Here is a 56,640-nt window from a genome sequence, read left to right as displayed (position 1 = left end):
CGAGCAGGGCAACCATCCGTTTCCGGCTCTGAGAACCTCGACCCGGCCCGCCGGCACTGCATTTCGCACTCATAGCTTTAGGCAAGAAAAATAGCGTATTTCGGCTTATCCGCCGTCTTAGGTAAGACTAGCATGCACGCTCCATTCGTTATTTGGAGAACCACCCATGACATCGGGCAAAACGCTTCTCATCACCGGCGTCAGCAGCGGCTTTGGCCGTGCGCTCGCGCTAGAGGCCCTGGCACAGGGTCATACGGTCGTCGGCACGCTAAGAAGCGAGCAAGCGAGGCGCGAATTCGAGTCTGCTCACAGCCGGGCTTACGGGCGCGTGCTAGACGTGACCGACTTCGACGCGATCGATGGCGTCGTAGCGGAAATCGAAAGGGCCGTGGGACCCGTCGACGTTCTGGTCAACAACGCCGGGTACGGACACGAAGGCATCATGGAAGAATCGCCGCTGTCGGAGTTGCGCAGCCAGTTCGACGTCAACGTATTCGGTGCGGTCGCCATGATGAAGGCCGTCCTACCCTGCATGCGCACGCGCCGGCGCGGTCATATTCTGAACATCACATCGATGGGTGGCTATATCACCATGCCGGGCATCGCGTACTACTGCGGCAGCAAGTTCGCGCTGGAGGGCATATCCGAGGCACTGGGCAAAGAACTCAAGCCCTTCGGCATCGCGGTGACCGCGGTTGCCCCGGGCTCGTTCCGGACTGACTGGGCGGGTCGCTCAATGACCCGCACGCCGCGCTCGATCGCCGACTACGACGAATTGTTCGATCCCATCCGCAAAGTGCGAGAGGACAAAAGCGGCAAACAATTAGGCGATCCAAAGAAAGCGGCGCGCGCGATGCTCACGGCGATTTCTGCGGACCACCCGCCTGCACACCTCCTGCTCGGCAGCGACGCACTCGCGCTGGTGCAAGAAAAGCTGGCGGTGCTCGCGGCGGAATTTCGCGAATGGGAACCCGTGACCGTTTCGACGGACGGTTAAAAGACACCGCCGTTCGCGGCTAAACGCGTCGAAATGGCACCTTCACCGCATGGCTCGTATTGCAGGCCGAACTTCAGCTACTTCCGTGGGCCCGCTACTTGCTCTGAGCTTGACGACCTGGGGAGGTTTCGGTGACAGACGACAAAATCACGGTGCCGGAAGAGGCAGTCAAAGACCCGATCGAGCGCTCTTGGATCCGGCGCCTGGGCCCCGGCTTGATCACGGGCGCTGCGGATGACGATCCGTCCGGGATCGGGACGTATTCGCAGGCCGGGGCGCAATTCGGGTTCAATTTGCTATGGACCCTGCTCCTGACCTATCCGCTCATGGCGGCGATCCAGTTGGTCAGCGCCAGCATCGGCCGCGTGACAGGCAAGGGGCTCGCATCGAACATGCGGGCGCACTATCCCAAGTCTTTGCTCTACGGCGCGGTGGCGCTCCTGATCGTCGCCAACGTCATCAACATCGCCGCCGACTTATCGGCAATGGGCGCGGCCATGCAGCTGCTCGTCGGTATGCCGCAGCAATTCAATGTCGTCCTGCTCGGTGGGCTATCCGTCGTTTTGCAGATCTTCGTTCCGTACGATCGATACGCACGCCTGCTCAAATGGACCGCCTTGGTGCTGCTCGCCTATGTCGCCGTCGCCCTCATCGTGCCGATTCACTGGGGCGATGTCGCGCGGGCGATCGTCATGCCGCACTTCTCGCTAAGTTCGGATTACTTGACGACGATCGTGGCCGTATTGGGCACCACCATCAGCCCGTACCTTTTCTTTTGGCAGGCCTCGCAGGAAGTGGAAGAGATGCGCTCCGAACCCGGTCAAAAGCCGTTGCGCCGCTTCCCACAGCAGGCGCCGGCGCAATTGCGCCGCATCAATTTCGATACCTGGGTCGGCATGGGCGTGTCGAACGTCATCGCGTTTTTTATCGTATTGACCGCCGCGGCGACCTTGCATCTGCATCACATCGACGTGAAAACATCGGCCGACGCGGCGAAGGCGCTCGAGCCCATCGGAGGCCGCTTCGCCTACGCCCTGTTTGCACTGGGCATCATCGGCACGGGACTGCTCGCGCTGCCGGTCCTCGCCGGGTCCGCGGCCTACGCGGCCGCGGGCAGCTTTCGCTGGCGCAGCAGTTTGAGCCTGCACTTGGCGCTGGCCCGCCAGTTTTATAGCGTGATCGCGCTTTCCATCGTCGGCGGTGTCGCGATTACGTTCATGCACTTCGATCCTATTCGTGCGCTTTACTGGAGTGCGGTCATCAATGGCGTCAGCGCGGTACCCATCATGGTCATCATCATGCTCTTGGCCCGCAACCGGCACGTCATGGGCGAGTTCGCCATCAAAGGCCCGCTCGCTTGGGGCGGGTGGCTCGCGACGATCGCCATGGCGATCGCAGCGGTGGGTCTCGTGGTCCCCAACTGATAAAAACCAGCAGAGAATTAAAGATCGAACTGAGTAGGCATCAATACGACATCGCGGATCGTCACGCCGCGTGGCCGGGTCAACATGAACAGAATCGTTGCCGCCACCTCGCTCGCTTCCATCAAGCTGCCCGATGCCTTGGCTTCCTTCAGCTTTTCCTCGGGCCAATCGGCCAGCAGCGCGCTGATAACCGGCCCCGGCGACACCGAGCCTACGCGGATGCCATGCTTGAAAACCTGACGACGCACCGTTTGAACGAAGCAGTTGATCGCCCATTTGGACGACGCATAGACCGGCTCCCACGGCGTCGGAAAATGCGCAGCCAACGAACTCGTCACCACGATGTCGCCGGTCTGGCGCTCGATCATATGCGGCAGAACGTCATGCACATTCTTCATCACGACGTTGACGTTCAAGTTCAGCATGCGATCGATCGCGTCCGTATCGGCGTCCACCAGATCGCCGCCCACGTACAGACCCGCGTTCGCATGAAAAACATCGATCTGCCCAGCCAATTCGAGCGCTCGCGGCACCAGCGCGGCGCAGGCTTTCGGATCGAGGAGATCGGTTACTAACGGAATCGCACGATCGCCGCGTTCGCCGCAGCGCGACTTCACCGCGGCCTCATCGCGGTCGACCAGCACGACTCGGGCGCCGGCCGATAGCAGCGCATCGGCACTCGCCAATCCGATTCCCGAAGCGGCGCCCGTCACTACCGCGACCTTTCCGTTCAATTCTCCTGCCATCGTCTCCGCCTTTATCGTTGGCCCTCATTGCAGCGCCGAGGCATCCCCGCGCTGATCAGACGGCATTCAGTCACCTGCGATTGCCCAACCGACCGCCATGGCCGCTCGCCGCCGCCGAGCGACATTGCCGGACCGCGCGCACATTGCACGCAGATCATTTGCTCTCAACAAGAACAAATGATCTTACTCGGTATCCGCGTTGTCAAGGCGCGGGGCGCTTGACGCTGCGCGCTTCGGCGCGGCATCGCCGATAAACCTTCTTTCCACCTGTCTTCGCGCCAAATAGGGTCGCATCGTACACACGAAATGTTCGTTTTCGAACTTTTAATCTTCGTTATTTTTCGTTATCATCCGAAGAACGGTATTTCATGCGCGAATTCGATCAGGAGACGTTCAGTGTGTGCAACTGAGCAGGTGGATCTGCTTGTCGTCGGCGGCGGCATCAATGGGGCGGGCATCGCGCGCGACGCAGCCGGCCGTGGGCTGTCGGTGTTGTTGTGCGAGCAAGACGATCTAGCGGCGCACACCTCGTCGTCGAGCACGAAACTGATTCACGGCGGCCTGCGCTATCTCGAGTACCGCGAATTCGGGCTGGTGCGCAAAGCACTGCAGGAGCGCGAGACGTTGCTCGCCGCCGCCCCGCACATCATTCGGCCCCTGCGCTTCGTGATGCCGCACATGCCGAACCTGCGTCCCGCTTGGCTCATTCGCACGGGCCTGTTTCTGTACGACCACTTGGCGCGGCGCAAGCGGCTGCCCGGTTCGCGCGGCATCGTCATGCGGCGCCACGCGGCCGGTGCGCCGCTCGTCGAATCCATCGCGCGCGGCTTCGTCTACTCCGACGGTTGGGTAGACGATGCGCGGCTCGTCGTCCTCAACGCCCTTGACGCCGCCGAGCGCGGGGCGAAGGTTCTCACGCGTACGAAACTCGAGAAGGCGGTGCGTATCGGGACGCAGTGGCATGCGCAGTTGCAGCGCACCGACGGCACGATCGTAAAGGTTCGGGCCAATGCGATCGCCAATGCAGCAGGGCCATGGGTAGGCCAGTTGCTGGCCGGCGCGCTCGGCCGCGGCGCGCATCACAGCGTGCGGCTCGTCAAGGGCAGCCACATCGTCACGCGGCGGCTGTTCGATCACGACCACGCCTACATTTTTCAGAACCCCGACAAGCGGATCGTCTTCGCCATTCCGTACGAGCACGAATTCACGCTCATCGGCACGACGGACGTCGAGTATCGCGACGATCCATCGCGCGTCGCGATCAGCGGCGAGGAAACGCATTACTTGTGCGAATCGATCAACCGCTATTTCAAGCGGAAGATTTCGCCGAGCGATGTCTGTTGGACTTACTCGGGCGTGCGTCCGCTGCTACAGGAGGAAAGCACCGACAGCCCTTCGGCGGCCACTCGCGATTACAAGCTCGAACTCGATGCAACGGAAGGTCAGGCTCCGCTGTTGTCGGTATTCGGCGGCAAGATCACGACGTTTCGCAAGCTGGCGGAGGAAGCTGTCGATACATTGGCGCAGGCGCTCAAGCATCGCGCGGCCGCGTGGACAGCGGGCGTGCCGCTTCCCGGCGGCGACATCGAAGACACCGATTTCGAGCGCTTCGCCACGCAGTTGGCCGCGCGCTACCCATGGCTGCCCGCCGCGTTGGCCCGCCGCTATGCGCGGGCATACGGCACGCGTGCCGAGCGCTTCCTTGCCGGCGCACAACGCATGGCCGATTTGGGCCCGTCGTTCGCCGGCGACCTGTACGAAGCCGAGCTTCGCTACCTGCGCGACGTCGAATGGGCACGCGACGCGCAAGACGTCCTGTGGCGTCGAACGAAGCTCGGATTGCACGTCGACGCGGCCCAACTCGACGCCGTCACGCGCAACATCGACACGTGGCTCACGCAACCCCACACTGAACCGGTACCGGCGCTGTAAGTGCCATCGAAGCCAGAGCAACCGTCGGCACCTGTTTGCTCGCGCGCTCGCCCCCTGTGATCATCCGAGGAAATCGAGTCTTTTAAAACCGAGGCGCCGGCCGGCGCGCCTCGCAAATCGCCTGCTTTGTCGCAACAAAGCCAGCGCTTTGTCGGAAACGTTCCTGCGCCGCGCGGTCTTCGACGGTTATAGTGCATCGGTTCTTCGCCACACTATCCAAGGATCCGAGCGTATGTTCTCTGCGGCAATTTTCGACATGGACGGGCTATTGATCGACTCGGAGCGGACGATCATGAACACGTGGATCGACGTCTCCCGAGAATTGGGCACCCCGATTCGTCCTGTCGACTACGTCGAGATCATCGGAAGATCGCTGCCCGAGTGCCACGCGATGCTGGCCGAGATGTTAGGCAGCAGGCCGATTTTTCAGGAGGCGCTGACAAGAGTGCGTCGGACGTTGCAGTCTCCAACGAATCCACCCGTATATCCGCTCAAGCCCGGCGTGAAAGCACTGTTGGATGCCTTGGTCCAAACGGCCATACCCTGCGCCGTTGCGTCTTCATCGAGCCGGTACGAAATCGCATCTCGGCTTTCGCGGGTGGGCGTGCTCGATGTGTTCGATGCGATCGCAGGCGGCGACGAAGTCGCCCGCGGCAAGCCGGATCCGGCCGTGTACGCACTCGCAGCTTCGCGCCTAGGCAAAGCACCGAGCCAGTGTCTGGCGTTCGAAGATAGCGAGAACGGCGTGCTCGCCGCGCATCGCGCCGGCATATCGGTGGTTGCGGTACCCGATCTAAAACGACCGCCCGATGAGATCATGGGACTGAGTTTCACGACGCTCGACAACCTCGATCGAGCGATCGACCATGTTCCCGCCTGGTTCGAAATGGGCGCCTTGGCAGCATGAGCGCGTGACGCTCGATCGCTGCCGCGGCGCGACCAGAGGTGATGGGACAGCCCAATCAAAATGTAACTAAATGTTACACCCCCTCTTGAAAATCTCGCCTCGCTCACTACTTTCGGTTCCGCAAAGCAGTCGCAGTTGATTGATGCGCTGCGTGTTTCTATTTGTTTGTCGGCGGTCTCGCAAGGGCAAACGAACTGGAGCGCGTGGTCCGGTTCCGGTTCGTCCTCCTTGCGGCCCCTCAATCAGGAGCCAACCATGAGCGATCTGTTCTTCAGCGCCAATTTGCTGGGCGAATTCGACCGTCTCCAGCGCCAAATGGCGAACCTATTCTCCGACTTGCCCACCAGCCTTCGCGCCTCGCGATTGGGATCCTTCCCGCCGTTGAACATCGGCAGTACCGACGACAGTCTCGAAGTCGTCGCCTTCGCGCCGGGCTTGGATCCAGCCACGATCGAGGTGTCCATCGACAAGGGTCTGCTCACGATCAGCGGGGAGCGCAAGCCTGTCGAAATCGGCAGTACCGAAGACACGCGAATCTACGCGCGCGAACGTTTCATGGGGACTTTCCGCCGGGTGGTGGAACTGCCTCCGCACGTGGACCCCGACAGCGTCAGCGCGACCTATGCGAACGGATGCTTGTCGATCAGCATCGCCAAATCGGAGGCGTCCAAGCCGCGTTCCATCGCGGTGCAATGAGCGTCGAGGGATCCCTGCGGGTGCTGGCCGCCTAGCGCGGCTCCCGCGATATGTTAAGGAGAACGAAATGAGTGACCGTACCGAATTGACGACCGGCGCGCGCCAACCGAGTAGCGCCGTCGGCAACAAAGAGGCTATGCGCGACATCGCACGGCAAACGCGTGTCGCGCCCGCCGTGGACATTTTCGAAGACGCTCACGGGATTACCCTGTTCGCCGATCTGCCCGGGGTGCCCCGAGACAAACTCGATGTCCATGTGCAAGACGGCAACCTGCACATCGAGGCCGAGGCAGTCGTGCAAACGCCGCCCAGCTTGCGGCTGCAACACGCGGAAATGCAGCACCCGCACTTTGCCCGAGCGTTCACGTTGAGCCCCGACTTCGACGTGGCGCGCATCGACGCACAGCTGAAGGACGGCGTGCTGAAATTGACGATCCCGCGGCGTGAAGAGGCCAAGCCGAGGCGTATCGAAGTCAAGGTCGCTTAATTTAAAGCGGTCATTGCGCCGGATCGGGCGGCAGCCGCAGCGTCTGCCCTGCCGCCCGATTGCGGCGCTTAGTGTCCCGACAAGCGCGGCGTTCGACGATCAGTAGCTGCGCGCCTTCATCGATCATGCGAAGCGCCACCATCATGTGACGCGCCACCAGGCAGAGGATGGCAACGGTCCGCTTTCGAAGCGACGATCTCCATACAGAATGCGCAACACGGTTCGAGACGAACTCGGCCGATAATTCGCAGCGGCCCCTGCGCAAGTGAGCCATACTGTCCAAATTCTTCACCGTTTCCCGGAGGCGAGCGTGCCAGGTTTACTTCCCCAAGTCGATCGCGAAGGACTTCTCGAATATTCCGTGGTCTACACCGATCGCTCGGTCAACCATATGTCTCAGCGCTTTCAAGGCGTTATGCGCGATATTTCGAGCGCTTTGAAAAAGGTCTATCACGCGAAGTCGGCCATTGTGGTTCCGGGCAGCGGGACCTTCGGGATGGAAGCCGTCGCCCGGCAGTTCGCGACGAACAAGAAATGTCTGGTCATACGCAACGGCTGGTTCAGTTTCCGTTGGTCGCAGATCTTCGAGATGGGAAGCATTCCTTCCGAATCGATCGTGTTGAAGGCGCGTCCGGTCGAACCAGGCAGACAGGCCGCCTATGCACCGGCGCCGATCGAGGAGGTGGTCGCGGCGATCGGGGAACACAAGCCGGATCTGGTCTTTGCGCCGCACGTCGAAACCGCCTCCGGGATGATGCTCCCCGATGCGTATTTGCGCGCGGTGGCCGAGGCCGTGCATGCCGTCGGCGGCCTGTTCGTTCTCGATTGCATTGCCTCCGGTACGATTTGGGTCGATATGCAGGCCACGGGTGTGGATGTGTTGATCAGCGCGCCGCAAAAAGGATGGAGCGCCTCGCCCTGCTGCGCGCTCGTCATGCTCGGCGCGACCGCCCGCGAGAGAATCGACGGGACAACCAGCACGAGTTTCGCCTGCGACCTGCGCAAATGGCTGCAAATCATGGAGGCCTACGAGAACGGCGGACACGCTTATCACGCCACGATGCCGACGGACAGCCTCGTGACGTTGCGCGATGTGATCAAGGAAACGGAGGCGTACGGCTTCGAGACGGTGAGAGCGGAGCAGCTCGAACTCGGCAAGCGCATTCGTTCGCTCTTGGTCGGCAAAGGCTTTAAGAGCGTGGCGGCCGAAGGTTTTCAGGCACCGGGCGTAGTGGTTAGCTATACCGACGACGACGGCATACGATCCGGGCAGAAATTCGCCGAGGTCGGCTTGCAGGTGGCAGCCGGCGTGCCGTTGCAATGCGACGAGCCGCCAGAGTTCAAGACCTTCCGCATCGGATTGTTCGGCCTCGATAAGCTGCATGACGTCGAAGGTGCGGTGGCTCGGTTCGCCGATGCGTTAGAGCGGATTCGCTCGTAGCCGCGCCCATCTGAAATGTCCGAGCCGGTACCGCGTCAGTTACCGCCGCCGCGCAATAAGCCGATGCACGCGCTTACCCGAAGACAGATTGACCGTCTCCGTGTCGAGCAACAACGTCATATCGCCGAGTCCTTCTCGGACCCGGGCGGCGTCGAACTCGGCATAGAGTCGGCCGGCACCATCGCGGGTGGAGACCGACTCCGTCACTCGCCAGCTCAGATACAGCGTTCCACCCGGCCTGAGAATGTCGAATAATCGCGCGCAGGCTCGGGGGACCTCCTCCGCCGGCAAATGCATCAGGACCGTTTCGCACAGCACGTTGTCGTACGTCTGCGCACCGATAGAGTCCAACGCGGGAAGCGCGTCGCGCTTGAAAACTAGCGACGGAAACGCGGTCGCGGCCTGCTCGAGCAGCCCCTCCGCCGCGTCATAACCCACAGCGGGGAAGCCATGCTCGTTGAGCCACGCGACGTCGCGACCCGAGCCGCAACCGATATCGGCGGTTTTGCCGCCTGGGGCGAAGTAGCGCAGCAGCAGCGCGTACATGTCGGCCGGCGGAGGTTGGTCCCGCCACTCGGCCGCAAATCGGCTCGCGCCCGTCGAGTAGGCTTCGATAGTTTGTTCGTCCAAGGCGAATCGCTCCGATCAAGTAGTAACGATTGCGCCGTAGTTTAAGCGCGCCTGGCTTGGCAGGAAAGGCAAGTCGCTTTGCCATTCGCTACGATTGCCCTATGGCATGCGCCGCCATCATCTCGACGACAAACGAAAGCGCAACGAATAACCGCACCGAAAGCGACGACGGCGCCATAGCGCCTCAATGACCCAGCCCCGCCGCGGCGATCCGCTGCTCGACATACTGCGCGAACAGCGCATGTAAATGTGTCGTTGGGTGCAGATCGTCCGCGAACATGTACGTCTGATCGGCATTCGACGCGACGTAGGTGCGCGGCGAGCACAACAGCGAGGTATCGTCCGGTGTCTTCGATGCGTCGCATGCCTGTCCGGTATTCGACACGAGAAAGCCGTTGGCTTGGTAATTGGCGAAGATCCCGTTCAGCCACGTGTACGAATCGACTTGAATCACCTTGTTTTGCAGGCCGCCGGCCTGCAAGGCGGCAGTCAAATCATCGTTGAACAGCTGCGATTCCTGCGTGAGCGTCGCGCCGCCGTCCGATGACGCGAGGCCTTTCGGGGAGAGCCCGACGTTCGGCACGTTGACCAGCACGACGTGCGTCGCACCGTTGGCGACGATTTGGCCGACGGCCTGCGCGAGCGCATTGGCAGCCGTTTGCACGGTGGTTGCGGCAGCCGGCAACGCCCCAGCGCGCAGCACATCGTTGGCCCCGGCCCATACGAGGACGAGTTGCCCCGAGTTGAAACTTCCATGCTGTGACAAATAGCTCGACACCTGCTGAGTCACGGGCATCTCGACATCGCCGATCACGCTGGTGAGGAAGTCGTTGAGGTTGGCCGGCGTCGCCACCGTGGCCCCGCCCTCCGCGTAACCGAAGCCGCCTTGCGGACTCAACTTTTGAGTGGCGTCGATCGTATAGGCCGCAGTTAGCGTGTCGCCGTAGTACTGCGCGACATCCTGCGTCCACACTTGCCCAGGGTTGGTCGTAAAACGCCCGCCTCCCACCGCGCTAGCGAGCGGCGCGTATGTGCCGACATCCGACAAGCTGTCGCCGAATGAAACGACCTGCAAATGGATGCCCCCCGCCGGCGTCGTGCCGGCTCCGGCACCGCTGCCCGCGCCGGCGCCCGAGTCGCCGCCGTGTCCGCCGCACCCAGCCACCAGCGCCACTGCCGCCACGAAGGCCACACGGCGCGCCATCGCATCGATCGATCTTTTCATCGCTCACCTCTTATTGGCCGGTCGGACGCTTACGCCCCAATGGACCCACCGTCGCGTTTCCCGATCGGCGGCCCTCCGATCGGTACCCCAATCGAGCAAAAAAGATGCTCGCTCCCCAAGCGGCATCGGCACGCACATTGCAGGGCGCACCCGTTCACGGTTTGCCGCGGTCTTCGCGAAAAAGCAGCGGGTCGATGCGAACCGGGCTTTCGTCCGATCTTGAGGACAAGTTGTCGTCGCGGCGCCGTAACGGCGCAACATCGGCGACCGCACACACTCGAGCGAGCGATACACCATGAACGATCAACAACGTCAAAAGCGTTTCTGGCACCCGATGGGCTCCGCGGCCGCCGGCCACTGCGGTTCGACTGTCGTGATTGCGCGGGGAGACGGCAACTACATCTTCGATATAGAAGGCCACCGCACGCTCGACGCCGTAGGCGGGCTGTGGAACGTCAACGTCGGCCACAATCGGCCAGAAGTGAAAAGCGCCATCGCACGTCAAATGGATGAGCTGTCTTATTGCCAGACTTTCGACGGCGTTGCGCATCCGCGTGTGTATGAGCTGGCCGATCGCCTCTGTGCGATGTTCAAACAAGAGGACATGCAACGCGTCATGTTCGGCAGCGGCGGCTCCGATGCCGTCGAGACCGCATTGAAAATGGCGCGCCAATACTGGATCGCGGCCGGCGAGCCCGCGCGCACGAAATTCCTTTCGCTGCGCAACGGCTACCACGGCGTGCATTTCGGCGGAACGTCGATCGGCGGCAGCGGCGTGTTTCAGTACAACCACGGCCCCCTCTTGCCCGGTTGCGTGCTGCTCGACACGCCCTGGCTCTATCGCAATCCTTGGCGCTGCCAGGACCCCGATGAACTCGTCGCGCATTGCATCGGGCAGATGGAAGAAACGATCGCCTTTCACGGCGCACACACCATTGCGGCGTTTATTGCGGAACCCGTGCAGGGGGCAGGCGGCGTGATCGTGCCGCCGGCTGCGTACTGGGACAGCGTGCGCCGAGTGTGCGATCGAAGCGGCATCTTGCTGATCGCCGACGAAGTGGTGACCGGCTTCGGCCGCACCGGCAGCATGTTGGGTAGCCGTGGCTTCGGCGTAGCACCCGACATCCTCTGCCTGGCCAAAGGGATTTCCGCGGGCTATGTCCCGCTAGGCGCGACGATGTTCAACCACCGCGTCGCGCACGCCATCGAGAACGGCGATGGCTTCTCGCACACGATCATGCATGGCTACACCTACAGCGGACACCCGCTCGCCTGCGCGGCGGCGCTCGCTGTGCTCGATATCGTCGAACGCGAGGCGTTGCCTGCCAACGCGGGGCGCGTCGGACAGCATTTGTTCGAACGATTGCTTCCGCTAAAGCGGGAATTCGAAACAGTCGGCGATGTGCGTGGGAAGGGCCTCATGCTGGCATTGGAGCTTGTCGCCGACAAGGCCGGGCGAACACCGCTCGACTCGGCGGAAGGCGTCGCGGCGCGCATCGCCGAAACCGCGCGCAAGCGCGGCGTTTTCGTGCGCGCCATGACCAATAAGATCGTCATCTCCCCGCCGCTGACGCTCACGCTGGACGAGGCCGACGTCATCGCTCGAACGTTGCGCGAAGCGCTGCAAACGGAGTGAGGCTCGAGCGAGCCACGCTGGAGATGCGTGAGTGGGCGGGATGGGCGAACCAACGTCAACGGTAAGGGTGCGGATCGGGATACAGAAACATCGCGTATCCCTTTGTCGGATATAGTGTCGGCGCTCTCCCTCGAAAAATTTCTCCCACCGTCCACAATATCCGCGCGCCTCATTCGTCTTCAGGCGCATGGAACCGCCATTCACCTCGGATGCGATGAACGAACGAGACCGCGACATGACCGCGACGATCGTGCGCGAGCGCACGAGGCTCGGGAATTTCATCCGTCGCCGGGTACGCAACCCGAGCGACGCCGAAGACATCCTGCAGGACGTGCTCCACGAATTCGTGCAAGCCTACCGTCTGCCGGCGCCGATCGAGCAGGCAAGCGCGTGGCTTTTTCGCGTCGCTCGCAACCGCATCATCGACGCTTTCCGCAAGAAGAAGGAGCAGCCGCTTGTCGACCTGTCGAACGGCGACACCCCAGCGGATGACGACGATTACAGGCTGGATCTCGCTCTGCCCGCTCACGATGCGGGTCCCGAGGCCCTCTACGCACGCAGCATCTTGCTGGAAGCGCTGCAAGCCGCGCTCGACGAGTTGCCGGCCAGCCAGCGCGAAGTATTTATCGCGCACGAATTGGAAGGACGAAGTTTCAAGGAGATGGCGGCCCAAAGCGGCGTGGCAATCAATACGCTACTCGCCCGCAAGCGCTACGCGGTGCTGCATCTGCGCGAGCGGTTGCAGGGCACCTATGACGAACTCGATATCTAAGGGAGAGGATCGATGAAATACCGGAAGATGAAATGTGCCGGAATAGCCATACTCGTACTCGTGGCGATTGCTGCGCTTGGATGGGGCGTCACGCTTTTATGGAACTGGGTCATGCCCGCGCTGTTCGTCGGTGCGCGTACGATCGATTTCCCGCATGCACTAGGCTTGCTCGTACTGAGCCGGATCTTATTCGGCGGATTTCGCGGCCACGGCGGGCTCTGGCGCCACAGGCGTCACTGGCGCAAGTGGGAGGCGATGACGCCCGAGGAGCGCGAGCGTTTCCATTCGGCATGGCTCGCGCGGCGCGAAACGCCGGAGAGGCAATGACATGCGCGAGACATCGGCGACTATTTGCAAGCAGCCAGCCGGCGCGATCGTGCCGGCTGTCGATCTGCGCCGCTGCGAGGGCAAGGGGGATTGTGTCGCTGTCTGCCCCGAGAATGTATTCGAGATCCGGCGCATCGACGCCGCCGATTACCGCGGGCTCGGCGCGCTGCACCGGTTCAAGCTGCGCGTGCATGGCATGCAGGTCGCCTACACGCCGAATGCGCAAGCATGCCGTTCGTGCGGGCTGTGCGTGACCGCCTGTCCCGAGCGGGCGATCAAGCTGACCCGGGCGCGATGAGCGATTCGCTTTCTCACAACGGATGATTACAGTCCCGCCACGCACGTGTACTTCAGCACGGTGTAATCGTCTATCCCGAACCGCGATCCCTCTCGCCCTAGCCCGGATTGCTTTACGCCACCGAAGGGCGCCATCTCATTCGAAATTAGCCCGGTGTTGACGCCCACCATCCCGTATTCGAGTGCCTCGGAAACTCGGAAGACGCGGCCCAGATCGCGGCTGTATAGATAGCTCGCCAAACCGTACTCCGTGTCGTTCGCAAGCGCGATAACCTCGCTCTCCGTACTGAATCGAAACAGCGCCGCGACGGGCCCGAACGTCTCTTCGCGCGCCACCTTCATAGCGCTCGTCGCACCCGATAATATGGTCGGCTTAAAGAACGTTCCTCCCAGTGCGTGCAATGTCCCTCCGGTCAGTAGACGCGCGCCCTTCTGTAACGCATCTTCGATATGTTCCTCGACTTTTTCGACGGCGGAGCGATCGATGAGCGGACCTTGTGTAACGCCGGCCTCCTGGCCATTGCCGACCGTCAATGTCTCGACGGCGGCGGCCAGCCGCTGCGCGAACACATCATAGACTCCGTCCTGCACATAGAATCGGTTCGTGCAGACACATGTCTGCCCCGCGTTTCGAAACTTACTGACGATGGCCCCTTCCACAGCCGCATCGATGTCGGCATCGTCGAAAACGATAAACGGCGCATTTCCTCCCAATTCCAGCGATACTTTTTTCACCGTCGATCCGGCCTGCGCCATCAAACTGCGCCCTACCTCGGTCGATCCTGTGAACGAGAGCTTTTTCACGAGCGGGCTTGTCGCGAGTACTGAGCCAACCTCACCGGCCGAACCTGTCACCACCGAAAACACACCGGGCGGAACGTCGGCGCGCTGAGCTAGGACCGCCAAAGCCAGCGCCGATAAAGGGGTTTGCGATGCCGGCTTGACAACGATTGGGCAGCCCGCCGCTAAAGCGGGACCGGCCTTACGCGTAATCATGGCGAGCGGGAAATTCCATGGCGTGATGGCTGCGCACACACCAACCGGCTCGCGGGTCACCAGAATTCGTTTATCCGCCGAGGGTCCGGCAATCACGCTTCCGTCGATACGTTTTGCTTCCTCTGCGTACCATTCGAGGTATGCAGCCGCATAGCGTACCTCGCCACGTGCCTCGTCGAGGGGCTTTCCCTGCTCGGACGTGATGATCATGGCGAGGTCGTCGGTATGTTCGAGTACGAGCTCGTACCAACGGCGCAAAATTCCGGCGCGCGCCTTGACCGGTGTCCGCCGCCAAGCCTGCGCGGCATCGGTTGCGGCAGCGATCGCTTCGTTCGTTTGCGCCGCGCCCAATCGAGGCACCGTGCCGACAATCGCTCCCGTAGCCGGATTCGTCACCGTGATGACGCCGCCCGCACCCGCCGCCCTCCATTTTCCGCCAACGAATGCATCGCCGCGCAGCAACCCAGAGTCCTTCAATAGCATGTTTCGAGTCTCCAATCTTGTCGATTTCACCGCTTGTCCGTTGCGAAGGCCACTGAACGAAGGATGCAGTTCTCCTGCTCGATCAGCAGCCCACGCACATTCTTTCGAAAATCCGCAAACTGCTCGTCTGCCATGAGCGCCGCGCGGCGTGTCTCGCGGTCGGCAAAATTCTCGTAGCGCCACAAAAAAACCAATTGGTTCAAGCGGCCGACTTCCGATTGAAAGCAACCGACCATCGGCCCAAGATGGCGTTCCTGCGGCGCGCGCCCCAGCGCCTCGTACTGCGCGATGTATTGCGCAATCCCACCGGGGATCAACGTATACCTGCGTTCTTCCAATATCACAGCACCTCCTTCGGAAGATGATTCTCTGATCGAACCTGTGCAGCAAATGCGCGTGTGACTTCGGCTAGCGAAGCTTGAGTCGCAAGCGCCGCAACGTAGCGATCCGGACGAATGATCGCAATGGTGTGCCCTTGTTGCTCAAACCAAGGCTCCAGCACGTTTTCTAGGTCTTCGACGCACGTCGTTGTCTCCGATCCGAGGCGCCTTTCTGCTCGCGACGGGCCGCTGCGCGAACGCTCCACGCGAATGAATGCGGCATTCATGGACACCCAAAACGCTCGGGTTTGTTCGTCGAGTGCGTCATACGGGTCGACACGCCAGCCGACGAGCGCAAACCACGGCCCCAGCACTTCGTCGAACTTGCGCTTCTCGCCAAGGGCTACTTCGACGTCGGGCTGAATGAACATTCGGCCAACCGCCGTATCTGCCGAAGCATGCATCGGGTCGACAACCAATCCCCGGTTGTAGCGAGGCATCGGCTTGAACTTCATCTGCAGCACGTAATTGCGCACCACGCCGAGCGAACCGACGGACTTGAAAAACACGTCGCGCAAGAACGCCTTGAGAGGGTTCGTCGGCATCAGGATCCGGCCAAATGTATCCGCCAGATCGATCATCGCTTTCGCGTGGTCACGTCGTTCGGTTTCGTAGCTTGCGAGAATCGACGGATCCATTTGGCCTTTGACAACCGCCGCCAGTTTCCATGCGACGTTACCCGCGTCCCGCAGGCCGATGTTCAATCCCTGGCCGATCCACGGCGGGCTCAGATGAGCGGCGTCGCCTGCAAATAGCGTCCGCCCGACAATGAAGCGATCCGCCACCCGCGAGTGATGCGTGTAGATTCGGGCCCGAATGACTTCCAATTGCTCTACGTTTCGTACGTACGGCGCAATCAGCGCCTTGATAGACGATGGCGCGACGAGCTTATCGGGGTCCTCGTGCGGGAACACCATGAATTCCCAGCGACGATAACCGAATGGCAGGTGGATACATACGTTGGGTCGCCTTGGGTCGCAATGCAAAGCGGTGTAAGGTGCGTTCAGGTCCGCGTTGCGCACATCCACGACCAGCCATTTGATCGGGTGCGTATTGCCCAATAAAGTCACGCCGAGGAAGTCTCGAAGTTTGCTACGCCCGCCGTCGGAAGCGACGCAATAGCGCGCCTCGATTTCGTGCACACTTCCGTCTCGGTCGGTAACGGTAAGCGTGACGCCCTGGGCCCCTTGGCGATGCGATGTGACCTCGGACCCCAGCCGTGTCGCGACATTGGGAAAGCGCATCAAATGCACTCGCAGCGTTGCCTCCGCGAGCTGCTGCATGAAGACGTTTCGACGATACCATCCGAATTCCCGTGTGCCCGGATGCACATCGGCGAACCGCTCTCCCCTCGCCGTAAACATTTTCAACGAGACGTTCTGGATCATCTCGTCGAGCAGCGCATCGACCACGCCTGCTGTCTGAAAGACCCGCAACGCTTCATCGTCCATGCCTACCGCGCGAGGGTACGGGAGAATCTCGTCGCTGCGGTCGATCAGAACGGTATCTACCCCGTACATGCCGAGCAGAATGGCAACCGTGCATCCGACCGGGCCGGCGCCCACGATGGCCACATCGGTTCGTACCTTTTCCATGATGTCTCAGCTCAAGCGGCGTGCCCGGCTTCCACCTTCCCGAGGAAATCGCCGAGCGCAACCGCGAAAACGTTGCTGTTGTCGTCGTGGACGTAGTGCCCGGCATCGGGAATCTCGCGCCACGTCATGTTTGGATTCCGCCCACACATCTCCAACACCGTCGAATGCGGCAAGAAATCCGATCGCTGGCCGCGTATGACGAGCGCCGGGCACCGGATGCTTTGCACCGCCGGCCATAGATCGACGCCAAGTTCCGGGCGCCGTGCGAGCTGCAGGCGCGCATGGCCAATCCCTTCGGCGTCGTACTTCCAGACCACGGCGCCATCGTCGCGTTGCCGCAAGGTGTACCTGAGACGGGAGTTCAAGGCCTGCTCGGAGATATCCGGCCTCTTGTCGCGCCAAAATTTCCGCGCGGCATCCCAATCTGCGAACAGCAAAGGCGTGGACTCGATTTCTCGCACGATGCGCTCGGCACCCGCCGTCGCATTCGACGACCCGGGGCCAATATCTTCGATCACGAGCGCTCGCACTTTCGCGGGGTGACGCGCAGCGTAGACCATGGCGTTGGTGCCGCCGAGCGAATGTCCGACCAAGACGAACGATTCGATCCCGAGGTGCGTCACCAAGGCTTCGAGATCCTCCACATAGGCCGGCGTGTAATAGTTTCGCTGCGGGTCCCAGTCGCTATCGCCTCGACCGCGCTGGTCGAGCGCGATCAGCCGCCAGTGCGCGCAAAAGCGTTCGGCCGTCGGCTCCCATGTCATCGCATAGCTTCGCAAGCCGTGCAGAAGAATGATCGGGGGGCCCTCCTTCGGTCCCCATTCGACATAGCGCAGGGTTAGCGCTCCGCTGCGAAACTCGCCTTGACGAGGTTGGCACTCGTTCATCGTCCGTCTCTCTCGTCTCGCCCCAATCAATGCAATCCGTCGTCGCCACGGATCTCCGACGCCTTGATCCCGCCGAGCCGTGCGTGCAGCCGGCCGCGCGAGGCGAATGCGAATGCGATCACCACTTCGTCGCGGTTCGGCGCATCGGCAAACATCGTCGATACGGTGTCATAGTGAGAGCGCACGTAAAGCGCATCCTTATGAGCGAGCGGAATGTCGATCACCGTATTGACGCCGCCGCGCTTGCCGGTCGACGGCACCCATGCCTTGCCGCCGCCAACCGCATCGCGTACCGGGTCGGCAAACACGCTGGTGAGGAATGCATTACCGTGCTCGTACTCGCCGTCTGCTCCGACGACGCACGCTTTACCATAGCTCTCCACTTTGTCGTCGCCGAGCAGTTGCCGGATACGCCGCGCAAATTCGTGCCCAAGCGCGGGCGAGGCATTCACGACCTCGCTCAGATCGTCCACGCTCCGACCGGCAAACGGATTGAGAATCACGGCCGCAATCACGATTTTTCGCAACGGAGCGCCATCGGCATGTCGGCCGCTCTCGTTGGTGAGCGTGTCTTCGATCTGGGTGTACCACTTGCGAACTTGAAAGCCTTCGAAATTCGGAGTTGTCTTCATGGGTCGTTACCGGTTAGTCGAATAGGGGGGTCAGATCGAACGGCTCGCTGGGCGCGCCGTATTCGTGAAGAAGGCGTTTTCCTTCGGCATCGTCGAAGCCCAGGTCGCAAAAGAACTCGAGGCGATTACCGTCGGGATCGTTGAAATACAATCCGTAGCCGATCTTATGGTCGGTGGTCTTGACCACTTCGACGTTCTTTCGAATCAGCATCCCGTACAGGCGCCGCAAGTAAGTCACGTCGCAGCCGATTTCGAGACCGTAATGTTGCAGACCGCGCTTGATGGGCGGCCTCGTCTCATCGGTGGCGATCAGCGCGATGTCGTGATGCTTGGTGCCGAACGACATGAACACCCAGTGTTCTCCGCGCGCAGTCTCTTCCATGCCGAGCACTTCTTCGTACCACTTGCCGGAGGCGATCGGGTCGCGAACGTAAAGCGCGATATGTGTGCGTCTAACGTTGGGTTTTTCCATGTGCGACCTCAGTGGTGTTGAGGAGGATTGTCGACCGTGAGCACCGGTGTCCAAGTCACATCGGTGATCTCACTGAATTCACGCCACTCCTTGAACCACGTCTGACCGCCGTCCTCGCTTCTGAAAAGATGTCCGTACTTCGAGCCCGCGAACATCAGTTGAGGGTCCGCGTCGTTGACGCCCACAGCCCAAAACGCGGAGTTCGGCGTCTGCGTCAACGGGACTTCCGCCCACGATTCGCCGAGGTCCGTCGACCTGAGCACCTTGCTCGTATGCCCAGGCGTCGAATCCCCGATCACCAAAAATGCGTCGTTGCTCTTAGGCCGGACTCGTACCGTGCGCGCGTAGCGCAGTGTCCATTCTTGCTTGGCGTTCAACCCCTTCCACGTCTTGCCGTCGTCTTTCGAGACATAAACGGCATTGACAACGACAACGACCAGCGTTTGCGGCGGACCGGGAATAAACGTCACGCAATGGATGTCCGAATTCGCAATGCCGCCGCGCTGGCCGTCTATGCGCTCCCACGTATCGCCGGCGTCTCGACTCCGGAATAAGCCGCCCTCCTCGATACCGAACCACAGATGGTTCGAATTCGACGGATCTATTGCGCAGGTCAGCACGCGGGGCTTGCTCACGCCCAAGCAGTGTTCCGGAATTTCGGGCGGCAGCTTGGTCCAATGTTCGCCCCCGTCCGTCGAGCGGAAGAATCCCGCACGCGACGGCGCGCCGGTGCCGCACAACATGTGGCGCGGATTGCTGGGATCGAAGCAGATCGACCATACGGTCTGCCCATTTAGAATCGAATCGACCCGCTTCCAATTGACGCCGCCGTCGGTGCTCTTGCAAAGTCCCGCATCGGCACCGGCGAATACGACGTGGGGGTTATCCGGATGCACGGCTAGGCTTCGCACCACCCCGTCGAACTCAATGTCTTGGCCCAAGTCGAGGCGCTTCCAGCTCTTCCCATTATCGGAACTGCGAAGTATTCCCTGCCCGGCAGTCGCAACAAGAATCGTTTTGTTCACTCGCCGCTCCTTATTACAGAAAAATGCCCCGGGTGATTCCCCCGTCCGCGCCGATCGATTCTCCGGTGATCGCTCCCGCTTTGGGCGACGCCAGGAACGTCGCGATCCACGCCATTTCCTCGGGCTGAAGCACTCGACGAATGGGCGTGACCAAGATGTAGTTCTGCTCCACTTGTTCGGCCGTGAGCCCCTGTTTTGCGGCCTCTTTCTCGTACAGTTCGTGGATATGCGGCGTCTCGACCACGCCTGGATGCATCGTATTGACCGTCACGTTGAACGGGCCCAACTGATCCGACAGGACTTTCGTCATGTGGACGATCGCCACATTGCGCATGCCCGACAGCTGTTTGCTGCCGCGCCCCGTCAATCCGCCGATATTGAGGATGCGGCCGTACTTCTGCCGCTTCATGATCGGGGCAACGGCTTTCGCGCAACGGAAGTAGCCGACGACTTTGATATCGATGTCTTTCAGCAAGCCGTCCGCGTCCGCGTCCTCGACCTCCGAACGCACGAGCCCACCGGGATGAGCCGCACCGTTAATCAAGATGTCGATGCGGCCAAAGCGTTTCACTGTGGCATCGACGCCCGCCTCCACCGATTCCGTGTTCGAGGTGTCGACCGAAACGCACGTCACCTCTCCCGAGCCTGCGGGCAAGCGCGAACGAATTTCCGCCGCGGCTTCTTCCAGATGCGTCATGCGCCGTGCGGCAAGAACCACATTCACGCCTTCGGCGGCCAATTGCTCCGCGATGGCCTTGCCGATGCCCATGCTGCCCCCCGTGATAAAGGCCGTCTGGCCTTTCAATTCCAAATCCATTTCGCGCTCCTACTCAATCCATGTTGATCCAAACACTCTGCGTTTCGAGGTAGTTTTCGATGCCCTTTCGGCCGAGTTCGCGCCCCCATCCCGATTCTTTGAAACCGCCGAATGGCGACGCCGGATCGGTCACGTTGTAGCAATTCACCCAAACGGTCCCCGCTTTGAGCCGAGCCGCCAGCCGATGTGCCGCCTTCACGTCGCGAGTCCACACCCCCGCTGCGAGGCCGAACGGCGAATCGTTTGCGCGATGGACGAGATCGTCGATGTCGTCCCAAGGCATCGCGGTCAACACCGGCCCGAAGATTTCTTCCTTGACGATCCGCGCGGCGTCGCCCGTTTCGACGAACACGGTGGGTTCGAAGAAGTAACCGTTCGGCCTGTTTTGCGGTCGGCCGCCTCCGGTGACCGTCACGCCGCCTTCGCTACGGCCGATGTGTACGTATTCGCTCACTTTTCGATGTTGTAAGGACGAAACGAGTGGCCCCATCTGCGTGCCGGACTCGAGTCCAGGACCGATTCGAATCGATTGCGCCTTCGCGGTCACGTCGGCGATCACGCGATCGAAGTGCTTTTTGTGGATATAGAGTCGCGAGCCTGCCGTACAAACCTGGCCTTGGTTGTAGAAGATCGCCGCCGCTGCCGCTTCGGCGACGTCCGCCGGGTCGGCATCCGGCAAGATGATGTTAGGCGACTTGCCGCCAAGTTCGAGCGTGACGCGTTTGAGCGAGTCCGCGCACTGCTTGGCGATTGCCTTGCCCACCTGGGTTGAACCCGTAAATGCGATTTTGTCCACGCCGGGATGCGCGACCAGTGCGGCGCCAGCAGTTGCGCCGCGCCCCGTTAAGACGTTGACGATGCCCGCGGGAAAGCCCGCCTCAAGAATGAGTTCCGCCAATCGCAATGCGGACAGCGGCGTTTGCTCGGCGGGTTTTAAGATACAGCCGCAACCTGCGGCCAGTGCGGGCGCCAGTTTCCATGCCGCCATCGATAGCGGAAAATTCCATGGCACGATGAGTCCGCATACCCCAACAGGCTCGCTACGCGTGTAGTTGAGCAGCGCACGGCCGCCGCTCGGCGACACCGGAATCGTGGCGCCTTCGAGCTTGCTCGGCCAGCCGGCGAAGTATCGAAACAGCTTCGCGGTGCCCGGAACGTCGCCGTTCAACGCGGCTGAAAGCGGCTTGCCGTTATCGAGCGATTCGAGTTCGGCCAATTCCTGCGCATTGAACTCGATCAAATCGGCCAATCGATTGAGCAAACGGCCCCGGTCGATCGGCGTCATTCGTCGCCAGGTACTCGATTCGAACGCCACGCGCGCGGCACGCACCGCCGCATCGACATCGGCCTGCCCTGCATCGGCTACGCAAGTGATCGCCGTGCCGCTTGCCGGATCCAACGTCTCGAACGTTGCACCATCGGCAGCCTCGCGCCAGTCGCCGCCAATAAAGAGTCGATGCTTGCGCAACGCAAAACGACGCGCTGCATCGCCGACAAGAAGACTCCAATCGCTAACATTTGCGGACATGTTCGAATCCCGTATTCGTGCTTACCGATGGCGATGCTCAGGGAAGCATCATTTCAATCAGGAACGGCCCGCCTTGATGTTCGAGCGCGTCGGTCAGAGCCGACTCCAGCGCGCGAGTACTCGAAGCGCGTACGGCCGGCACGCCATATCCCGCGGCAAGCGCCATCCAATCGAATGGCGGGTTGTCGAGTTCGGTGAGCGCGCGGGCTCGGGGGCCGAAATCGACGCTTCCCGCTCGACGCAATTCCGTTTGCAAAATGCCGTAGCGGCGATTGGAGGCGATGAGGATGACGATGGGCAAGCGTTCGCGTGCCATCGTCCATAGCGATTGGATGGTGTACTGCGCGCTGCCGTCCGATTGCAGCGCAAACACGCGGCGGTGCGGGCATGCGATAGCGGCACCGAGTGCAACAGGCAAGCCTTGCCCGATTGCTCCACCCGTATTCGTGAGGATCGTATGACGAGCGGCCGATGCGGAGGCGGTGACGAACGGATATCCGCAGGTTCCGCCCTCCACCGATACGATCGCTTCGTCGGGCAGCGCATTGGCCAGCACCTTGCCGATCGTCGCGGCATCGAGCACAGCGTCGGGAATCGCATACCGGGCCGTCGGCTTCCCCGAATCCGCGGCGTCCGCCCCCAGGCGCTGCGCCAAGCTGAGCAAGGCGCGCTCGCCGCACTCGGCGACATCGGCGAGGACCATCAGCCGGCGCTCGTCGACAAGCATACTCGGCAGCCCTTCGTAGCCGAAGTAGGCGACGGGTGCAATCGTCTCCACCAGCACGACGAGATCGGCCGCGTCGAGCTGCTCGATGGCCTTTTCGGGAAAATAGGGCAACCGGTCGATGTCGGGCAGGCCACCGCCGCGCTCGGTGCGGGCGGGAAAAGTCTCGCTGAAGAAACGGGCACCCGAGGCTGCGCCAATGCGGCCGGCAGCACGCTGACCGCACTCGGACAGCGCCCCGCCACCTAACAAGAACACGACTTTCTGGCCGGCCTCGATCGCCCGCGCCACCGCCTCGACGCGTGCTTCCTGAAAGCCTCGCTCGCGGCTGCTCGGCCGCGCTTCGCCTGCGCGCGACACGGCTGGCGCCTGCTGATAATCGACCGGAAAAACGAGCGTCGCGATGCTTCCGGGCGCACTCATTGCGGCATTGAACGCGTCGATCGTGTCGGGCTCGATGTCTGCCGGCGATTCGATGGTTCGTACCATCGCGCTAACCGGCCGGGCCAGAGAATGAATATCGGAGGTCAGCGGCGCATCGTATTGGAGGTGCCAACTGGCATGATCGCCGACGATGTTGACGATCGGCGTACGAGCGCGCCGCGCGTTATGCAAGTTGGCGATGCCATTCGCGAAGCCTGGCCCGAGATGCAGCAGCGTCAGCGCAGGCTTGCCTGTCATACGCCCATAACCATCGGCCGCGCCGGTGCATACGCCCTCGAACAAGCCCAGCACGGCACGGATGCCGGGAACGGTATCCAGTGCGGCAACCAGCGGCATCTCCGTCGTACCCGGATTGGCAAAGCAAACCTCGGCACCCGCGTCGCGCGCAGCCATGAGCATTCGCTCGGCACCGGTCGTTTCATCCTGCTCGAGCTGCGATTCCTGCGATACGGGATTGATGGTTTGCATCGTGTTGTCCATGTTCGAGGTAGCGGGGCACTGCCGTCTCCCCATCAAGTCGAAGCGATGCTAATCCCACCATTAGAGATTGTCAACGTCGTAATTGGGCTCAAATCTTCCTCTTCGTCGCTCACGAATCTCCGAATTCGGAATTGATGGACACGCGACGATAGAAACGGATTGGGGTTTACGTCATGGTGACCGCGCCCCGGACGACTTCGGCTGTCCTGGGGCCCCCGACCGGCACGCGCGGACACGTGCATTCCTCGCGGGGGCTTTGCGCATCGAAATCGATGCAGGCATCATTCGAGGCGGCGCCGCGCGTTGGGATCGCGCGAAGCCCGATCAACCCGTCCGGCACTTGCCGGCATTGACCAACCCACAGCCAGAAGCGATAGAAACGCCATGTCGAGTCTCACCCGGATGCTCTCCATCCTCGATCTGTTCTCCTCGACCGCGATGTCGATGACTGCGGAATCCATCGCCGAGCGCATGGGCTTTACACGGACTACCTGCTATCGATACGTCAAGGAGCTGACCGAAGCCGGGCTGCTCAACAATGCCAACGGCTTCTACTCGCTCGGCGCGCGCATCATCAACCTCGATCGGAAAATGCGCGAGTCGGATCCTCTGCTGCAAGCCGGCATCCCGGAGTTGAAGAAACTCGTGACGAGCACCAGCGGCGAGGGACTGATCTCGACGATGTACGACGAGCAGATCATCAACATCCACCACGAGAGCGGCCCTGAGCATCTCAACCTCGGGTTCGGCCGCGGCCAAGTGATGCCTTTGATGAGGGGGGCGTCGTCGAAAGTGATCATCGCGACGATGAGCCGGGCGCGACTGAAGCGCCTCTTCGATCGTCATCTATTGGCGGGCGACCCAGCGCTCACCGACGACTGGAGCACGCTGTGGCGGTATTGCCAACAAATCATCCAACAAGGGTATTGGGTGTCTCACGAGGAACTTCACAAGGGTCACGTAGGCATCTCCGCGCCCATCCCTACCGGCGAGAACAACGAAGCCACTTCGAGCTTGACGCTGATCTTCAAGCGCGAACACTACGCCCTGTTCAACGAGTCCGCGCTGGGCACTGCTCTTTGGAATGCCGCAAAGTCGATTGGCCGCAAGGCGTATCCGACAGCCTCAGGCTCCGGCAAGCGCTGAGGGGCGACCTGCCGCACGCGGCGGGGGCCAAGCCGCCTAACGAAAACACCTAGGTGCGACGAGTTGACTATCCTTTATTTCGGGACTATCGTCGCTTCACACTCAGGCTTTCCTCGCCGGTAACCAACCACAAATCCTGCGTTTCGGGATTTATGAAACAGTCACCGGGGATTACGTCAGACGAATCGCTTGGGGTATTCGGTCCCGTGAAACACGCCAGCGCCGAATGCGCGCGACGCTGGCAAGTGCGCTCGCCTGCTCCTGCTCGCGCACAGGGACAGGCCTTGTCATAGGGAGTCAACGTAACACCGAGACCGACCATGAATCCGCGCGCCGAGACGCTCCGTTTTTCAGATGTGTTCCTCCATTCGCAAGCCATTGCGAACTGGACTCAGCGTTACGATCAGATCAGCCCCGGTTCGGCCAGCACCACCTTGCGTCAAGTTTCCGGGCAACGCTTTCACGTCTTTCACGAGCAGCTCAATCAGCGCGTATTGCAGCAAGGCCGAGCGCCGCGGGAGCGACTGTGCTTCGCGCTGCCCGCCGTCCGCACGGTCGCGCCCGTCGTCCAGGGCCGCGCCGTGAATTGTTCCAGCCTTCTGACGCTACGCGGCGGCGACGAATTTATCGTGCACTTGCCGTGCGACACGGACGTCATCGCATTCACGATCGACCGGAGCCTCGCCGAGGAACACGAACATACGGCACTGGCGGCGTTGCCCGACCGAATTCTTTGCAACCCCGTATTGCCCGTATCCCCCACGCGCTATCAAACCGCGGCCGACAACCTGCAAAACCTGCTCCGCCTTGCACTGGATAGCGAATCGCTCATCGGCCGCGAGCGATTTCAGGAAAAGTTCCTCGCCCACGTCGTCGCCGGCATCGTCCTAGATCTAATGCAAGAGGACGACAGTGCAACGGGTGCGCTACCGCATATGTCGACCCAAAGCTATATCGTCTGGAAAAGCCAGGAAATTGCGCTCGAAAGCGACGACGCATTGACGGTGCTCGATCTTTGCCGCCATTTGAAGGTCAGCCGCCGGACGCTGCAGTACAGCTTCCAAAATATCGCCGGCACGACCCCCACCGCCTATCTGCGTTCGATCCGCTTGAACGCTGTTCGTCGCTTCCTGATGAGTACGCCGGCATCCGTGCGTATCGGCGACGTCGCTGCGCAATTCGGCTTTTGCCACTTCGGGCGTTTTTCATCGTACTACCAGCAGCATTTCCATGAGTTGCCTTCTCAGACCGTGCGCGCGTGAAGCCCGACCAGCCATCCGCAGCGTCGCGCCGAGGCTCCGGGAAACTCCTAACCGCCTGTGAACGCTTGGATTGCCGATAGCGGACAAAACGAGCCTTCGCCGCGCCGTAGAGTAAATCGCACTTCTGGGATACCGCGCATTCGGTCTCGCAGGAGTCGAAGAGCGAACCTGCATCGCGGAAGTACCCCACGATTTTCCATCGAAAAATGCGTGGAGCCCCCCCGCATGCGGAGATACTGACTAGCGCACGCCGCATCGCCCACCCATGGCATGCCGGCCTCCAGGATGACCTATGAACGAACTTTCCAGCCGCCCCGGAGACGGGCTCAGCAAAAACGCTGTCGGACTTCCTCAAATCGTCTTTTTCGTCGTGGCCGCCGCTGCGCCGCTCACCGCGATGGTTGGGGCAACGCCAGCCGCGTTTTCGCTAGGCAACGGCGTGGGCGTACCGGGCGCCTTCGTCCTGGCCGGGGTCATGTACCTGATCTTCAGCATCGGCTACGCGGCCATGAGCCGGCATATCTCGAACGCGGGCGCGTTTTACGCCTATATCGCCAACGGCCTCGGTCGGCCGCTCGGCGTGGGCGGCGCGTTCATCGCCATCGCGGCATACAACGCCGTGCAGATCGCGATCTACAGCATGTTCGGCTTCTTCCTCAATAACGGCATCCTGCAGCACTACGGGATCGACGTCCCATGGTGGACGTTCGTGTTGGCGTGCATCGCGATCGTCCATTTTTGCGGAGCGCGCCACATCGAGTTCAGCGGACGGTTACTCGGCATGCTCATGATCGGCGAGATCGCCATCGTGACATTGCTCGACGTTGCCATCGTGGTCAAAGGCGGCGGGCCCGGCGGCTTGAGCGCGGTGCCGTTTAGCCCCGCCGCCGTATTCAGTCCCGGATTGGGAACCGCTCTCGTGTTCGTGCTTGGTTCCTACATGGGTTTCGAAGCAACGGCGATCTTTTCCGAGGAAGCGCGCGACGCGAAAGTCACCATCCCGCGCGCCACCTATCTGGCCGTGGTGCTGATCATGGTCTTTTACGCCTTTTCCGCGTGGGCCATCGTAGAAGCGTGGGGAGAGCATCAAATCGTTGCGCAAGCAACGAAGGATCCTGCCAACCTTTGGTTCGCCGTGAGCAATCGGCTGCTCGGCAGCGTCGCGACCGATGTCATGAATGTCCTGCTCGTCACGAGCCTGTTCGCAGCCATTCTCTCGTTTCATAACACCATCACCCGATACTTTTACGCCATGGGCCGCGAAGGCGTGTTGTGGGGGAAGCTCGGCCACACCTGCCCGACCTATCATTGCCCCGATGTCGCTGGGAAAGTGCAGACGGCCATCGCGCTCGTGACCGTCTGCGGCTCGGCTCTGCTGCACCTGGATCCGTTCGCGATTCTCTTTTCGTGGATGAGCGCTCTGGCGACGATCGGCATCATCGCCGTGCAGATCCTCGTGGCAGCCTCGGTCATCGCCTTCTTCGCACGCGATAGCCGCGATACCACCCTCGTCCATCGCCTGATCGCCCCGCTCCTCAGCGTGGTTGCCCTCGGTGCGTGCCTCGTACTGGTGATTCGCAACTTGTCGGTGCTCAGCGGCTCCGATTCGAGGCTCGTGTCGCTGTTTCCGTACGTGGTACTGGCTATCGGCACAGCGGGTGTATGGGCCGCGTTGCGATTGAGGAGGAAAGATCCCGCGCTGTATCGCGGTCTTGGGCGCGCCGTCCAATAGCCGACTCGATCCGATAGCCACGCCGATCAGACGGTGCCCGCCGCACATAGGTTGAAACGGGGCGCATCCCGTGCCACCGCTTCGCGCTGCTCGTTTCAATCCATCGCAGCGGAGGGCGCCGCCCATCACATTCATTCAACGCGGCCCATGTCTCCGGAAACCCCACCCATGTTGCTTTATGCCGTAGCCGCAATCCGTGTCGAGCCCGCGGGCGAATCAGGCTGGTTCAGCCGCCGCGCCGGCACGCACGCGGCGATCATTTCGATCTCCGAAGATGTCCTCGATATCGTGTTACGCCTTCCGCAGAGGTGGAACGTCATCGAAGAAGCAAAGCTGCATGGAATTCACGATGACGTCGACGTCATAGAAGGCGACGCACGGTTCTCGGACGGCTGCGACGGCAGCGTGTTCGCGATCGTAGGTTGCGACGGCCACGATCGCTACGCCGCGCTGATGCAGGTGAATGCGGCCGAGTCGGCTTTTTGCGAGAGGCGGCTTTTCACGCAAAGCGCCTCGTTCGAGCACTGCTTGATTTGACGGCTGACGCGATCGGAACGCGATACGCGTCGACAGCGGCGCACGTCAGGTGCCGATCTCGAATACGGCCACCGCGCGGCGAAGGACGTCGACTTGGCTTTCGAGCGATTTCGCTGCAACCGTGACCTGCTCGACCCGTGCCACGTTGCTCTGCGTGGCCTCGTCGATCTGCGAAATGGCTTCGTTGACTTGCGCGATGCCCTGGCTCTGGTTCGCGGCGGCGATTTCGATTTCACCCACAATGCGGGTCACGCGTTCCACCGCGCCCATTGCCTCGCTCATGGTGCCGCCGGCCAATTGAACGAACGATGCACCCTGCTCGACCCGCCGCGCGGCGTCGTCGATCAACGATTTGATGTCCTTTGCCGCAACGGCCGCGCGCTGCGCAAGGCTGCGCACCTCTGACGCGACCACCGAAAAGCCGCGCCCCTGTTCCCCCGCGCGCGCCGCTTCGACGGCCGCATTCAACGCCAGAATATTGGTCTGAAAGGCGATGCCTTCGATGATTCCCGTGATGTCCTTGATCCTACGGGACGACTCGGTAATGCTATCCATCACGGCGATCGCGCGTTCGGCCATCTCGCCGCTGCGCGACACAGTTTGCAGCGCGCCTTGCGCAAGGCGGTTCGCTTCTTTGGCGGAATCTTCGTTCTGCCTCACCGTGCTCGACAATTGTCCGATGCTCGCAACCGTCACCTCGAGCGCCGCCGCCTGTTGCGACGTGCGGCGCGATAAGTCCACGTTGCCCGAGGCGATTGCTTTCGCGCCGAACGCGATTTCATCGCTGCTGCCGCGCACCTTCGATACCGTATCCATGAGTCCAGCGCGCATCTGCCCGAGCGCGTCCAGCAGTTGGCCCATTTCGCCTTGCGGGCGATGGGCGACGGCCATGGTTAGGTTTCCCGATGCGATCCGACGAAAATGCGCAATCGTCTCGTTAACGGGCCGAATGAGCGCGGTCGACAGACTGGCACGCGCAATCAGCCCGATCACGACGGCAATCGCACCGATAGCCGCGAAAACGAGGGTTGCAAAGCGGAAACGTTCGCCAACCGTCGCCGTCTTGCGTTGTGCATCTTCGTTCTGCAACGCTTCAAGTTCGTCGATTGCTTTTGCGTAGGCGGCGTAGGACTGGTTCGCAGTCTGTCCCTCGATGTCGCGAAACGCATTGTAGTTCCCGTCGTTCAATGCTTCGAACTCAGGCTCGATCGCGCGATCGACAAGATTCTTGCGCGCGTCGGCAACCGCTCGAGCGAGCTTACGCTCCGCCTCGCTTTGGAACGTGCCGCCGACGTACGCCTGGAAATCTCGGTTCGACGCGCCCAGCAATTGGTGAGCGTCGGCCAACATGGCGTCGGTCTGCTTGCCGACACTAAACAGTGTCTCGTAGCTGCCAAGGGCGAGTCTGACCTTCAGCAGCTTCTCCGAACTCGCCTTGAGCGTCGCCATGCCGAGCGTGCTGCGTTCCACGTCCTGCAATCCGTCCCGAGCCAACTTCGATACGCCGTAGCCGATGGCGATGACCGTGAGAATGAGAACGACGAATGCGCAGATCGTCCAAGTCAGCCCTTTACGAATACTCATTTCTACCCTCTGCCCGGTCGGCGGCGGCTCGACATCATTGCGGCGTCAAGATGCCGGCCTTCGAAAGAAGAATCGCCTGACCGGTGTTCAATACGGCTAACGCCGTCAAGGCGGCTCGATCGGCGCGCTGTCGAGCCGAGAACCGTGTGGATGCGCTCGTCCCGTTCAACACGTAGCCGTCGAGCGCGACGCCTAGCACTCGATTGCCGGACGCGACGAGATCCGTGATCGATCCGGTCGACTCGGAATCGACTGCCTCCCAGTTGTCGCCGCCGTCATGGCTACGATACAAGTGCCCGAGAAGCCCGCCGACGAACAAAGTACCGTCCGCGGTCGCCGTGCCGGCCCACAGGCTGCCCCGGTTGCCTGTCTTGAGGTATTGCCACGTCGCGCCATCGTCGTGCGAACGCAGCACCAGCCCTTGCTCCGCTGCGATGAACAGCGTCCCGGATCGGTCCGCGAAGAGGTGGAGCAGATTGCGGTCGGCCTTTCCCCCACCCGGCGGCGCCGGCAACTTCGACACTTTCCAGTTGCGGCCGCCGTCCTCGGTCTCGAGCAATAGAGACCACAAGCCCACTGCCCACCCGTGTCGGTCGTCCTTGAAGTACACCGAGAAGAGAGGCTGGTCGATGGACGTATCCGAGCGCTGCAATGTCCATGTTTCGCCGCCGTCATCGGTCGCGAGGATCACTCCCCACTGCCCCACTGCCCAGCCATGCCTTGCATCCGCAAAACAGACGGCAGTCAACGTCGAGGACGCCGGAACTTGCCTCGCTTGCCGATAGCTACGCCCCCCATCGTCGGATAGCAGCACGATGCCATGCTCCCCGACTGCGACAATGCGCGCCCCTGCGTGGGTGACGTCGAGCAACATCGCGTGAGTCGGATCGGCCCAAGCATGAGCGGGTTGGATCGGAAGAACGTTTGGCGCAGTGTCTGCCGTCTGGGCGACTGCGGCCAAGGACAAGCAGGCCATGAAAACGCCGGCAATGAGATTCCTGATCATGCGAACACCTTTGATGTCGAGAATGGCAATTCAGTGCGTCAGCAGGCCGGGCGCCCGAACCGGTTTGCGACGCGGAAACCACCGCTCGAGCAAGACTGCGAGCGCGGGCAATGCGGTCATCGCCATCACGAGGTTCACGATAAACATAAAGGCCAGCAGCTTGCCCATATCGGCCTGGAACTTTAAAGCCGAAAAGCTCCACGTCGCGACCCCAATCGCCAGCGTAATGGCTGTAAAGATCGTAGCTACGCCCACCTCGAGCATCGCGTGTTCAACCGCTTCGACGATAGGTTGACCATTGGCCATGTGCAATTGCAGTCGGTTATAGATATAGAACGCATAGTCGACGCCGATCCCGACGGCTAGCACCATGACCGGCAACGTGGCCACCGTCAGCCCGATCTGCAACTCCTTCATGAACCAGTAGCCGATGAAGGTCGCCACCGTCAGCGGTGCGCAGCAAGCAACCATCGCACGCAGATCGCGATAGGCCAAAAATACGAGAATCAGAATGGCCGCATAGACGTAGAGCATCATCGGCAGCTCGCTCTGCGCGACTTCGTCGTTGACCGCTGCCAGAACGCCGGCGTTGCCCGCGGCGAGCCGAAGCGTCAGATTGCCGAATCGATGCGTGGCGCGATAGTGCTTGATGTCGGCGAGAATACGGTTGAGGGTCGTCGCTTTGTGGTCCGTCAGGAACAGGTGAACCGCCGTCATGCTGCAGTCTTTGTTCATGTAACCCTTAACACGCCCGATCTCGGCCGAAAGCCCGCCGTAGTTTCCCGAATCGATCGGCACCACGTTCATCTTCGGGTTGCCTTCGTTATAGCCTTCGTTATAAGTACGCAACATGCCCGGATACGATTGCACGGAGACGACCCCCGGCTCGCTTCGCATCGTCGAGGCGAATTCGTCTTCGGCAAGCCCGATCGCGGGGTTATCGCACGCCGCGCCCGTCGATTCGAATACCACCGTCAACCAGTCGAGCCCGACATCGTAATTCTTCGCGATCGATACCGCATCGAGGTTAAACCGTGCATCGGTGCGCAGTTCCGGGGCGCCCGGCTGGAGCGTGCCGATGACACGATCCTGGCTTTGCCAAGCGGCCAACGCGAACACCACCGCTGTGATCGATACGACGATGTAGGCATTCCTCGGCTCGGCCACCCGCGCAAGGCCACGCAACCATACCGATCGGCGTTCGCCGTTCGCGAGCGCGCGATCGGCGTAGGCTTTAGTGAACGTGCAACACGACGCCGCGACAGGCAGCATCACGAGGTTGGTGACGATTTTGTATGCCACGCCGAGCGACGCCGTGATGGCGAGTTCACGCACCATGGGTATGGGAATCAAGAGCAGCGTGATGAACGACACAAAAGCCGTAATCAGCGCCAGCGTGCCTGGCACCAGCAGGCCGCTAAAGCTGCGGCGCGCCGCTTCGAGAGAGCTATACCCATGCGAGAGTTCTCGAACGATATGGTTGACCTGCTGTACCCCGTGGGAGACGCCGATCGCAAATACGAGAAACGGCACCAACACCGCAAGCGGATCGAGTCCGAAGCCGAGCAGCTTCAGCGTACCGAACTGCCATACGAGGGAAGTCAGCGAGCATGCGATCGGTAGGACCGTGAAGCGTATCGAGTGGCTGTACCAGTAGACGGCAAGCGCGGTTAGCAGCAACGCAATGCCGCAAAATCCCAGCACCGCGGTTGCGCCGTCCGCAATGTCGCCAATTTGTTTCGCAAAGCCGATGATTTGAATTTCGTAGCCCGCGTCTTCGAACGGCTTACGGATCTGCTTTTCGAGCAAGCGGTTGAACGCGACGTAATCGAGTACTTTTCCCGACCTGTCGCGTTCGTTCAGGTCGGCCGTGATCATGGCACTGTCCTCGCTGTGCGAAACGAGTGTGCCGATATAGTCGCCATCCGTGGCCGATTTCCGGATCTGCGCGACGATGGCCGGCGTTAGCTGATTCGGCGTGATCGTGCCGTCGATCACCGGGCTCGCACGAAAGCCGTCCTCCGTGATCTCGTTGACGAACGCATTCGGGGTCCACAACGACTCGACACCTTGGCGGTCCACGTTCGGCAGAAACATGACCGCCTGTGTCACCTTATAGAGTCGGGTCAACCCTTGCGGCGTCCAGATATTCCCCTTCCTTGCACGGACCACCACCGTGATGCGATTGGCGCCGAACAGGTCGTTGCGATACTTCTGAAATGTTTTGATGTACTCGTGGCCAATCGGCATCTGCTTGTCAAAGCCGGCCTCCATGCGCAACTGCACGGCGAAGAGCGCCATCACGGCTGTGAAGATGCCGATCGCCGCCAGTACGATCGCGCGATGACCAAAGAAGAATTTCTCGAGGCGGATGACGAGGCGAGTTAACACGGAATCGTTCCTTCAAAAGTATCGGCGCGCTCTCGCGCGCCGTTGCCGCTGTCACGAAATCAGAAGTTACGTGTCGCGAACAGTCCCACGAAATTGCGGTCGGCGTACGGCTGCCCGACGCCGCCATGGCCGCCGAAGAACAGCGTGTAGTTGATGCCGGCTTGCCAGGTGGCCGGATTCTGGTTGAACAGCACGTACAGGTTGAGCGACTTGGCGCCCTGCAAGTAGTTGCCCGTGAACGTCGGCGTATAGCCGTAGAGGGCATCCGTGAAAGTCATCCCAGGCGTCAACTGCCAGCCGGGGATCACGCTGCCGTCGTAGGTCCAGTTGAAGTCGACCGTCGCCCCCACGGAACTGGACGTGCCTGCCGCCGCCGTGATCGGATAGCCGAGGCTCGACCCGTTGTTCAGCCAGGTGAAATAGCCTGCCGCCGGCGCCTGATGCACCATGTGTCCGTCGACCGATCGGGTGACCCCGCTCGCGCTGAGGCCGGGATAGTAGATCCAGGTCAGCTCCGCGGTCAGCACCGCTTGGTCCGCTTGGATCAGCTTCAGGAACGGGTACTCGCTCTGCGTGAGATTGAGCTGGCCGTTGATGTCGTACTGAAACTTCTTCATGTCCGCCCATTGCTGGCAATTGATACCCGAGACGGCGTTCGTGTTCAGATCGAGCGGCCCGCTCGGATTGAAACAACTGGATAGCGCGACGGCGTCATGCGGGCGGTACGACAGCTCCGTTCCGATCGCCCAATCGCCGATCGCAAAGTTGGCGCTGACGCCGAACAGCTGCCGGTTCTCGAGGTATGAAAACCGACTGGTGCCATTGGACAAGCCGGAGAGGACGGGCGACTTGTCCGTGTAGTTTTCGTAATAGAAGCCGAAGTTGACGTCGAGATCTTTCGGTTTGTAGCTGAGCTTCAAGCCGTACTGAGGCTTGTACTCCGACGGAAGAACCGTATTGACCACGAAACCGATGGTGTTGAAGGGCGGCCCCGCATATTGGCCGTTGATCAGCCCCGTATTGATGCCCGCCAGCGTCGCCGCATTACCGCTGTTAGCGCCGGCGATCGTTCCCGCATCGACACCATTCGCATTGCCGTTGAGCGTACTGCCGGTACCCGCAACGGCGCCTCGCCCAAAGCTGTTGCCGACGGACCAATAGGTCCCCACCGGAGGATACCGGTTCCCGTTCCATTGAAGCTGGTAGTAGCCTTCTGCACTGACACCGTGCGTCAAGCCTGCTGCAAAGCTCAGCATCGGTGCAGGCAGCAACGCCTGCTTCAGTTGTGTTCCCGGGATGAGCAGCTTTTGGATATCGATAGAGTTGGTCTGGTTGATACCGCCGGAAGCAAAATAACTTTCCCCCCAGTTGAGCACTTGATTGCCCAGCCGCACGTGTGCCGGTTGCCCGTTGAGCGTGAAGTCCTTTTCGCCCCACAGATCGAGCAGTTGTACAGGGTACTTCACCTGCGCGAGGGACGAACTGGCAAGCGGCGTGCGCGCGGTGTCGTTGACCAAGAAGTCGTACATCGCCGTGCCGCGAATCATGAACTTATAGCCTTCGCTAGGCATCGTCAGCAACAATTCGCTCGTTGCGCTGAGATACGAGCTAAATGGTTGGCCTTTTCGATAGTTCAGGTCGCCGTTGTCGCTGGAGCCCCATTGATTGATATTGGCCGCACTGCCGCAACCGTAAGCGTTCGGATCGCCGGTCAACGAACAGCTCGGGCTCTTCGTGCGGATCCCCGCGCCCGCCGTCAAGTTCGACACCCACGAGCCCCGCAAGTCTCCGAGCCCGGTCGTAAAGTCGTACCCGTAGGAATTGACGGACACCATGCCCAGCCCCATCAGCGCAACCGACAACGATGCGCGAATCACTCTCGTTTTCATGAACTTTCCCCTAGTCGTCTCGACCGGGCGATCGACATCGATCGCCGGACGCTCGCGTGGCTTTAACGCTCGCTAATGGAGCTGAGGTTCTCAGGCGTGTAATAGCTGGACCGGAACATCGGCGAGCTGGACGATTCGAAATACTGGACGTCTTGGCCTGCGGCAATCACGTTTTGGTCGGTGACGTAGCGGTTGGTGACCAAGTTGTATTGCGAAAAAGGCTCTACATCGCAAGTGCCGCCCAGTTCCCAGATCGGGATCGGATAGCTTTCTTTGGTCTTCCACAACTTGCCCTGGGCATCGTAGTCCTCGCCCGCAAGCGCGAGATACGTATCCTCGTCGAGATAGAGCACCTTCTTCTGCGAAATGTGCCGCATGTTCGGCCTGAGCGTCGCCTCGACGACATACACGCGATGCAGCTCGTAGCGACGCGCCGAAGGATCGACTTGGTCGGGTTTGAATACGTCGCCTAGCTTCTTCTTGAAGTCGTACATGGCGAAGTCGTTGTACGGCACGTAGATTTCTTTCGTGCCGTCGATCTTCCAATCGAAACGATCGATGCTGCCGTTAAACAGCCACGGTTCATCGACGGTGTATTGGTTTTCGAAGCCGATCAGCGGCGCATCGTAGTTGTACGACGGCATACGGCGCACTCGCCGCTGGCCGGGAAAGTAGTAAAACGCTGGGCTGTCATCGCTCGCGAAATTGTCTGTCTGAACGACGCCCTGTCCCGCGAGCGCTGCGGGGGTGTCATAGCCGACGTAGATCGAATACAACCCTTCGTCCGCCGACAACGGATTCGAACCTTTCTTGCCCCATGGGGTGTAAATGAGTTGGCGCCCCGTCACCGCAATCCATTCGGAACCGCCCGGCCGCGGAGAAACCATCGTATTGACTTTCGCCCACTGAATCCCGACGCCGCGATAGCGCGACAGGTAATTCCAGATCGCTTCCTGTCCGGTCTTCGCTGCGGGAAACGGAAGGCCGGGCAGCGTGGCGCTCACGAGGTGATCGCCGCTGGCATCGAGCTTCGCCGTGCCCCCGTTCTTCTTCGTGTTCTCCTGCACCCATTCGGGGTAGCCGCAATCGCGATGCGTCGGATACACGTCCATCCGGTAGTTCTTGATCTGCTTGAACAATGCAAGCTGGCCCGGCGTCAAATTCGCCGCGTATTTATCGACGTTCTCGGCCGTGATCGAAAAGAGCGGCTTCTCCGCTTTGAATGGCGAATAGTCTCCTCTGACCTTACCGGGCGACCAGCCGGCAGGCGTCGACTGCGCCCCCGCATAGCTCGGGATGCGGCCGTCGGCGCTTCCTGCTTTTTGCGCGCCGCTGACAGTCAGGCTTCCCGACGACTGCGCCCAAGCCATCGAAATCGCAATGGAACACGCGATCGCAAGACCCGCCTTGAGATGGAACTGCATGAGAGATCTCCCATAACGATGAACGTACCGGCGATCGGATAGAGGCGATCGACGCGGGTCCGGCTGCATCGGGATCGAGTTCGGCAGACCCGACGTTGTCGATGCGTTGCGCTCATTATTCCCAGAATAAAAGATTCGTCAACATGCAGAAGCCACAAATTCGGCTAGGTACTTTCGCCAATCCCTCCATTCGGTATTTGCGGAACTCGATGCGGAGGAGGGCCAACTGTCTGCGCGGAATCCGGCGCGCAGTCCCATCGCAACACGCGTGTTCCTTCATCGACAGCGGCGAGCGCTCGGCCGCGTGTTGAAGGCGATCGCCGTCCGGTAGCGCGCCAGCCTCGGGTATTCCCTATTTGGATGATCGGCGGCGATTGCCAAAAGCGGACAAGCCAGGAGAGGTCGCTGACATACAGTGAATGCGAGAGTCAGGCGCCCCCGTCGCAACCGCAGTCGCGTGGATCGAGGGCGTGCAAGGCGATCTGGCAAAACCCTTCTTAGGATCACAACCGCGATGATGGAACTCGAAAACCTGATCGACGGCCGGCGTTGCAAGGCAGCGTCCGGCCACCTGTTCGAAAAACGTGCTCCGGCAACCGGCGAACTCTTGGCCCGCGTGCCGGCGTCGACCGTCGAAGACGTCGATCGGGCAGTCAACGCTGCGCACACGGCCTTGCGCCAAGGCCCTTGGGCAAGCGCGGGCGGGGCCGCTCGCGGGCGCTGGCTACATCGCCTCGCCGATCTCATCGAACGCGATCGCGATGCGCTGACGATGCTGTTGGCGCAAGAGCAAGGACGACCTTCGATCGAGATGCGGATGATGGACGTTCCGATGAGCGTCGACGTCTTGCGCTACTTCGCCGGTTGGGCCGACAAGCTCGAGGGCCGAACCGTCCCCACCGACGGCTTCATGGGGCGGCCCACATTGAATTACACGCGGCGCACGCCGATTGGCGTTGCGGCTCAAATCGTCCCCTGGAATGCGCCACTGATGATCGCGGTGTGGAAGCTGGCGCCGGCGTTGGCGGCAGGCTGTACGGTCGTCATCAAACCTTCGGAAGATGCGCCGCTAGCGGTCGCTCGATTAGGCGAATTGGTCGTCGAGGCCGGCATTCCGAACGGCGTGGTGAACATCGTTCACGGGGTGGGGGCGCAAGTCGGGCCGCCGCTGGTCGCTCACCCTCTCGTCAGCAAGGTGAGTTTCACCGGTAGTACCGAAGTCGGACGCGCGATTGCGTGCGAAGCGGCCAAGACCTTCAAACGCGTCACGCTCGAGCTTGGCGGGAAAGCCGCACAGATCGTGTTCGCCGATGCCGACCTCGAACAAGTTATCCCGGGCCTATTGTTGGGCATGTTCGTCAATCAGGGGCAAACGTGCGCGGCCGGTTCTCGCGCGCTTGTGCATCGCTCCCTAGCCGACGCCGTCGAAACACGGTTGGCCGAAGCCGCTCGAACTATGCGGGTCGGCCCGCCGACGGATAGCTCGTCGCAGATGGGCGCGCTGATCAGCGAGCGTCACCTCGAACGGGTGCGTGCGCATATCGATGCGGCAATCGCGGAAGGTGCGATCAAGTTGACCGGCGACGAACCGGTGCCCCCGCACGGTTGGTACATGAGACCCACCGTCCTCGGCGGCGTACACCCCGGCATGCGGATCGCGCGAGAAGAAGTGTTCGGTCCGGTCGGCATGGTGATTCCGTTCGACACGGAAGACGAAGCGATCCGTCTCGCCAACGATACACCCTACGGTTTGTCCGCTTCGTTGTGGACGCAGAACATCGGAACTGCGCATCGCGTTGCGGAGCGCCTCGAAGTAGGCGCCGTTGCGATCAATTGCTGGAGTCCGCTCGATGCGCGCCTCCCGTGGGGAGGGATCAAGCAAAGCGGGATCGGGCGCGACTTGTCCCGTGCCGCGCTCGATTCCTATCTGGAGGAAAAGGTCGTTACCGCTGCGCTGTAGGTGCGCGAGATGCGCAAATGGGCGAGCCGTTCCTAGCTCTTTTATCGACACTCAATGAGTCATACACCATGGATTATCAAAAGCGTCAAAAGCGTTTCTGGCACCCGATGAGTTCGGCGGCCGCCGGCCATTCCACCCCCACTGTCGTGATCGCACGCGGGGACGGCAACTACATTGTCGACGTCGAAGGGCACCGGATGCTCGACGGCGTAGGCGGATTGTGGAACGTCAACGTTGGGCACAATCGTCCCGAAGTCAAAGCCGCGATCGCGCGCCAGATGGATGAGCTGTCTTACTATCAGACGTTCGACGGCGTGGCGCATCCGCGGGTATACGACCTGGCGGACCGCCTTTGCGGGATGTTCGAGCAAGAGGACATGCAGCGAGTGATGTTCGGTAGCGGCGGTTCGGATGCGATCGAAACCGCGCTGAAGATGGCGCGGCAATATTGGGTCGCCGCGGGCGAGCCGTCGCGCACGAAGTTCATTTCCCTGCGTAACGGCTATCACGGTGTGCACATGGGAGGAACATCCGTCGGCGGCAACGGAGTCTATCACTACAACCACGGACCGCTGCTTCCCGGTTGCATTCTGCTCGATACCCCCTGGCTCTATCGCAACCCATGGGATTGCGAAGATCCCGAGGAACTCGTCGCGCATTGCATTCGTCAGTTGGAAGAAGCCATCGCCTTTCATGGCCCGCAAACCATCGCCGCCTTCATTGCCGAGCCGGTGCAAGGCGCAGGCGGTCTAATCGTGCCGCCCTCCACCTATTGGGCCCGAGTGCGGGAGGTATGCGATCGCGCCGGCATCTTGTTGATTGCGGACGAGGTGGTCACGGGCTTCGGTCGCACCGGCTGCATGCTGGGCAGCCGTGGATGGGGCGTAGCCGCCGACATCCTGTGCTTGGCCAAGGGCATCTCGGCAGGGTACATCCCGCTCGGCGCGACGATGTACAACGGTCGGATTGCAAATGCAATCGAGAATGGCGCGGGCTTCTCTCACATGGTGATGCACGGGTATACATATAGCGGGCACCCGCTTGCATGCGCGGCGTCGCTCGCCGTACTCGACATCGTCGAATCGGAGGATCTGCCTGCCAACGCTGGCCGAGTCGGCCAGCATCTGCTCGAACAGTTGCTTCCGTTGAAACATGAATTCGAGACCGTAGGCGACGTGCGTGGCAAGGGCCTGATGCTGGCGCTGGATCTCGTCACCGATAAGGCGAGCCGGACACCGCTCAACCCGATGGAGGGTTTTGCGGCGCGCGTTGCCGACGGCGCCCGCAAGCGAGGCGTATTGGTGCGGGCCATCGCCAACAAGGTCGTCATGTCTCCACCGCTTACTCTGAAACGCGAGGAGGCCGACGTCATGGTCGGCGCGCTTCGCGAAGCGCTGCAAGAATGCTGCCGACGATGAATGGTCGTTGAAGGCGTCCCGCTCGTTCGGGCGAACGGCTGCGCATCGCAGGTCGCGGCCATTCGTCGGCGGGCGGTCGATGTGCCGGACTCGGCCAGCGCTCGCCGTCCTTGTAGGGCGCGCGTTTGCCGACATGGAAACTCCCCACCTAGCCGACGGACGGCAGAAGGCAAGATGCTATGGAAGAGCGCGTAGAACATTTCGGCACCGACAAATATCCGCTCGCGCTTAGGCTCCTTCATTGGGCCAGAGCGCTTCTGATCTTCGGTCAATTATGGATGGGATGGACCATGGTCAGATTGAGCGACGACCTGCCGGCCAAATTCGACTGGTATTACCCAACCCACAAGGAGTTCGGTGTTTTGACTTTCTTGCTGGTGGTGGTCCAACTGGCGATCCGTTCCCGCACGACGCTGCCGGCATCGCCGGATGGCCTTGCGAATTGGGAGAAAAAATGCTCGAAGGCGGCTCATTACCTGCTATACAGCTTGGCCATCGTCGTACCGCTGATGGGCTATTCGATGTCGAGCACCTACACGCAAAGCGATGGCGTACCGTTCTTTTTCACGCACCTGCCCGAACTCTTACCTAAGAACGACAACTGGTTCAAGGTGTTTCAATGGCTACATAAGACGTTGGCCTATACGCTGCTCCTGCTCGTCGTTCTCCATATCCTCGGCGCACTGAAACATCGATTTCTGGATGCCGATCGCCGTAACGATGTGTTGCGCCGGATGTTGTAGGCGGCAAATCGACCGTCTGTGGACCATCGATCGTTCAACTCGATCCTTATTACGAATTATTGCAAGATGACGCAAAAAAACCTATTCGACCTCTCGATCGTCTACGACAGCGGCTACGGCCACACCAAGAAACAAGCGGAGGCTATCGCGGAAGGGGCAAGCGCGGTGGCGGGAGCCGAAGTTCATCTCGTTGCATTGGCGGAGGGTCCCGTCGACTGGGAGACGCTCTCGGCCAGCGACGCCGTTGTCTTCGGATCCCCCACCTACAACGGCACAATCAGCGCTCGATTCAAGCAGTTCATGGAGGATTCGACCCAGACAGCCTGGGCGTCCCAGCTATGGCGTAACAAGCTCGCCGCGGGCTTCACCAACTCGGGCTCGATGCATGGCGATAAGCTCCATTCCTTGGTCACGTTGGCGCTGTTCGCCGCTCAGCACGGCATGCTTTGGGTAGGGCTGGACTTATTCGCGGGCAACAACGACGAGGAGCGCAACCGCGTCGGCGGCTGGCTCGGCGCGATGGCGTACTCGAAAGACGAATCGCCGGAGCTTTCGCCGATCAAAAGCGATTTGGACACGGCGCGGCACCTCGGCGGCCGTGTCGCCGAGCTGGCCGCGCGGTTTCGCAGCGGCCAGGGCTGATCGTTCGCGCCTCGCGACTGCATTGCCGTTGTCTGCGCGAGATCGAATGCAGCCGGCGTCCGGTCAGCGTGCGGATGCCCTGGCGTTCCGCTCGGCAGGCCGCATCAGCACCTTGATCGAATCGAGCGAATTCGCGACCCGAATAGCCTCCTCCCACTCCTCGAGCGAGAAGCCGTGAGTGACGATGCCCTTCGACGTGACGAGCCCGCGCGCGAGCAGATCGATGGCAATGGGATAGCAATAAGGCCCCAGGTGCGCGCCGCGCACGTCGAGTTCCTTTCTATCCCCAATGATCGACCAATCGACTGAAGTCTCCGCGCCGAACACCGAAAATTCGACGAACCGTCCAAGCTTGCGTATGAGTTCCAATCCTTGCGGCACACCCGCCGGTACGCCAGTCGTTTCGATGTAGACATCGCAGCCATATTGATCGGTGAGCGAACGAACGATCGCGAGCGCATCGTCCGTCTTCGGATTGATCGTGACGTCGGCACCGTACTCGCGTGCGAGCGCCAGACGCTCGTCCACGAGATCGATCACGACGAGCTTCTTCGGGGTCTTCAAATGCGCAACCTGCGTCATCATGAGCCCGAGCGGCCCTGCGCCCGCGATCACCACCACATCGTCGAGCTGAATGTCGCCGCGATTGACGGTATGAATCGCGCAGGAGAGCGGTTCGATAATGGCGGCATCCTCGATCGATATGCCGTCTGGAATCTTATGGACGATTGCCGTCGGCGGGAAGCGCATGTACTCGGCCATGCCGCCGTCGGCCACCTCGCGCTGGAAGCCGAAAATGTTGTGCACCTCGCACATCCAGTATTGACCCGACTTGCAGTATCGGCACTTCGCGCATGGGACGATCTGCTCCGCGATCACACGTTCCCCCACCTTCACGCCGAAGTGCTGCTCCGCACCCTCGCCGAGTTCTTCCACATACCCGAAGAACTCATGCCCGGGTATCACCGGAGCCTTGACCCAGGGGCTCGGTCCACCCCAAAACATCTTCGCCCCCGAGTAGCATTTGCAGTCGCTCGCGCAGATCCCGCACGCCGCGATTCGGATGACAAGCTCGTTCGGGCCAGGCTTGGGTCGCACAACACGCTCGACTCGGTAATCCTTCGGGGCATGGCAGACGACGGCCGTCATGTGCGCCGTCTCGTTCGATTCACTCATGGTCGACTCGCTTGGAATGGAAAAGGAAAGGAGCGCGTGTCGTTCACCGCGCGAGAAAACCGCCATCCACGGCCAGACTCGCGCCGTTGATCATGCGCGACTCGTCGCCTAGCAGGTAGGCGATCGTCTGCGCCACCTCGTCGGGCTGCACGAACCGGTTCAAAGGAATACGCGAAAGCATCTGTGCGGCCTTGTCGGGGTCGCTCCAAGCCTTTTCGGCCATCGGCGTCAACGTGACGGTCGGATTGACCGCATTCGTGCGGATGCCATAGGTCCCAAGCTCGACGGCCATGACGCGGGTGAGGGCGTCCAGTGCGGCCTTCGATGCGCAATAGGCCGCGTGCAGCGCGAACCCGATATGCGCCGAGATGCTCGATACGTTGACGATCGCGCCGCCCGTGCCGCGCTCGATCATGCCGCGCGCGCACGCCTGCGCGACGATCATCGCGGCACGCACGTTCACGGCCATGGTCTCGTCGAACGCTTCGACGTCGACATCGAGAAACGGCTGCAAGCGTGCGATGCCCGCGTTGTTGACGAGCAGATCGATCGGCTGCGCGGCGAGCGCCGCCCGGCGCGCGGCAGCGGCGTCGGCGAGATCGACCGCGTGCGTTTCGCAGCCGATCTCGCGCTCGAGCGAACGCAAATCGTCCGCGGAGCGGCTAAGCGCCACGACGCTCGCACCACGCGCCGCGAGCAGCAACGCCGCAGCGCGCCCGATGCCCTTACCCGCGCCCGTGATCAACACGCGCTTGCCCGAAAATTCGTTTCGGCGATCGACCGCACCTGTCGAGTTCATCATCGGCAATCCTTATGTTTTTCCCTTAGGGACCGTTACGGCTCCTCGCAGAGCCGCCGCGCGGTGTCCTCGTCCGTGACGAGCACCGACACGTAGCCGCCGCGCAGCGCGGCACGCGTCACGAAGAATTTTTTTGCGCCGCCACTTGCGAGCACGACCTGCTTGATGCCGCGCAGATCGTCGAGCGCGATGGCCACGGTGCGGCGGTTCAACGGGTGATTGATGAGCTTGCCGTTTTCGTCGACGAAATGACCGAGTACGTCGCCCACGGCGCCCGCCTTGCGCAACGTGCGCAGATCTTCGGGATCTTTCACGCCGTACGTGATGACGAGCGATTCCGTGAGATCGCCGGCCGTCACCAATGCCAGATCCGCGTTGCGCGCGAGTTCGTAGGTTTCGCGCACGGCGTCTTCTTGCAGAATCACGTCGCGAACTTTCTGACTGCTGACGTAAATCGGCGCCGCGAATAAATAGCCGTCCGCATGACAGAGATCGGCGAAATCGGAGACGATGTCGAACGTATTGATGCTCGGGCAATGCGCCAGCCCGCCTTGAAGCGAGACGGCCGAGATCGGCCCATACGCGCGCTGCGGCAACGCCCGCAACACCGCGCGAATCGTTCTGCCCCAACCAAGCCCAATCGTGTGGCCCGCCGCGATGTGCTGCGTGAGATAGTTCGCCGTGCCGATACCGAGCGCAGCCATCGTCGCTTCGTAGGTCGCCCCGCTCGGGACGACGACAGCCGCCTGCAGGGCGAAGCGCTCGACGAGCTTTTCCTCGAGCGCCACGCAGGGCGCGATACGGCTGTTGATCGTGATGCGCACGAGCCCCGCTTCGCGGCCGGCCGCAAGCAACCGATTCACGCGCACGCGGTTCGTGCCGAGCAGTTGCGCGATCTCTTGCTGCGTCATGTTGCCGACGTAGTAATGCCAAGCGACGCGCGTCTGCAGTTCCTCTTCGCTGTCTACCCCATCTTCAAGCTCGACGGGTGGTGTGATTTGGGTGGTCTTGCCCATGATGTCAAGAATGTCTCGCTCAGAGAAAACCGACAGTTATAGCAAATGCCTCATTTCACCGCACCCATCGTGAGACCTTGCACGAGCCGTCCCGATACCAGCAAAGCAAAGATCACCATGGGCAGCACGATCAACGTGCCCGTCGCCATGATTTCGCCCCAGGGCAACTCGTAGCCGCTCATGTAATTCGTCGCGGCCACGGGCGAGGTCGCAGCGTTGTCCCGCGTGAGGACGAGCGCATAGAGCAAGTCGTTCCACGAGAAGATGAACGCGAAGATCGCGGAGACAACGATGCCGGGCATCGCAAGCGGCAAGTTGATCCGCCAGAACACGCGCCACGGCGACGCACCGTCGAGCCGCGCGGCTTCGTCGAGTTCAACGGGGACGTTGCGGAATTGATCGGTGCAAATCCAGATCACGATGGGCAGCGAGAACGTCAGGTAAAGCAAGATCAAGACGATATGCGTATCGATCAGATCGAGCTTGGTAGCAATCAAGAAAAACGGCACCGCTAGCACCACGGGACTGACCATTCGGTTCGAAATGAACCAGAACCACAGGTCGCGCTTACCGCGAAACTCGAAACGCGCGAGTGCATAAGCGGCCGGTGTGCCGAGCAAGATCGCGAGCACTGTCGTGCTGCTGGCCACGATCAACGAGTTGACGAGGCTGGCGCCGACATCGTGCTGGAACAACGCATCGCCGTAATGCTTCAGCGTAGGAGAGAAACGCCACAACGGCGGATATGCGAGCGCATCGGCCTGCGTCTTCAGGCTCGTCGTCACCATCCAGTAGAACGGAAACACCGAGGAGAGAAAAACCGCCAGCAGCGCCAACCCATGCCAAAGCGTTGCCCGCCGACGGCCGGCCCGCGCGCGATGCGAGCGCGGCGCCGCGCCGATCGCGAACAAGCCCAAAAAGGACACGCTCATGCGACCTCCCGGTAGATATAGCGAATGTACAAGCGCGAGAGCACGATCGTCAGCACGAGCAGCAGCATCGCTTGCGCGGAGGCGAGCCCTTGATCGAACAAGCGGAAGCCGATGCGTTCGATATACACGCTGATAAACTCGGTGGCCGCACCGGGACCGCCGCGCGTCATCGTGTAGACGGCATCGAACATCTTGAGCATGTCCGCCGAGCGCAGGATCAGAATGGCCGTCAGCCCCGGCAACAGATAAGGCCGTTCGATATGCCAGAGAATCGTCAAGCGCTTGCGCGTTTCGAGCCGCGCCGCTTCTTCGGCTTCCTTCGGCACCATCGTCAGCCCGGCGAGAAGAATCAGCGCGCAAAACGGCGTCCACTGCCAGACGTCCATGATCATCACCGAAACGTAGGCGAGCGTGGGATCGCCGAGCCAGTCGAGCGGATGAACGCCGAAAAAGCCGAGCAAGTAATTGGCGACCCCGAACTGCCGATTGAAGATCAGCCGGCCAATGAGCCCAACCACGGCGTAGGTCGTCGCCATCGGCACCACCAAACCCACGCGCGCCACCGCCCGCATCCAGGCAAGCCCGGGCCGGTGCAGCATCAGCGCCGCGAACAGACCGATCGCGATCTCGATCGGCAACGTCAGGCACAGAAACAGCATCGTCCGCCCAAGCGCCTGCCAAAACGTCGCATCGGTGAGCGTCGCCACGTAATTGTCGAGGCCGACGAACGGCGTGCCCGATTCGAGATCGGCGAGGCGGTACTGATGCACAGAATTGAAGAGCGCGACCAACAGCGGGTAGATCCCGATCACGGCCAGCGCGAACACCGCGGGAAAGAGAAACCAAAACGCGGGCGAACGCGGCCAGAGCCACTGCCGCGCGCGTTTGCGCATGGCGGACTCTTGCACCGCGTGCGACACGGTACCGTTCACCATGGCGATCTCCGGTTCACGCTGGCCACCCTAGTCGTCGCTGACCGCTCACTTGAGCAGCGGCTTCTTGCCGTCGTAGTAGCCGGCCTTGCGCAGAATGTCTTCCATCTTCGAGCCGATCGTCTGCGCTCCCTCCTTCACCGATACTTGGCCGAGCATCATCTTCGTGCCCCACTCGCCAATGATCTCGGAAACGGCGGGCCACTCGGGGAAGCGCGGCCGGTAGTCCGGCACGCCGCCCTGCCACGATTCCACCATCGGCTTCACGAACGGATACTTCTGTTGCACGGCCGGATCTCGATACACCGCCATGCGAGCCGGCACGCCGCCCGCGTCGAGATAAGGCTTGGCCATTTGCTCCGACGTGATCCACTGGATGAACAGCCAAGCCGCGGCTTGCTTCTTCGCGCTGGTCTTCGCGTTGACAGCCAGCGAGAAGCCGCCCAATGCGGGCTTGAGACCCGCCGGGCCGCGCGGCTCCGTCGCGATGCCGAGGCAATCGCCAAGCTTGGATTTCGAGGGGTCAGTCAACGTGGGATAGAACGCGGACCATTCGGTGATCATCGCTACCTGTCCTTGCGCAAGCGCATTGACCGCTTCAGCGTGATCGAAATCGACGATGCCCGGCGGCATGTACTTCATGAGCTTTTGCCGATAGTCGAGCCCCGCCTGAGATTGCGGCGACATGAGATTCGACTTGAACTTGGCGTCGAGCAGCGAGCCGCCGTTCGGCCACAGCATGCGCATAAAGCTATCGGCCGATTGCGTCTCGCCGCGCCGCGACTGTAGTGCAAAGGCGTACTGATTTTTGCCGGCGTTCGTCAGTTTCGGTGCGTAGACGTTCAACAGATCGTCCCAGGTCTTGGGCGGCTCATCGAATCCCGCTTGCTTGAGCATGCATTTGTTGTAGAACATGAGGCCCGAGTAGTTGTCGAACGGCAGCCCGTACGTGACCTTGTCCCACGTACCGAACGAGTCGAGCAGAATCGGGAAGAAGCCCTTTAGGTTCAGGTTCGGGTCCGCCAGCTTCGGATCGTCGGTGAACTTCTTGATCGGCACGAGCCACTTGTTGCTGGCGAATTCGCCGATCCACACGACATCCACCAACACGATGTCCTGCGCGCCGCCGCTGACGAAATTGAGCACCTCTTTTTGTCGCGTGCTCTCGTAGGGCACGACGTCCCACTTGATCGTGATACCCGTTTCCTTCTCGAACTGCGGAATCAGTTTCTCGGCGGCGACATAGCCGGGCCGATCGAGGAAGATCGCGTGGAGGGTCGTGCCCGAGTAGGGTGCCGCAGCCTCCTTCAACGTCCATGCATAGGCGTGGGCCGCCGCCAAGAACGACGCGGCGGCCATCGATGCCATCGCCGTGTTTCGCTGCAAGAACCGTTTGTTCATCGATTGTCTCCTTGTCGACCGCGGCGAACATCCGGCGCTCGTTCACGGTCCGATGCAAAGCTGGTTTGTTATCGATTCGGCGGCAGGCATCGGATCGATCGACGCCTGCGCACGCGCGGTACTGCGTCATGCGACTGCGGCGCGGCCGGCGGCCCTCTGGCTGCGCGTTTCACTTGTAATTTCGTTTTTTCAAATGTATATTTTGGCGCACGACGCTTGTCAAGAAGAAAATCGTTAGGAGTCCTTGCGGCAGTGCACGATGGCGCAGCCGCGAGCAGCGAGCGCAAGCGCGTACGACACGCGTCGACGCGGCGCGAAGTGCGACGTTCGTAGGAGACGCGAAATGAGCGCAGTTCAGTTGCAGCAGATCCGCAAAGCGTTCTCGGGCGCACAGGTGCTCAAGGGAGTCGACATCGACGTGAGCGAGCACGAGTTCCTCGTGTTCGTCGGTCCCTCCGGGTGCGGGAAATCCACGCTGCTGCGCACCATCGCCGGCTTGGAACGCGTCGACTCGGGTCGCGTCCTGATCGGCGGAGAAGACGTGACGGAAGTCGAGCCTTCGGAGCGCGGTGTCGCGATGGTGTTTCAGTCGTATGCGCTCTATCCGCACATGTCCGTCTACGAAAACATCGCGTTCGGCTTACGGATGCTGAAGATGCCGCCAAGCGAGATCGAGCGGCGCGTGAACGGCGCGGCACAAACCCTGCAGATCGGCCAATTGCTCGATCGACGCCCGCGCGCGTTATCGGGCGGGCAAAGGCAGCGCGTAGCGATCGGCCGTGCGATCGTGCGCGAGCCCAAAGTCTTTCTCTTCGACGAACCCCTGTCGAACCTCGATGCCGCGCTGCGTGTCCAGATGCGGCTCGAACTCATCAAGCTGCACAAGCAGTTGAATGCAACGATGATCTATGTGACGCACGATCAGACCGAAGCGATGACGATGGCCGATCGGATCGTCGTGCTCAACCACGGCGCGGTCGAGCAGATCGGCTCGCCGCTTCAATTGTATCGACGCCCGCGCAATCGGTTCGTCGCCGGGTTCATCGGCTCGCCGAAGATGAACTTCATCGATGTGGAGGTTCGCGCAGCCGATTCCAACGGGGTGACGATTGCGCTGCCCGGCGGGGCGGCGCTCACGGTCCCGTGCGATACGGAGGGCGTACGCGCGGGAGACGCGCTCGCGCTCGGCGTGCGTCCAGAGCATTTGATGGAGAACGGCGCAGCCGGCTGCGATGGACGTCTGGCCGGCGAGGTGCTCGTGGTCGAACACCTCGGCGGGGAGACGCTATTGCACGTCACGCTCGCCGGAGGCGGGGCGATTCAAGTAAAGGGTTCCGGAGATTCGGCCGCAACGGACGGGCAACGCATCGAGGTCGGGTTTTCCGTGCGGCACGCGCATTTGTTCAGACCTGACGGTCTGGCGCTCGGGGCACGGCGCGAGGCGTTGGAGCCTTTGGCACTTCAAACGCCGCCCCAGTCCGATGCGCCTTTGTCGAAATGCGATCGGTAGGCATAGATAGCGGGCGAGCCGCCCGTATGCAGAAACAACGCGCTATCGGTCGAGTTGAAACGCCTTGCGTTGCGCGGGCGGCCCGGTTCGCTCTGGAACGCAAGGTTTCGCCAGCACCCGCCTCGGGTGTCCGCAAGCAATGCCATGGTGACGACCATCGTTCACTGCTTCCCTCGCGAGAGCCGCCATGCCCATCGACAGTGTCACTTCCCATGCGCCTTCCGCGCAGTTCCAACCGCACGATGCTTCCCATGCAACACCCGGCACGAAGCAGGACCTCCTGGAGAACATCCTCGACAAGTTGGATCGATTGCTTGAAACCATGATGCGGCAGTTGCGCTCCTCGTCCGGCGAGCATGCGCGCAATCGCCATCATGGCCACCACGCGCACGGGCAAGCGAGCGATCAGCAAGTCACGCAGGACACGCCGACGACCGGCGGCGGCAATACCGGCAATGCGTCGCCGGCCGCCTCGTTCGCACAGCCGCAGCATGGCGCGCAAGCGGCCGATCGTAGCGCATCTCCTTCGTCGATGTCGGGCGTCGCACCGGCAGCATTCAATCGCTCCGCCGCTCCCGCTACGCCGAGCGATGCGAAGGCCCCCTCGGGCGCCGGCGTTTATGCCACCAGCGTCGATCAAGCCGCGCCGACTGTCCACCCCACGTTCCTGCCGGTACTGCGTGGGGACGAGCAGCAGAAAGACGCGCAGATCAAAAACGAAGCGGATTTCGGCCGCGCCGTCGATGAAACCGCAAAAGAATACGGCCTCAATCCGAATGTCTTTCGCGCCCAGTTGCAGGTTGAATCCGGAGCGTTCTCGCAGGGCTATCAAAAAGCCATGCGTTTCGAGGGCGACTTGGACCGTGCCTCCAACAACAACACCTCGATCGGCCTGGGACAGATCTCCCGGAAGTTTCTCGATGGGCGCGATTGGTCCCAAGACGGACCGGGCAACAAACGGGTGGGCAGCCAGGTCGTCACCACGGCACAGTACGAGAACAGCGTAACCGTGCAATTGCGCATGGCTGCGTCGAACCTCGCACAACGCATCGCAGATCACGGCAGCCTCAAGCAAGGGCTGTCCTACTACGTGTCGGGCAACGACAATCCCAACAATCCGATCGCCGCCAACTACATCCAAAAGATCGACGCGGCGCTGAAAGACCCCGCTGTCCTGACCCCAGGCCGATAGGTCGGTGCACGCGAAGGGCGGCAGCGCTTCGGCTCAGTACAGCTTGCTCGGCGGCAACGATCGCTTGATCTGTTTTCGGAGACGGGCTACCGCGGCTGCCTTCTTTCGTTTGCGTTTCGCCGTCGGCGTTTCATAAGCCGTTCTCGCGCGCAGTTCTTTTATCAAACCGGTGCTCTCGATGGAACGGCGGAAGCGGCGCAAGGCGACTTCCATCGGTTCGTTCAGCTTGGGGGTAACCGTTGTCAATTTTTTTCCTGATGGGAAGTGCGCGCCGCGTACCGTTCGAAATTCCGTGACCGTGTTCGCGGCGCGATGGGTGCGATGGCAGCCGAACGCATCGACGCGCTCGGATGATGCGCGAGGCGCAACTTACAGCTCCACATCGAGGACGTGGGTGTCTTCGGAGCAGGTGTCGATGAGGTGTTCCGCGTAGGCAGTCGATGCACGCCGCGCGTCGCCGGTATTGCGGAAGGGACTTTTCGCCTCAATCCGGAACACGCGGCAGCGTGGCGCTTCCCCGCCGATTCCCGGCTCCTGGATGCGCACGGCAGCGTCGAATCCTTCGTCGTAATTGCGCGCGCTTCCGGGCTCGGTGGCGCGATGCGGGTAGACCAGTGGATAGACTTCTAGCCCACGGTAGAGACGGAAACCGGTTGTCATGAAAGACCTCTGAGGCCGCGTCAACTGGCGGCCAATGGGGAAAGGAGTGTGAGCGACCGAATTGTGTCGTCACATGACTGGCCGCGTTGTTCGGCCGGCGGTGAATGTGGGCCGCCCTATTGGCGTTGGGCAAGGCAACTGCGGCGGCGCGGAGAAGGGCTGTGGGTCAATCGACGCTAATCGCCGCATTCATGCTACACCGATTGCCCCGTTTGTACAGAGAATGTTTTTGTCCGTGCCCGGTTCGCGATGGCGCGTCGCCTTCAACCGCGCGTGTCGACCCAATGTCGCGCCCAGCGTGTCGAGTGCTGCAGCGCCTGCTCTTCGCTCGTGAAGTAATCGAGCGAATAAAACTGATAGCGGCCACCAACGCGCGCGCTATCCGTGCGTTCGAGCAGCAGGTTCGATGAAAAACTACCGTCGGGCAAACGATGCGCCGAGGGTTGGACGGCATAGCCGTGGTATTGCTGAATGTGTTTGTTGTGCATTTTAGTTTTACTGATATTCGAATGCGCGCGTACCGTACGAAATGCGCATGCACGGTTGCGCCGCTCCCAAGCCATTGGGAGCGCGATCTGAAGCCGTCGCAACGCTATAACGGCGCGACAGCAGAGGGGAGCATGAAGAGCAACGAGACGTGTGGCGCCGGCAAGCCGCTGACCAAGCAGTGCGGCTAAGAGCGATCGCGCCAACTTTAGAGACCAAAGCTCCGCGAGGGTGTCGCTGCAACCCGGCCTCCGTAGACGGAAACCGGGCCCTCCAAACTTTACAGCGGCTTGATATTGGCCGCTTGCAGACCCTTCGGGCCTCGCTTCGTTTCGAAGCTGACGCGCTGATTTTCAGCGAGCGTCTTGAAGCCTTCGCCGCTGACTTCGGAGAAGTGCGCGAAGAGATCGTCGCCGCCGTTGTCCGGCGTGATGAAGCCGAAGCCTTTGCTGTCGTTGAACCACTTAACGATACCGGTATCCATGAAGAATCCTTGAGTAAAAAAATAGATAGAAAAGCATGCCCCGCTGGGGAGCGCATGAAGCATCAAGGAGGGAGAGGACAACGAATACCGCTGAGGAGCGAGCAATTGATGAACAGCAATCGAACTTCTTGAACTTCGAACGACACACTACCTGCTGGGCGCTACCAGCGTCAACACTTATCTTGTAACTGTTTTATCGGCGGGCACTTTTACGGATGCGACGACGCACGCCCCGTCAGTCCCTAACTCACCGATCGTCGGTACGCGAGTGCCGAACGACGCAGCACTGCGGCGCCCCGCCGAGCGCCGCACGCCTGTCTAGTGTCCTACTGGAACTTCGATCGTGCCCTCGAGATACAGGACGGCTTGACCGCTTATCAAAACGTGCTCCGCTTCCACGCAGCAATGCAGCAATCCGCTACGGTGCGATGCCTGCAGCGCCACGAGTTCGCGCTTGCCGAGACGCTCGGCCCATAGCGGCGCCAGTGCCGCGTGGATCGAACCCGTCACCGGATCTTCGTCGCCGCCGTTCGCGGGCCAGAAGTAACGCGAGACGAAATCGTGCCGTTGGCCCGGTGCTGTCACAACGACATCGAGCGGACCCAGCGTCTTCAAATGCTCGGAAGCCGCAACGAGCGCACGAACGTCTTGCTCGCTCTCATAGACGGCGACGTAGGCCTGTTGGTTGACCAACACCTCTTTCGGTGCGACCGAAAGGCCTTGCAAGAGCGCTGGCGGCACGCTGTGTACCGCTTCGGAAGGCCGACGCGGGAAACGCATTTCGATGCGGTCGTCGACGTCGCGCCATACGGTCAGCGTGCCGACCGATTTCGCGCCGAACGTGATCGATTCGGCCGGTTGACGACGGAAGATCACATACGCGGCAGCAAGGGTGGCGTGACCGCAAAAGGCGATTTCGGTGATCGGCGAAAACCAGCGGATATCGTAGACACCTTCAGGGTTCCGAACAAAGAACGCCGTTTCGGACACGTTGTTTTCGGTGGCGATCGACTGCATCAGTTCATCGGGCAGCCACCGCTCGAGCGGCACGACCGCGGCGTAGTTGCCTTTGAAAACTTCTCCGGTGAATGCGTCCACTTGGTAGATCGGTAGCTTCATCGCACTGCATCCCCTGAAATAAAACGGTTCGCGAATCTTATCGGGCCGTTCACGCCCCGCACAGGTACAATTTCTCGCAAAAATGGGGTGAAGTGCACCGGTCTTTATTTTCGTCTCGGCGATGTCGATCCGAGCGATACCTCGCATGGAACGAACCACCGAACAACACGATGCCAAACGCCGCCGACCCTTACGTTCTAGTCGATACGCGACACGGAACGATGCTCGCCAATCGCTTTGACGAATATGTCGGTCAAGCGTTGATCCAATATGGCGAGTACGCCGAGTTGGAAACGCAGTTGCTCTTGCAGTGCATCGCCGAGCCCGGCACCGTCGTGGAAGTCGGCGCCAATGTCGGCAGCCAGACCGTCCCCCTCGCCAAAGCAGCCAAGGCAGCCGGCGCCGACGTCATGGCATTCGAGCCGCAGCCGTTCGTGTTCCAGAACCTTTGTGCGAATCTTGCGCTCAACGCCACGGACAATGTGCGGGCTTGGCCGTTCGCCTGCTCGGCACAAACGGGGACAGTCTGGCTCCCTTCCCCCGATTACCGCCGCACGGGCAACTTCGGCGCGGTGTCCGTTCGCGCGCAACCTTTCGATAATGGCATCGAGGTGCCGTGCGTACGGCTCGACGATATGACACAGGGGCGGGCCGTTCGCCTCCTGAAGGTGGACGTCGAAGGCTTCGAGTTACAAGTCCTGCAAGGCGCCGAGCGGATGCTTGCAGACCACCGCCCGCTGTTGTACGTCGAGAACGATCGCGTCGCGCACTCGCGCGCGCTCATCGAGTACCTGTGGACACACGGTTATCGGCTCTCGTGGCATATCAGCCCGCTATTCAATCCGCAAAACTACCGGGCCAATGCGGAAAACCGCTATCCGTCCATTTACTCCTTCAACATGCTGGGCGTCCCGCGGGAGTCGAACCTGGTGCTGCGCGGTTTCGAGGAAATCGTCGATGCGGCCGCTCATCCGCTGGCGAAACGCTAGCCTTGACGAGCGGCGAGTAGCTTGCGCATGGCGCCAGGTTTCGCATGCGCCATTCGCATGCCGCTGAAACGAATCGCACAAAAACGATTCTGTCAATCGGTGCTTTTCGGCTGAAGCCGCACGCCGCCGCGGTGGCCACATAGGGCGGTGCATTTCTCTCGCTCGATATGCATCGTTCTCATGGACACGCGAATGGATACATCGAGCACAAACTCGGCGGCCAACGTGCGCTCGAGCGGACCAAACGCCCGTCCGACAAGGCGTTGGCGAACCCCTCGTAGGGTGTCGCACATATATTTCCGCCATAGTGATTTTGAAAGAAATCGAGCAGCCGGTTCGGCATTCTGTCGTTTTTTCCGGTTACGCCGTATCGAAGAGAAGAACACACGTAAAAATCGGCCGTTGAATTTCGCGATTCGGCTGAATAGTATTGGGAAAGTCGCAAGTTCTTAAACCAACGTTTCTCGAACCTCTTCGCCGGGGTGTCTATGAATCGCAAGAACGTGCCGCAAAGACAACGCGCACTCGTCGCAGCCCTTGCCGGCGCGCTCACCGGCGTCGCACCGCTGGTCGCAAAAGCCGACTGCGGAATCAACGGAACGATCAGCGCGAACCAGACCGAGATCGGCTGGTCTTCGGGTAACTGCACGATCGCCCCCAACGTCGTTCTCTCCAATTTCGGCACCTCGACCGCTTTGCTGGCGACCGGCTCCTCGCTGGGCACGCTCACCAACAGCGGCACGATCGCGGGCATCACGTACGGGATGGTCAATGCCGGAACCATCAGCGTACTCACCAACAACAGTGCCGGCAATTTCGTCGGCGGCAATGCGGGCATCAGGAGCACCGGCTCGATCAACACCTTCACCAACAACGGGCTCATCAGCACAAGCGGTATCGCGGGCACCATCGCCGCCGGGATCAACAACAGCGGCACGATCGCGACGCTGACCAACGCGGCAACCGGCACGATCACCGGTGCCGGCAGAGGCATCTACAACACGAGCACCATCGGCACCGTCAACAACATGGGCCTGCTCGCCGGTAGCGGCACGGTCAGCGGCAGCATATTCGGCATCGACAACTCCGGCGGCAGCATCGGTACGATCCTGAACAGCGGCACCATCAAAGGCTCCACGTACACCGGAACGATCGTCGGCTACGGGGTGCTCGGCGAAAATTCGGGCGTGATCGGCACGCTCACCAACAGCGGCACCATCACCAACGAACTCGGTATCCTTATCCGCAGCGGCGCCAGCCTGGGCACGCTGACCAATACCGGCTCCATCACCAGTACGTTTTCCGGCGTCGTTGCGCAAACGGGCACCATTGGCACGATCAACAACTCCGGCCTTATCAGCGGCGCGACCACGCAGACGGTGACCGGCTTCCCGAGCGGGCCCTATACCGGCGTGTTCGCGCTGGCCGGCGCCACGATCGGCTCGCTGATCAATAGCGGCACCATTACGGGCCTGCTCAATGCCATCAATATCGACAGCACGAGTACCATCAGCCAGATCGCCAACAGTGGGTTGATCGCGGGTGCCATCCATAACACCGGCTCCACCAATCTGAGTATCGGCGGCGGTAGCGGCACCGTATTCGGTACGCTGACGGGCCTCGGCGGCGCAATTGCCGCCGCGAACGTGGGCACCATCACGAATACCTCGTCCAACGTGGCGTTCGGTTCCGGCAATGTGCTGCTGAACGACCAAATCAACGTGGGCAGCCACGCGGTCAATAACACCGGCGCCACGCTGCAGGTCAACAATCCCATCGCGATCACCGGCAACTACACGCAAGGGGCGGCCGCCACGCTGCTGGTCGGCGTCGCCGACAGCGCGGTCACAGGCGGAACGATTGCCAGCGACAGCGGCTATGGCCGGCTCGTCGTCTCGGGCACCGCCAATATCGCCAGCGGTTCCGCCGTGACGCTGCAAAAGCTCAATGCCTATGGATTCGCAGCCGGCCAGCGTTTCGTCGTCGTCGACGCCACCGGCACCGGGACGAACTACAACGCCGGCACGCTGCGTTATGCGATCGCCGGGGTCACCGGACTAGTGGTCACCGGCGCCGCCGTGGCCAATGGCGCAAACAGCGACCTTGTCCTAACGGTTGCCAACGCGTCCGGATCGGGAACGGGGACCGGTACAGGCACGGGAACAGGCACAGGCACAGGGACTGGAACCGGAACCGGAACCGGAACCGGCACGGGCACGGGCACAGGAAC

Annotated in this window: 54 protein-coding genes (2 of these 54 running past the window's edge); 23 read left to right on the top strand and 31 right to left on the bottom strand. The window is 61.2% G+C overall.

Annotated elements, in window-relative coordinates:
- Positions 1-16, bottom strand: the beginning of a protein-coding gene (locus tag ACTHN9_RS01670) for an AraC family transcriptional regulator N-terminal domain-containing protein (RefSeq protein ID WP_440535012.1). It extends 896 nt beyond the left edge of the window; only the first 16 of its 912 coding nucleotides appear in the window; its start codon is at positions 14-16; its stop codon lies beyond the left edge, outside the window.
- A 150-nt stretch (positions 17-166) separates the two neighbouring features.
- Between ACTHN9_RS01670 and ACTHN9_RS01665 the strand changes: the two genes are divergently transcribed.
- Entirely contained in the window at positions 167-997 is an 831-nt protein-coding gene (locus ACTHN9_RS01665; RefSeq protein WP_440535011.1) for an oxidoreductase, read from the top strand.
- Between the two features lie 131 nt (positions 998-1,128).
- A complete protein-coding gene (locus ACTHN9_RS01660) occupies positions 1,129-2,421 on the top strand; it encodes an NRAMP family divalent metal transporter (protein WP_440535010.1) in 1,293 nt (430 codons plus the stop codon).
- 17 nt (positions 2,422-2,438) lie between these two features.
- Here ACTHN9_RS01660 and ACTHN9_RS01655 read toward each other — a convergent pair whose 3' ends face one another.
- The gene (locus ACTHN9_RS01655; RefSeq protein ID WP_440535009.1) at positions 2,439-3,167 is read right to left on the bottom strand and encodes an SDR family oxidoreductase; all 729 of its coding nucleotides are present in this window, start codon (positions 3,165-3,167) and stop codon (positions 2,439-2,441) included.
- A 396-nt stretch (positions 3,168-3,563) separates the two neighbouring features.
- Between ACTHN9_RS01655 and glpD the strand changes: the two genes are divergently transcribed.
- The 4 genes from glpD to ACTHN9_RS01635 all read left to right on the top strand — a co-directional run bounded on the left by glpD (position 3,564) and on the right by ACTHN9_RS01635 (position 7,189).
- On the top strand, positions 3,564-5,099 hold the full coding sequence (gene glpD / locus ACTHN9_RS01650; RefSeq protein ID WP_440535008.1) for a glycerol-3-phosphate dehydrogenase: 1,536 nt from the start codon (positions 3,564-3,566) through the stop codon (positions 5,097-5,099).
- A 232-nt stretch (positions 5,100-5,331) separates the two neighbouring features.
- The gene (locus ACTHN9_RS01645) at positions 5,332-6,006 is read left to right on the top strand and encodes an HAD family hydrolase (protein WP_440535007.1); all 675 of its coding nucleotides are present in this window, start codon (positions 5,332-5,334) and stop codon (positions 6,004-6,006) included.
- Between the two features lie 255 nt (positions 6,007-6,261).
- Complete coding sequence (locus tag ACTHN9_RS01640) at positions 6,262-6,702, top strand: Hsp20/alpha crystallin family protein (RefSeq protein WP_440535006.1); 441 nt, start codon at positions 6,262-6,264, stop codon at positions 6,700-6,702.
- A 67-nt stretch (positions 6,703-6,769) separates the two neighbouring features.
- The gene (locus ACTHN9_RS01635; RefSeq protein ID WP_440535005.1) at positions 6,770-7,189 is read left to right on the top strand and encodes an Hsp20/alpha crystallin family protein; all 420 of its coding nucleotides are present in this window, start codon (positions 6,770-6,772) and stop codon (positions 7,187-7,189) included.
- Positions 7,190-7,199: 10 nt separating this feature from the next.
- Here the strand turns inward: ACTHN9_RS01635 and ACTHN9_RS01630 are convergent, their stop codons facing one another.
- Positions 7,200-7,334: a hypothetical protein gene (locus ACTHN9_RS01630; RefSeq protein ID WP_440535004.1), complete on the bottom strand. Its 135-nt coding sequence runs from the start codon at positions 7,332-7,334 to the stop codon at positions 7,200-7,202.
- 165 nt (positions 7,335-7,499) lie between these two features.
- Here ACTHN9_RS01630 and ACTHN9_RS01625 point away from each other — a divergent pair, with 165 nt between their 5' ends.
- The gene (locus ACTHN9_RS01625; RefSeq protein ID WP_440535003.1) at positions 7,500-8,630 is read left to right on the top strand and encodes an aminotransferase class V-fold PLP-dependent enzyme; all 1,131 of its coding nucleotides are present in this window, start codon (positions 7,500-7,502) and stop codon (positions 8,628-8,630) included.
- Positions 8,631-8,669: 39 nt separating this feature from the next.
- Here ACTHN9_RS01625 and ACTHN9_RS01620 read toward each other — a convergent pair whose 3' ends face one another.
- Together ACTHN9_RS01620 and ACTHN9_RS01615 are read right to left on the bottom strand one after the other, a co-directional pair.
- Entirely contained in the window at positions 8,670-9,260 is a 591-nt protein-coding gene (locus tag ACTHN9_RS01620; protein ID WP_440535002.1) for a class I SAM-dependent methyltransferase, read from the bottom strand.
- A 184-nt stretch (positions 9,261-9,444) separates the two neighbouring features.
- On the bottom strand, positions 9,445-10,464 hold the full coding sequence (locus ACTHN9_RS01615) for an SGNH/GDSL hydrolase family protein (protein WP_440535060.1): 1,020 nt from the start codon (positions 10,462-10,464) through the stop codon (positions 9,445-9,447).
- 316 nt (positions 10,465-10,780) lie between these two features.
- Between ACTHN9_RS01615 and ACTHN9_RS01610 the strand changes: the two genes are divergently transcribed.
- From ACTHN9_RS01610 to ACTHN9_RS01595, 4 genes are all read left to right on the top strand, one after another.
- The gene (locus ACTHN9_RS01610; RefSeq protein WP_440535001.1) at positions 10,781-12,121 is read left to right on the top strand and encodes an aminotransferase class III-fold pyridoxal phosphate-dependent enzyme; all 1,341 of its coding nucleotides are present in this window, start codon (positions 10,781-10,783) and stop codon (positions 12,119-12,121) included.
- 187 nt (positions 12,122-12,308) lie between these two features.
- A complete protein-coding gene (locus ACTHN9_RS01605) occupies positions 12,309-12,893 on the top strand; it encodes an RNA polymerase sigma factor (protein WP_440535000.1) in 585 nt (194 codons plus the stop codon).
- 12 nt (positions 12,894-12,905) lie between these two features.
- Positions 12,906-13,220 (top strand): hypothetical protein, encoded by a 315-nt coding sequence (locus ACTHN9_RS01600; RefSeq protein WP_440534999.1) that lies wholly within the window; start codon positions 12,906-12,908, stop codon positions 13,218-13,220.
- A 1-nt stretch (position 13,221) separates the two neighbouring features.
- Entirely contained in the window at positions 13,222-13,518 is a 297-nt protein-coding gene (locus tag ACTHN9_RS01595) for a 4Fe-4S dicluster domain-containing protein (RefSeq protein WP_440534998.1), read from the top strand.
- Positions 13,519-13,544: 26 nt separating this feature from the next.
- On the opposite strand, the gene ACTHN9_RS01590 is transcribed toward ACTHN9_RS01595, so the two are convergent.
- From ACTHN9_RS01590 to ACTHN9_RS01545, 10 genes are read right to left on the bottom strand one after another with little or no spacing between them, the layout of a single operon-like run.
- Positions 13,545-14,996, bottom strand: coding sequence for an NAD-dependent succinate-semialdehyde dehydrogenase (locus ACTHN9_RS01590; protein ID WP_440534997.1), 1,452 nt, complete (start codon positions 14,994-14,996; stop codon positions 13,545-13,547).
- 26 nt (positions 14,997-15,022) lie between these two features.
- The gene (locus ACTHN9_RS01585) at positions 15,023-15,340 is read right to left on the bottom strand and encodes an NIPSNAP family protein (protein WP_440534996.1); all 318 of its coding nucleotides are present in this window, start codon (positions 15,338-15,340) and stop codon (positions 15,023-15,025) included.
- Positions 15,337-16,971 carry a bifunctional 3-(3-hydroxy-phenyl)propionate/3-hydroxycinnamic acid hydroxylase gene (locus tag ACTHN9_RS01580; RefSeq protein ID WP_440534995.1) on the bottom strand — a complete coding sequence of 545 codons (1,635 nt, stop codon included), beginning with the start codon at positions 16,969-16,971 and terminating at the stop codon, positions 15,337-15,339. Before ACTHN9_RS01580 ends, ACTHN9_RS01585 begins: the two co-directional genes overlap by 4 nt.
- A gap of 11 nt (positions 16,972-16,982) precedes the next feature.
- Positions 16,983-17,858: an alpha/beta fold hydrolase gene (locus tag ACTHN9_RS01575; RefSeq protein WP_440534994.1), complete on the bottom strand. Its 876-nt coding sequence runs from the start codon at positions 17,856-17,858 to the stop codon at positions 16,983-16,985.
- 26 nt (positions 17,859-17,884) lie between these two features.
- A complete protein-coding gene (locus ACTHN9_RS01570) occupies positions 17,885-18,490 on the bottom strand; it encodes an amino acid synthesis family protein (RefSeq protein ID WP_440534993.1) in 606 nt (201 codons plus the stop codon).
- Positions 18,491-18,503: 13 nt separating this feature from the next.
- Positions 18,504-18,962: a VOC family protein gene (locus ACTHN9_RS01565; RefSeq protein WP_440534992.1), complete on the bottom strand. Its 459-nt coding sequence runs from the start codon at positions 18,960-18,962 to the stop codon at positions 18,504-18,506.
- 8 nt (positions 18,963-18,970) lie between these two features.
- On the bottom strand, positions 18,971-19,987 hold the full coding sequence (locus ACTHN9_RS01560; protein ID WP_440534991.1) for a WD40/YVTN/BNR-like repeat-containing protein: 1,017 nt from the start codon (positions 19,985-19,987) through the stop codon (positions 18,971-18,973).
- A gap of 13 nt (positions 19,988-20,000) precedes the next feature.
- The gene (locus ACTHN9_RS01555; protein WP_440534990.1) at positions 20,001-20,804 is read right to left on the bottom strand and encodes an SDR family NAD(P)-dependent oxidoreductase; all 804 of its coding nucleotides are present in this window, start codon (positions 20,802-20,804) and stop codon (positions 20,001-20,003) included.
- A 13-nt stretch (positions 20,805-20,817) separates the two neighbouring features.
- A complete protein-coding gene (locus ACTHN9_RS01550; RefSeq protein WP_440534989.1) occupies positions 20,818-22,332 on the bottom strand; it encodes an aldehyde dehydrogenase family protein in 1,515 nt (504 codons plus the stop codon).
- Between the two features lie 37 nt (positions 22,333-22,369).
- A complete protein-coding gene (locus ACTHN9_RS01545) occupies positions 22,370-23,968 on the bottom strand; it encodes an acetolactate synthase large subunit (RefSeq protein ID WP_440534988.1) in 1,599 nt (532 codons plus the stop codon).
- Positions 23,969-24,382: 414 nt separating this feature from the next.
- On the opposite strand from ACTHN9_RS01545, the gene ACTHN9_RS01540 reads away from it, so the two are divergent.
- The 4 genes from ACTHN9_RS01540 (at position 24,383) to ACTHN9_RS01525 (ending at position 28,657) form a co-directional block, all read left to right on the top strand.
- A complete protein-coding gene (locus tag ACTHN9_RS01540; protein ID WP_440534987.1) occupies positions 24,383-25,126 on the top strand; it encodes an IclR family transcriptional regulator in 744 nt (247 codons plus the stop codon).
- A gap of 320 nt (positions 25,127-25,446) precedes the next feature.
- A complete protein-coding gene (locus tag ACTHN9_RS01535) occupies positions 25,447-26,388 on the top strand; it encodes a helix-turn-helix domain-containing protein (RefSeq protein ID WP_440534986.1) in 942 nt (313 codons plus the stop codon).
- 292 nt (positions 26,389-26,680) lie between these two features.
- Positions 26,681-28,120 carry an APC family permease gene (locus tag ACTHN9_RS01530; protein ID WP_440534985.1) on the top strand — a complete coding sequence of 480 codons (1,440 nt, stop codon included), beginning with the start codon at positions 26,681-26,683 and terminating at the stop codon, positions 28,118-28,120.
- A gap of 168 nt (positions 28,121-28,288) precedes the next feature.
- Positions 28,289-28,657, top strand: coding sequence for a hypothetical protein (locus ACTHN9_RS01525; RefSeq protein WP_440534984.1), 369 nt, complete (start codon positions 28,289-28,291; stop codon positions 28,655-28,657).
- Positions 28,658-28,702: 45 nt separating this feature from the next.
- Here ACTHN9_RS01525 and ACTHN9_RS01520 read toward each other — a convergent pair whose 3' ends face one another.
- From ACTHN9_RS01520 to ACTHN9_RS01500, 5 genes are all read right to left on the bottom strand, one after another.
- Positions 28,703-30,241 carry a methyl-accepting chemotaxis protein gene (locus ACTHN9_RS01520; RefSeq protein WP_440534983.1) on the bottom strand — a complete coding sequence of 513 codons (1,539 nt, stop codon included), beginning with the start codon at positions 30,239-30,241 and terminating at the stop codon, positions 28,703-28,705.
- Positions 30,242-30,275: 34 nt separating this feature from the next.
- A complete protein-coding gene (locus ACTHN9_RS01515) occupies positions 30,276-31,247 on the bottom strand; it encodes a WD40/YVTN/BNR-like repeat-containing protein (RefSeq protein ID WP_440534982.1) in 972 nt (323 codons plus the stop codon).
- Between the two features lie 30 nt (positions 31,248-31,277).
- Positions 31,278-33,638: an efflux RND transporter permease subunit gene (locus ACTHN9_RS01510; protein WP_440534981.1), complete on the bottom strand. Its 2,361-nt coding sequence runs from the start codon at positions 33,636-33,638 to the stop codon at positions 31,278-31,280.
- Between the two features lie 59 nt (positions 33,639-33,697).
- Complete coding sequence (locus ACTHN9_RS01505) at positions 33,698-35,527, bottom strand: DUF1302 domain-containing protein (RefSeq protein ID WP_440534980.1); 1,830 nt, start codon at positions 35,525-35,527, stop codon at positions 33,698-33,700.
- A 62-nt stretch (positions 35,528-35,589) separates the two neighbouring features.
- A complete protein-coding gene (locus tag ACTHN9_RS01500; RefSeq protein ID WP_440534979.1) occupies positions 35,590-36,951 on the bottom strand; it encodes a DUF1329 domain-containing protein in 1,362 nt (453 codons plus the stop codon).
- A 514-nt stretch (positions 36,952-37,465) separates the two neighbouring features.
- Here ACTHN9_RS01500 and ACTHN9_RS01495 point away from each other — a divergent pair.
- The 4 genes from ACTHN9_RS01495 to ACTHN9_RS01480 all read left to right on the top strand — a co-directional run bounded on the left by ACTHN9_RS01495 (position 37,466) and on the right by ACTHN9_RS01480 (position 41,714).
- Complete coding sequence (locus ACTHN9_RS01495) at positions 37,466-38,911, top strand: aldehyde dehydrogenase family protein (protein ID WP_440534978.1); 1,446 nt, start codon at positions 37,466-37,468, stop codon at positions 38,909-38,911.
- Positions 38,912-38,979: 68 nt separating this feature from the next.
- Positions 38,980-40,329, top strand: a complete 1,350-nt coding sequence (locus ACTHN9_RS01490) for an aspartate aminotransferase family protein (RefSeq protein WP_440534977.1) — start codon at positions 38,980-38,982, stop codon at positions 40,327-40,329.
- Positions 40,330-40,508: 179 nt separating this feature from the next.
- Positions 40,509-41,072, top strand: coding sequence for a cytochrome b (locus ACTHN9_RS01485; RefSeq protein WP_440534976.1), 564 nt, complete (start codon positions 40,509-40,511; stop codon positions 41,070-41,072).
- 66 nt (positions 41,073-41,138) lie between these two features.
- On the top strand, positions 41,139-41,714 hold the full coding sequence (locus tag ACTHN9_RS01480; protein ID WP_440534975.1) for a flavodoxin family protein: 576 nt from the start codon (positions 41,139-41,141) through the stop codon (positions 41,712-41,714).
- A gap of 63 nt (positions 41,715-41,777) precedes the next feature.
- Here ACTHN9_RS01480 and ACTHN9_RS01475 read toward each other — a convergent pair whose 3' ends face one another.
- The 6 genes from ACTHN9_RS01475 to ACTHN9_RS01450 are packed head-to-tail and all read right to left on the bottom strand — an operon-like array spanning position 41,778 to position 47,970.
- Complete coding sequence (locus ACTHN9_RS01475; protein ID WP_440534974.1) at positions 41,778-42,890, bottom strand: alcohol dehydrogenase catalytic domain-containing protein; 1,113 nt, start codon at positions 42,888-42,890, stop codon at positions 41,778-41,780.
- A 43-nt stretch (positions 42,891-42,933) separates the two neighbouring features.
- Entirely contained in the window at positions 42,934-43,692 is a 759-nt protein-coding gene (locus ACTHN9_RS01470) for an SDR family oxidoreductase (RefSeq protein WP_440534973.1), read from the bottom strand.
- A gap of 32 nt (positions 43,693-43,724) precedes the next feature.
- Positions 43,725-44,705, bottom strand: coding sequence for a sugar-binding transcriptional regulator (locus tag ACTHN9_RS01465; protein WP_440534972.1), 981 nt, complete (start codon positions 44,703-44,705; stop codon positions 43,725-43,727).
- A gap of 50 nt (positions 44,706-44,755) precedes the next feature.
- Positions 44,756-45,637, bottom strand: coding sequence for a carbohydrate ABC transporter permease (locus ACTHN9_RS01460; protein ID WP_440534971.1), 882 nt, complete (start codon positions 45,635-45,637; stop codon positions 44,756-44,758).
- Entirely contained in the window at positions 45,634-46,572 is a 939-nt protein-coding gene (locus ACTHN9_RS01455; protein WP_440534970.1) for a carbohydrate ABC transporter permease, read from the bottom strand. The genes ACTHN9_RS01460 and ACTHN9_RS01455 overlap by 4 nt, the downstream gene beginning before the upstream one ends.
- 45 nt (positions 46,573-46,617) lie before the next feature.
- On the bottom strand, positions 46,618-47,970 hold the full coding sequence (locus ACTHN9_RS01450) for an ABC transporter substrate-binding protein (protein ID WP_440534969.1): 1,353 nt from the start codon (positions 47,968-47,970) through the stop codon (positions 46,618-46,620).
- Positions 47,971-48,313: 343 nt separating this feature from the next.
- Here ACTHN9_RS01450 and ACTHN9_RS01445 point away from each other — a divergent pair, with 343 nt between their 5' ends.
- Together ACTHN9_RS01445 and ACTHN9_RS01440 are read left to right on the top strand one after the other, a co-directional pair.
- Complete coding sequence (locus ACTHN9_RS01445) at positions 48,314-49,480, top strand: ABC transporter ATP-binding protein (RefSeq protein WP_440534968.1); 1,167 nt, start codon at positions 48,314-48,316, stop codon at positions 49,478-49,480.
- A gap of 187 nt (positions 49,481-49,667) precedes the next feature.
- Positions 49,668-50,672: an FmdB family transcriptional regulator gene (locus ACTHN9_RS01440; protein WP_440534967.1), complete on the top strand. Its 1,005-nt coding sequence runs from the start codon at positions 49,668-49,670 to the stop codon at positions 50,670-50,672.
- 33 nt (positions 50,673-50,705) lie between these two features.
- Here ACTHN9_RS01440 and rpsU read toward each other — a convergent pair whose 3' ends face one another.
- From rpsU to ACTHN9_RS01415, 5 genes are all read right to left on the bottom strand, one after another.
- Entirely contained in the window at positions 50,706-50,885 is a 180-nt protein-coding gene (gene rpsU / locus ACTHN9_RS01435) for a 30S ribosomal protein S21 (RefSeq protein WP_440534966.1), read from the bottom strand.
- A gap of 156 nt (positions 50,886-51,041) precedes the next feature.
- A complete protein-coding gene (locus ACTHN9_RS01430; protein WP_440534965.1) occupies positions 51,042-51,332 on the bottom strand; it encodes a hypothetical protein in 291 nt (96 codons plus the stop codon).
- Positions 51,333-51,595: 263 nt separating this feature from the next.
- Positions 51,596-51,820, bottom strand: coding sequence for a hypothetical protein (locus ACTHN9_RS01425; RefSeq protein ID WP_440534964.1), 225 nt, complete (start codon positions 51,818-51,820; stop codon positions 51,596-51,598).
- 278 nt (positions 51,821-52,098) lie between these two features.
- Positions 52,099-52,302 carry a cold-shock protein gene (locus ACTHN9_RS01420; protein WP_440534963.1) on the bottom strand — a complete coding sequence of 68 codons (204 nt, stop codon included), beginning with the start codon at positions 52,300-52,302 and terminating at the stop codon, positions 52,099-52,101.
- A 318-nt stretch (positions 52,303-52,620) separates the two neighbouring features.
- Positions 52,621-53,421 (bottom strand): PhzF family phenazine biosynthesis protein, encoded by an 801-nt coding sequence (locus ACTHN9_RS01415; RefSeq protein ID WP_440534962.1) that lies wholly within the window; start codon positions 53,419-53,421, stop codon positions 52,621-52,623.
- Between the two features lie 170 nt (positions 53,422-53,591).
- Here ACTHN9_RS01415 and ACTHN9_RS01410 point away from each other — a divergent pair, with 170 nt between their 5' ends.
- Complete coding sequence (locus ACTHN9_RS01410; RefSeq protein ID WP_440534961.1) at positions 53,592-54,410, top strand: FkbM family methyltransferase; 819 nt, start codon at positions 53,592-53,594, stop codon at positions 54,408-54,410.
- A gap of 488 nt (positions 54,411-54,898) precedes the next feature.
- A protein-coding gene (locus ACTHN9_RS01405; RefSeq protein WP_440534960.1) for an autotransporter outer membrane beta-barrel domain-containing protein crosses the window boundary here: on the top strand, positions 54,899-56,640 show its 5' portion. 1,150 nt of this gene lie beyond the right edge of the window; the window shows 1,742 of its 2,892 coding nt (coding positions 1-1,742); its start codon is at positions 54,899-54,901; its stop codon lies off the right edge, out of view.

This window comes from Trinickia sp. (assembly GCF_051953405.1).
Lineage (GTDB): Bacteria > Pseudomonadota > Gammaproteobacteria > Burkholderiales > Burkholderiaceae > Trinickia.
The sequence above is the reverse complement of the archived record's forward strand: the minus strand, read 5'-3'. Positions and strand labels throughout refer to the sequence as shown.

Excerpts from the sequence above, each read along its gene's own strand:
- ACTHN9_RS01410 (WP_440534961.1), top strand. The coding sequence starts at position 53,592 with ATGCCAAACGCCGCCGACCCTTACGTTCTAGTCGATACGCGACACGGA.
- ACTHN9_RS01605 (WP_440535000.1), top strand. The coding sequence starts at position 12,309 with ATGGAACCGCCATTCACCTCGGATGCGATGAACGAACGAGACCGCGAC.
- ACTHN9_RS01525 (WP_440534984.1), top strand. The coding sequence starts at position 28,289 with ATGTTGCTTTATGCCGTAGCCGCAATCCGTGTCGAGCCCGCGGGCGAA.
- ACTHN9_RS01640 (WP_440535006.1), top strand. The coding sequence starts at position 6,262 with ATGAGCGATCTGTTCTTCAGCGCCAATTTGCTGGGCGAATTCGACCGT.
- ACTHN9_RS01520 (WP_440534983.1), bottom strand. The coding sequence starts at position 30,241 with ATGAGTATTCGTAAAGGGCTGACTTGGACGATCTGCGCATTCGTCGTT.
- ACTHN9_RS01430 (WP_440534965.1), bottom strand. The coding sequence starts at position 51,332 with ATGACAACCGGTTTCCGTCTCTACCGTGGGCTAGAAGTCTATCCACTG.
- ACTHN9_RS01580 (WP_440534995.1), bottom strand. The coding sequence starts at position 16,971 with ATGGAAAAGGTACGAACCGATGTGGCCATCGTGGGCGCCGGCCCGGTC.
- ACTHN9_RS01645 (WP_440535007.1), top strand. The coding sequence starts at position 5,332 with ATGTTCTCTGCGGCAATTTTCGACATGGACGGGCTATTGATCGACTCG.
- ACTHN9_RS01540 (WP_440534987.1), top strand. The coding sequence starts at position 24,383 with ATGCTCTCCATCCTCGATCTGTTCTCCTCGACCGCGATGTCGATGACT.
- ACTHN9_RS01595 (WP_440534998.1), top strand. The coding sequence starts at position 13,222 with ATGCGCGAGACATCGGCGACTATTTGCAAGCAGCCAGCCGGCGCGATC.
- ACTHN9_RS01665 (WP_440535011.1), top strand. The coding sequence starts at position 167 with ATGACATCGGGCAAAACGCTTCTCATCACCGGCGTCAGCAGCGGCTTT.
- ACTHN9_RS01535 (WP_440534986.1), top strand. The coding sequence starts at position 25,447 with ATGAATCCGCGCGCCGAGACGCTCCGTTTTTCAGATGTGTTCCTCCAT.
- ACTHN9_RS01415 (WP_440534962.1), bottom strand. The coding sequence starts at position 53,421 with ATGAAGCTACCGATCTACCAAGTGGACGCATTCACCGGAGAAGTTTTC.
- ACTHN9_RS01505 (WP_440534980.1), bottom strand. The coding sequence starts at position 35,527 with ATGAAAACGAGAGTGATTCGCGCATCGTTGTCGGTTGCGCTGATGGGG.
- ACTHN9_RS01445 (WP_440534968.1), top strand. The coding sequence starts at position 48,314 with ATGAGCGCAGTTCAGTTGCAGCAGATCCGCAAAGCGTTCTCGGGCGCA.
- ACTHN9_RS01600 (WP_440534999.1), top strand. The coding sequence starts at position 12,906 with ATGAAATACCGGAAGATGAAATGTGCCGGAATAGCCATACTCGTACTC.
- ACTHN9_RS01450 (WP_440534969.1), bottom strand. The coding sequence starts at position 47,970 with ATGAACAAACGGTTCTTGCAGCGAAACACGGCGATGGCATCGATGGCC.
- ACTHN9_RS01490 (WP_440534977.1), top strand. The coding sequence starts at position 38,980 with ATGGATTATCAAAAGCGTCAAAAGCGTTTCTGGCACCCGATGAGTTCG.
- ACTHN9_RS01615 (WP_440535060.1), bottom strand. The coding sequence starts at position 10,464 with ATGGCGCGCCGTGTGGCCTTCGTGGCGGCAGTGGCGCTGGTGGCTGGG.
- ACTHN9_RS01630 (WP_440535004.1), bottom strand. The coding sequence starts at position 7,334 with ATGATGGTGGCGCTTCGCATGATCGATGAAGGCGCGCAGCTACTGATC.
- ACTHN9_RS01455 (WP_440534970.1), bottom strand. The coding sequence starts at position 46,572 with ATGGTGAACGGTACCGTGTCGCACGCGGTGCAAGAGTCCGCCATGCGC.
- ACTHN9_RS01425 (WP_440534964.1), bottom strand. The coding sequence starts at position 51,820 with ATGCACAACAAACACATTCAGCAATACCACGGCTATGCCGTCCAACCC.
- ACTHN9_RS01530 (WP_440534985.1), top strand. The coding sequence starts at position 26,681 with ATGAACGAACTTTCCAGCCGCCCCGGAGACGGGCTCAGCAAAAACGCT.
- ACTHN9_RS01460 (WP_440534971.1), bottom strand. The coding sequence starts at position 45,637 with ATGAGCGTGTCCTTTTTGGGCTTGTTCGCGATCGGCGCGGCGCCGCGC.
- ACTHN9_RS01655 (WP_440535009.1), bottom strand. The coding sequence starts at position 3,167 with ATGGCAGGAGAATTGAACGGAAAGGTCGCGGTAGTGACGGGCGCCGCT.
- ACTHN9_RS01480 (WP_440534975.1), top strand. The coding sequence starts at position 41,139 with ATGACGCAAAAAAACCTATTCGACCTCTCGATCGTCTACGACAGCGGC.
- ACTHN9_RS01500 (WP_440534979.1), bottom strand. The coding sequence starts at position 36,951 with ATGCAGTTCCATCTCAAGGCGGGTCTTGCGATCGCGTGTTCCATTGCG.
- ACTHN9_RS01495 (WP_440534978.1), top strand. The coding sequence starts at position 37,466 with ATGATGGAACTCGAAAACCTGATCGACGGCCGGCGTTGCAAGGCAGCG.
- ACTHN9_RS01545 (WP_440534988.1), bottom strand. The coding sequence starts at position 23,968 with ATGCAAACCATCAATCCCGTATCGCAGGAATCGCAGCTCGAGCAGGAT.
- ACTHN9_RS01420 (WP_440534963.1), bottom strand. The coding sequence starts at position 52,302 with ATGGATACCGGTATCGTTAAGTGGTTCAACGACAGCAAAGGCTTCGGC.
- ACTHN9_RS01575 (WP_440534994.1), bottom strand. The coding sequence starts at position 17,858 with ATGAACGAGTGCCAACCTCGTCAAGGCGAGTTTCGCAGCGGAGCGCTA.
- ACTHN9_RS01590 (WP_440534997.1), bottom strand. The coding sequence starts at position 14,996 with ATGCTATTGAAGGACTCTGGGTTGCTGCGCGGCGATGCATTCGTTGGC.
- ACTHN9_RS01440 (WP_440534967.1), top strand. The coding sequence starts at position 49,668 with ATGCCCATCGACAGTGTCACTTCCCATGCGCCTTCCGCGCAGTTCCAA.
- ACTHN9_RS01610 (WP_440535001.1), top strand. The coding sequence starts at position 10,781 with ATGAACGATCAACAACGTCAAAAGCGTTTCTGGCACCCGATGGGCTCC.
- rpsU (WP_440534966.1), bottom strand. The coding sequence starts at position 50,885 with ATGGAAGTCGCCTTGCGCCGCTTCCGCCGTTCCATCGAGAGCACCGGT.
- ACTHN9_RS01470 (WP_440534973.1), bottom strand. The coding sequence starts at position 43,692 with ATGATGAACTCGACAGGTGCGGTCGATCGCCGAAACGAATTTTCGGGC.
- ACTHN9_RS01465 (WP_440534972.1), bottom strand. The coding sequence starts at position 44,705 with ATGGGCAAGACCACCCAAATCACACCACCCGTCGAGCTTGAAGATGGG.
- ACTHN9_RS01555 (WP_440534990.1), bottom strand. The coding sequence starts at position 20,804 with ATGGATTTGGAATTGAAAGGCCAGACGGCCTTTATCACGGGGGGCAGC.
- ACTHN9_RS01515 (WP_440534982.1), bottom strand. The coding sequence starts at position 31,247 with ATGATCAGGAATCTCATTGCCGGCGTTTTCATGGCCTGCTTGTCCTTG.
- ACTHN9_RS01550 (WP_440534989.1), bottom strand. The coding sequence starts at position 22,332 with ATGTCCGCAAATGTTAGCGATTGGAGTCTTCTTGTCGGCGATGCAGCG.
- ACTHN9_RS01485 (WP_440534976.1), top strand. The coding sequence starts at position 40,509 with ATGGAAGAGCGCGTAGAACATTTCGGCACCGACAAATATCCGCTCGCG.
- ACTHN9_RS01635 (WP_440535005.1), top strand. The coding sequence starts at position 6,770 with ATGAGTGACCGTACCGAATTGACGACCGGCGCGCGCCAACCGAGTAGC.
- ACTHN9_RS01570 (WP_440534993.1), bottom strand. The coding sequence starts at position 18,490 with ATGAAGACAACTCCGAATTTCGAAGGCTTTCAAGTTCGCAAGTGGTAC.
- ACTHN9_RS01565 (WP_440534992.1), bottom strand. The coding sequence starts at position 18,962 with ATGGAAAAACCCAACGTTAGACGCACACATATCGCGCTTTACGTTCGC.
- ACTHN9_RS01475 (WP_440534974.1), bottom strand. The coding sequence starts at position 42,890 with ATGAGTGAATCGAACGAGACGGCGCACATGACGGCCGTCGTCTGCCAT.